The organism is Calothrix sp. UHCC 0171, from assembly GCF_034931845.1.
Lineage (GTDB): Bacteria > Cyanobacteriota > Cyanobacteriia > Cyanobacteriales > Nostocaceae > Brunnivagina.
Genome location: NZ_JAYGHN010000002.1, coordinates 57672 through 115342 on the forward strand (window position 1 = coordinate 57672; position 57671 = coordinate 115342).

General features: G+C 39.6%; 44 protein-coding genes and 1 tRNA gene (2 of these 45 cut by a window edge). 19 read left to right on the forward strand and 26 right to left on the reverse strand.

Annotation, left to right across the window (positions count from 1 at the left end):
• Both VB733_RS02275 and VB733_RS02280 read left to right on the forward strand, forming a co-directional pair.
• A protein-coding gene (locus VB733_RS02275) for an S-layer homology domain-containing protein (RefSeq protein WP_323338492.1) crosses the window boundary here: on the forward strand, window positions 1-210 show its end. It extends 1872 nt beyond the left edge of the window; 210 of the gene's 2082 nt are visible here — the last part of the coding sequence; its start codon lies off the left edge, out of view; it ends in the stop codon at window positions 208-210.
• Window positions 211-302: 92 nt separating this feature from the next.
• Complete coding sequence (locus VB733_RS02280) at window positions 303-1040, forward strand: hypothetical protein (protein WP_323338493.1); 738 nt, start codon at window positions 303-305, stop codon at window positions 1038-1040.
• Window positions 1041-1306: 266 nt separating this feature from the next.
• Here the strand turns inward: VB733_RS02280 and VB733_RS02285 are convergent, their stop codons facing one another.
• Complete coding sequence (locus VB733_RS02285) at window positions 1307-3145, reverse strand: DUF1565 domain-containing protein (protein ID WP_323338494.1); 1839 nt, start codon at window positions 3143-3145, stop codon at window positions 1307-1309.
• A gap of 234 nt (window positions 3146-3379) precedes the next feature.
• On the opposite strand from VB733_RS02285, the gene VB733_RS02290 reads away from it, so the two are divergent.
• The gene (locus VB733_RS02290) at window positions 3380-4498 is read left to right on the forward strand and encodes a thiamine phosphate synthase (protein ID WP_323338495.1); all 1119 of its coding nucleotides are present in this window, start codon (window positions 3380-3382) and stop codon (window positions 4496-4498) included.
• On the forward strand, window positions 4491-4703 hold the full coding sequence (thiS, locus tag VB733_RS02295; RefSeq protein WP_323338496.1) for a sulfur carrier protein ThiS: 213 nt from the start codon (window positions 4491-4493) through the stop codon (window positions 4701-4703). Before VB733_RS02290 ends, thiS begins: the two co-directional genes overlap by 8 nt.
• Window positions 4704-5042: 339 nt before the next feature.
• On the opposite strand, the gene VB733_RS02300 is transcribed toward thiS, so the two are convergent.
• Window positions 5043-6227 (reverse strand): acyltransferase family protein, encoded by a 1185-nt coding sequence (locus VB733_RS02300; RefSeq protein ID WP_323338497.1) that lies wholly within the window; start codon window positions 6225-6227, stop codon window positions 5043-5045.
• Between the two features lie 658 nt (window positions 6228-6885).
• On the opposite strand from VB733_RS02300, the gene VB733_RS02305 reads away from it, so the two are divergent.
• Window positions 6886-7287, forward strand: a complete 402-nt coding sequence (locus VB733_RS02305; RefSeq protein WP_323338715.1) for a hypothetical protein — start codon at window positions 6886-6888, stop codon at window positions 7285-7287.
• A gap of 24 nt (window positions 7288-7311) precedes the next feature.
• Here the strand turns inward: VB733_RS02305 and VB733_RS02310 are convergent, their stop codons facing one another.
• The 8 genes from VB733_RS02310 to VB733_RS02345 all read right to left on the reverse strand — a co-directional run bounded on the left by VB733_RS02310 (window position 7312) and on the right by VB733_RS02345 (window position 23129).
• Window positions 7312-9255, reverse strand: coding sequence for an MASE1 domain-containing protein (locus VB733_RS02310; protein ID WP_323338498.1), 1944 nt, complete (start codon window positions 9253-9255; stop codon window positions 7312-7314).
• Window positions 9256-9384: 129 nt separating this feature from the next.
• Entirely contained in the window at window positions 9385-10899 is a 1515-nt protein-coding gene (glpK, locus tag VB733_RS02315) for a glycerol kinase GlpK (protein WP_323338499.1), read from the reverse strand.
• Between the two features lie 46 nt (window positions 10900-10945).
• Entirely contained in the window at window positions 10946-12775 is a 1830-nt protein-coding gene (locus tag VB733_RS02320; RefSeq protein WP_323338500.1) for a PAS domain-containing sensor histidine kinase, read from the reverse strand.
• Between the two features lie 50 nt (window positions 12776-12825).
• A complete protein-coding gene (locus VB733_RS02325; RefSeq protein WP_323338501.1) occupies window positions 12826-14520 on the reverse strand; it encodes a PAS domain-containing sensor histidine kinase in 1695 nt (564 codons plus the stop codon).
• A gap of 214 nt (window positions 14521-14734) precedes the next feature.
• A complete protein-coding gene (locus VB733_RS02330; protein WP_323338502.1) occupies window positions 14735-16666 on the reverse strand; it encodes an ABC-F family ATP-binding cassette domain-containing protein in 1932 nt (643 codons plus the stop codon).
• A gap of 471 nt (window positions 16667-17137) precedes the next feature.
• Window positions 17138-18637 carry an SLBB domain-containing protein gene (locus VB733_RS02335; RefSeq protein ID WP_323338503.1) on the reverse strand — a complete coding sequence of 500 codons (1500 nt, stop codon included), beginning with the start codon at window positions 18635-18637 and terminating at the stop codon, window positions 17138-17140.
• A gap of 435 nt (window positions 18638-19072) precedes the next feature.
• On the reverse strand, window positions 19073-20722 hold the full coding sequence (locus VB733_RS02340) for a hypothetical protein (RefSeq protein WP_323338504.1): 1650 nt from the start codon (window positions 20720-20722) through the stop codon (window positions 19073-19075).
• Window positions 20723-21329: 607 nt separating this feature from the next.
• Window positions 21330-23129, reverse strand: coding sequence for a hypothetical protein (locus VB733_RS02345; RefSeq protein WP_323338505.1), 1800 nt, complete (start codon window positions 23127-23129; stop codon window positions 21330-21332).
• A gap of 804 nt (window positions 23130-23933) precedes the next feature.
• Between VB733_RS02345 and VB733_RS02350 the strand changes: the two genes are divergently transcribed.
• Both VB733_RS02350 and VB733_RS02355 read left to right on the forward strand, forming a co-directional pair.
• Complete coding sequence (locus tag VB733_RS02350; RefSeq protein ID WP_323338506.1) at window positions 23934-25163, forward strand: succinate--CoA ligase subunit beta; 1230 nt, start codon at window positions 23934-23936, stop codon at window positions 25161-25163.
• A gap of 932 nt (window positions 25164-26095) precedes the next feature.
• Window positions 26096-26980 carry a CoA-binding protein gene (locus VB733_RS02355; protein WP_323338507.1) on the forward strand — a complete coding sequence of 295 codons (885 nt, stop codon included), beginning with the start codon at window positions 26096-26098 and terminating at the stop codon, window positions 26978-26980.
• Window positions 26981-27200: 220 nt separating this feature from the next.
• Here the strand turns inward: VB733_RS02355 and VB733_RS02360 are convergent, their stop codons facing one another.
• The 3 genes from VB733_RS02360 to VB733_RS02370 form a co-directional block, all read right to left on the reverse strand.
• Window positions 27201-27524, reverse strand: coding sequence for a hypothetical protein (locus VB733_RS02360; RefSeq protein WP_323338508.1), 324 nt, complete (start codon window positions 27522-27524; stop codon window positions 27201-27203).
• A 343-nt stretch (window positions 27525-27867) separates the two neighbouring features.
• Complete coding sequence (locus VB733_RS02365) at window positions 27868-28923, reverse strand: class I SAM-dependent methyltransferase (protein WP_323338509.1); 1056 nt, start codon at window positions 28921-28923, stop codon at window positions 27868-27870.
• Between the two features lie 141 nt (window positions 28924-29064).
• Entirely contained in the window at window positions 29065-29466 is a 402-nt protein-coding gene (locus VB733_RS02370; RefSeq protein WP_323338510.1) for a fasciclin domain-containing protein, read from the reverse strand.
• Window positions 29467-29557: 91 nt separating this feature from the next.
• On the opposite strand from VB733_RS02370, the gene VB733_RS02375 reads away from it, so the two are divergent.
• Window positions 29558-30517, forward strand: a complete 960-nt coding sequence (locus VB733_RS02375) for a putative 2-dehydropantoate 2-reductase (protein WP_323338511.1) — start codon at window positions 29558-29560, stop codon at window positions 30515-30517.
• Between the two features lie 107 nt (window positions 30518-30624).
• Window positions 30625-31104 carry a hypothetical protein gene (locus tag VB733_RS02380; protein ID WP_323338512.1) on the forward strand — a complete coding sequence of 160 codons (480 nt, stop codon included), beginning with the start codon at window positions 30625-30627 and terminating at the stop codon, window positions 31102-31104.
• Between the two features lie 135 nt (window positions 31105-31239).
• Here VB733_RS02380 and VB733_RS02385 read toward each other — a convergent pair whose 3' ends face one another.
• On the reverse strand, window positions 31240-32649 hold the full coding sequence (locus VB733_RS02385) for an amidohydrolase (protein WP_323338513.1): 1410 nt from the start codon (window positions 32647-32649) through the stop codon (window positions 31240-31242).
• Between the two features lie 167 nt (window positions 32650-32816).
• On the opposite strand from VB733_RS02385, the gene VB733_RS02390 reads away from it, so the two are divergent.
• Together VB733_RS02390 and VB733_RS02395 are read left to right on the forward strand one after the other, a co-directional pair.
• Window positions 32817-33590, forward strand: a complete 774-nt coding sequence (locus VB733_RS02390) for an isochorismatase family cysteine hydrolase (RefSeq protein WP_323338514.1) — start codon at window positions 32817-32819, stop codon at window positions 33588-33590.
• 93 nt (window positions 33591-33683) lie between these two features.
• Window positions 33684-34127: a cupin domain-containing protein gene (locus tag VB733_RS02395; RefSeq protein ID WP_323338515.1), complete on the forward strand. Its 444-nt coding sequence runs from the start codon at window positions 33684-33686 to the stop codon at window positions 34125-34127.
• A gap of 230 nt (window positions 34128-34357) precedes the next feature.
• On the opposite strand, the gene VB733_RS02400 is transcribed toward VB733_RS02395, so the two are convergent.
• The 3 genes from VB733_RS02400 to VB733_RS02410 all read right to left on the reverse strand — a co-directional run bounded on the left by VB733_RS02400 (window position 34358) and on the right by VB733_RS02410 (window position 38830).
• A complete protein-coding gene (locus VB733_RS02400; protein ID WP_323338516.1) occupies window positions 34358-35593 on the reverse strand; it encodes a PQQ-dependent sugar dehydrogenase in 1236 nt (411 codons plus the stop codon).
• Between the two features lie 71 nt (window positions 35594-35664).
• A complete protein-coding gene (gene hisS / locus VB733_RS02405) occupies window positions 35665-37059 on the reverse strand; it encodes a histidine--tRNA ligase (protein WP_323338517.1) in 1395 nt (464 codons plus the stop codon).
• A gap of 325 nt (window positions 37060-37384) precedes the next feature.
• Entirely contained in the window at window positions 37385-38830 is a 1446-nt protein-coding gene (locus tag VB733_RS02410) for an aldehyde dehydrogenase family protein (protein WP_323338518.1), read from the reverse strand.
• 192 nt (window positions 38831-39022) lie between these two features.
• Here VB733_RS02410 and VB733_RS02415 point away from each other — a divergent pair, with 192 nt between their 5' ends.
• Both VB733_RS02415 and VB733_RS02420 read left to right on the forward strand, forming a co-directional pair.
• A complete protein-coding gene (locus VB733_RS02415) occupies window positions 39023-40084 on the forward strand; it encodes a D-alanine--D-alanine ligase family protein (RefSeq protein WP_323338519.1) in 1062 nt (353 codons plus the stop codon).
• A 196-nt stretch (window positions 40085-40280) separates the two neighbouring features.
• Window positions 40281-40982 (forward strand): hypothetical protein, encoded by a 702-nt coding sequence (locus VB733_RS02420; protein ID WP_323338520.1) that lies wholly within the window; start codon window positions 40281-40283, stop codon window positions 40980-40982.
• Window positions 40983-41952: 970 nt separating this feature from the next.
• Here the strand turns inward: VB733_RS02420 and VB733_RS02425 are convergent.
• Both VB733_RS02425 and VB733_RS02430 read right to left on the reverse strand, forming a co-directional pair.
• Window positions 41953-44346 carry a WD40 repeat domain-containing protein gene (locus tag VB733_RS02425; protein WP_323338521.1) on the reverse strand — a complete coding sequence of 798 codons (2394 nt, stop codon included), beginning with the start codon at window positions 44344-44346 and terminating at the stop codon, window positions 41953-41955.
• A gap of 642 nt (window positions 44347-44988) precedes the next feature.
• A complete protein-coding gene (locus VB733_RS02430) occupies window positions 44989-45378 on the reverse strand; it encodes a hypothetical protein (protein WP_323338522.1) in 390 nt (129 codons plus the stop codon).
• Between the two features lie 273 nt (window positions 45379-45651).
• On the opposite strand from VB733_RS02430, the gene VB733_RS02435 reads away from it, so the two are divergent.
• Entirely contained in the window at window positions 45652-46416 is a 765-nt protein-coding gene (locus tag VB733_RS02435) for a peptidylprolyl isomerase (protein WP_323338523.1), read from the forward strand.
• 43 nt (window positions 46417-46459) lie between these two features.
• Here VB733_RS02435 and VB733_RS02440 read toward each other — a convergent pair whose 3' ends face one another.
• The 3 genes from VB733_RS02440 to VB733_RS02450 form a co-directional block, all read right to left on the reverse strand.
• Entirely contained in the window at window positions 46460-47218 is a 759-nt protein-coding gene (locus tag VB733_RS02440; protein ID WP_323338524.1) for a Uma2 family endonuclease, read from the reverse strand.
• A gap of 127 nt (window positions 47219-47345) precedes the next feature.
• A complete protein-coding gene (locus VB733_RS02445; RefSeq protein ID WP_323338525.1) occupies window positions 47346-48839 on the reverse strand; it encodes an MlaD family protein in 1494 nt (497 codons plus the stop codon).
• A gap of 26 nt (window positions 48840-48865) precedes the next feature.
• Window positions 48866-49648, reverse strand: a complete 783-nt coding sequence (locus tag VB733_RS02450) for an ABC transporter ATP-binding protein (protein WP_323338526.1) — start codon at window positions 49646-49648, stop codon at window positions 48866-48868.
• 446 nt (window positions 49649-50094) lie between these two features.
• Between VB733_RS02450 and gap the strand changes: the two genes are divergently transcribed.
• Window positions 50095-51117, forward strand: a complete 1023-nt coding sequence (gene gap, locus VB733_RS02455; protein WP_323338527.1) for a type I glyceraldehyde-3-phosphate dehydrogenase — start codon at window positions 50095-50097, stop codon at window positions 51115-51117.
• A gap of 231 nt (window positions 51118-51348) precedes the next feature.
• Here gap and VB733_RS02460 read toward each other — a convergent pair whose 3' ends face one another.
• Window positions 51349-52701: an alkaline phosphatase family protein gene (locus VB733_RS02460; protein WP_323338528.1), complete on the reverse strand. Its 1353-nt coding sequence runs from the start codon at window positions 52699-52701 to the stop codon at window positions 51349-51351.
• 229 nt (window positions 52702-52930) lie between these two features.
• Between VB733_RS02460 and VB733_RS02465 the strand changes: the two genes are divergently transcribed.
• Complete coding sequence (locus tag VB733_RS02465) at window positions 52931-53956, forward strand: isochorismatase (protein ID WP_323338529.1); 1026 nt, start codon at window positions 52931-52933, stop codon at window positions 53954-53956.
• Between the two features lie 317 nt (window positions 53957-54273).
• Here VB733_RS02465 and VB733_RS02470 read toward each other — a convergent pair whose 3' ends face one another.
• Both VB733_RS02470 and VB733_RS02475 read right to left on the reverse strand, forming a co-directional pair.
• Window positions 54274-54558: a hypothetical protein gene (locus VB733_RS02470; protein WP_323338530.1), complete on the reverse strand. Its 285-nt coding sequence runs from the start codon at window positions 54556-54558 to the stop codon at window positions 54274-54276.
• Between the two features lie 62 nt (window positions 54559-54620).
• The gene (locus VB733_RS02475) at window positions 54621-54752 is read right to left on the reverse strand and encodes a hypothetical protein (RefSeq protein WP_323338531.1); all 132 of its coding nucleotides are present in this window, start codon (window positions 54750-54752) and stop codon (window positions 54621-54623) included.
• Between the two features lie 67 nt (window positions 54753-54819).
• On the opposite strand from VB733_RS02475, the gene VB733_RS02480 reads away from it, so the two are divergent.
• Window positions 54820-55299: a hypothetical protein gene (locus tag VB733_RS02480; protein WP_323338532.1), complete on the forward strand. Its 480-nt coding sequence runs from the start codon at window positions 54820-54822 to the stop codon at window positions 55297-55299.
• A gap of 101 nt (window positions 55300-55400) precedes the next feature.
• On the opposite strand, the gene VB733_RS02485 is transcribed toward VB733_RS02480, so the two are convergent.
• A tRNA-Gln gene (locus VB733_RS02485) sits at window positions 55401-55472 on the reverse strand.
• Between the two features lie 153 nt (window positions 55473-55625).
• Between VB733_RS02485 and rfbB the strand changes: the two genes are divergently transcribed.
• Window positions 55626-56705 (forward strand): dTDP-glucose 4,6-dehydratase, encoded by a 1080-nt coding sequence (rfbB, locus tag VB733_RS02490; RefSeq protein ID WP_323338533.1) that lies wholly within the window; start codon window positions 55626-55628, stop codon window positions 56703-56705.
• A gap of 103 nt (window positions 56706-56808) precedes the next feature.
• Window positions 56809-57671, forward strand: the 5' portion of a protein-coding gene (rfbA, locus tag VB733_RS02495; RefSeq protein WP_323338534.1) for a glucose-1-phosphate thymidylyltransferase RfbA. It continues 16 nt past the right edge of the window; 863 of the gene's 879 nt are visible here — the first part of the coding sequence; it begins with the start codon at window positions 56809-56811; the stop codon falls past the right edge of the window.

Below are 57671 nucleotides of genomic sequence, written 5' to 3' on the forward strand. Positions count from 1 at the left end.
AAATATAGCGATTTAAACTTAATTCCCCAGTCAGCACGGACAGCAGTTATCTCAGCTACAATTCACAATATCATCGTTAATTATCCAAATATTCAGCAAATTCAACCGAGCCGGGATGCCACACGCGGCGAAGTCGCAGCTATGGTGTATCAAGCATTAGTCGCAATTGGACGAGTGCCAAAAATAAATTCACCATATATCGTTTCCTAAATGGCTCCTTACCAGTAGAATTAAGAACACTTCTTTTTTAGATAAAGAAACACTTGGTATATACAACTGTAGCAAAAAGCACAATAAGCTATATGCGACGGGAGCCAAATCTCTGTTTACTGCCTCAAGTCGAAAATCAAGTGTTCGCACCAACCTCGGACACCTACATCGACTTAGCGATCGCCTTATTAACACATTATAGTTTCGACCTCAGTGGCTATCAAGCCAGTGATTTAGTTCTGCATTGGGAAAGCCAATTTCCAGTCAATTGGTTGCATTTAGCCGTTGTCGAAGCATTATATCAGGGTAGATACAAAGCCTTTTCTGTCCAACAAATTCTCACAATTTGGCAGCGACGGGAACAGGCGACATTTCACTTCAATATGGAATTTGAACGCTTGATTTGCAGTAAATTCCCCGAAAGTTTGAGTGCCATGCCAGTATTGCCATCTGTTTCCCCAACTAGTAATTATTCAGATAATTCTCACTTCATCTCAGTATCTAGCTCAATCCCAGCATTGAATCATACTGCGAAAACTATTGATAGCGATATTGAAAATAAGTATAAAGAGGAACAACCAGAAAAGATACCGGAATGGGCGGTAATTCGCAAACCTCCAATCCCGAATCTCCAAGTGGTGGATGCAGACAATCAATCCCATGTGGCAACGCAAATGGTAAAGTTTTTACCAGCAGCTTTACCGCCAGCAAGCCATCATGCCCCCATCGAACAATTTAGCCCCGAAAAGAGCGATCGCACTGATGAGCTATTTGCATCTAAAATGAGAGCGATCGTGGAAGTAGAAGAGAGTGATATCAGCTTTGCCTAAAGAGTTGTGATAAATACAGATGGGGAGATGGGGAGATGGGGAGATAGGGAGATGGGGAGATGGGGAGATAGGGAGATGGGGAGATAGGGAGATGGGGAGATGGGGAGATAGGGAGATGGGGAGACGCGGAGAAAAATGAATGATAACTAACCGAACTGGATACGAGTTATTTGTTTGCGAAAACTCCCAGATAACCCAATCAAATAGTAATGAATTGAGCAATTGGACATTAGGGAAATAATGCCCAATACTTTAATTAAATTTAATTAATTTAACGGTTCGATCGCCCCTCTCAAACCGTTGTTATTCAAAACTCTTAACATTTGTTCGGCATTGAAAGTATTACTGAATACTCCCACTTGAATTAATGCTTGCCCTTGTCTGTTGATACGGAATGCGCCAGGAGCGAGGAAACGTACGACTTCTTCGTCTCTTTCCCCGGTTACGGGAACTATAACTCGATATCGTAATCCTGTGGCAGCAGCTAGGGTGCTTTGGTTATATGGCATTGGTGCGACGGACATTGTTTGCATGGGTTGCAGGGGTTGTGTTGTTGCCGATGCCACTTGATTTATTCCTGCTTCCGGTGCTGAAAACTCTATGGTTCCTGGGTTAATCCGCACGTAGTTAATTTGGGCAGTATTGGCTGTGGTTTGTGGGTATGTAGACAAGCTCGAAGGAGTAGGAAAGGAGTTTTGCAAATTGGTGCTGCTTTCAGGAGTGGGAATGGATGTGGATGTTGCCGTATTTAACATCGAGTTCGCAGCTTGCAAGGGCATTAATTGACTATTCAAGCTATTCACAGCAGGATTTGCCGATACTGGTGACTTGGGAAGAGGCAAAAGATTTCTACGGGTACTGCGAGAAACTTTACCATTAGCCTCTGCTGGGGCATTGGGGGCAGTAAAAGTAATCTCGTTAGGTGATGTGGTGACTTGGGTTGTTTGTGGCTGTGGTGGCGATGCTAGCGAGATGGGAGCAACGGCGGTGATATTACCACTCAGATTGACATTACCTGCAATCCGGCTGCTGGCAATGTTATTTCCAAAAGCCGATAATAACTGCTTGGCGGCATTGGCATTGATATCATAACGGGCATTATTACGGAATTCGTTTTCACCCTTGTCGGCAGCATTACCTAAGTCAGGCATCGCTTGGGCGATAACTACCAATCCATCTTCACGACTACCGAGGATTTGGTTTTTGCGTAATTTGGGACGGGCATTTGCTTGCACAACAATTCCAGCCCGATTGAATTGAATTTGATTGCCAATTACTACTGGTTCGGCATTTTGAGTAATGTTGATACCAAATCCCGTTTGTTGAAAAATATTTTCGCTAATTTCCGGACGTGCATTCCCAGAAACCGTCAAACCATTGGCTTTATTTTGATAAAAATAATTTTTGCTAATAGTTGCTGTCCCATTACCCGTGATGGAAATGCCATCTTGAGTACAACCAGCAAATATATTTTCACTAATAATCGCATTTGCCGATTCAATTAACATACCGTAACCACGTCGATTTGGGTTTGTCACTGTTACACCCGTTACCTTCGAGTCATTCACCGCCACAATCGCAGTATTTTGTTTACCAAAACTGCGGCTCAGGTAATCATCACCACCTTGAATCACAGTACCGCGTCCCTTGCTTGCCACATCTCCCTGAATTGTGACTCCCGGTTTGAGTATCAAGGGAAATACTTCACCTGTAGCCACACTATACGTACCTTTAGCGAGAACTATCGTGCTATTGGGAACAGTAGCCTCAATTGCTCGACTAATTGTCCGAAAAGGAGCGCCATCGCTGCCATTTCCGGCTTTGTCATCTCCGACACTTGGGTTGACAAACAGGACATTAACCTGAGAGATTGTTTTTTCACCCCCCTCCACTTGCGTTGGCAATTTTGGTATGCGAGCGGGTGTTTGAGCAATGGCTGATTCTAGGGAAGCGTGTACAAACGTCGTCCCGATGACACCGATGCTAAAGCTCAGTAATAATACGGATAAATGGCAAAACGATTTTAAAAATTTAATCTTGAGGGAACGATATGACTGGTGACTTTTGATCACCGGATGGGCTGATTTTACGTCTGTCCGATACATATTAAGAACAAAATAGGGGTAATTCAATTTATCTGCACTCCTGAAGGCAACAAGACTTTTTTATACCTTTCTAGCGGATATGTCGATATTAACCGATCGCAATATTTACCTATCGGCTATTTTTAATACAAAGTGGGTAAGCGAACATAGAGAAAAATCTTAACAGAGAAAAATCGATGTTGTTAATCTTACCGAGCAAATTGAGTTAAAACTAATGCAAAATATACTGCCAATATGAAACAGACGGGCTGGTACGATAGAAGCACTAATGGGATTGTTGTAATGGTGAACCCATACAGCCAAAAAGAGCAAATCCAGCAAGTTGTTTACCGCATTTTAGATGCAAATTTAGACCGTGCGCGTGAAGGCTTGCGAATCTTGGAAGAATGGTGTCGCTTTGGTTTAAATAACGCGCCCCTGGCGAATGAATGTAAGCAATTGCGACAGGATATAGCAACTTGGCATTCTGCGGACTTGCGTGCTGCACGCGATACCCAGGGAGATACTGGAACCGAACTTTCCCACCCCAATGAGGAACAACGTTCGGGAATTAAAGCCCTACTGTTGGCGAATTTTTGCCGTGTTCAAGAGGCTTTAAGGGTATTAGAGGAATATAGCAAGCTTTATAACCCAGATATGGGTAAAGCCTGTAAGCAGATGCGCTATCGAGTTTATACCCTGGAAACTAATTTAATGGGTTATGAGCGTCATCAACTATTATTGCGATCGCATCTTTATCTTGTCACCTCCCCTGCCGAAAATTTACTGGCAACTGTTGAATCTGCGCTCAAAGGTGGACTCTCTCTAGTTCAGTATCGCGACAAAAATGCTGATGATAGCCAGCGTCTCGAAAATGCCAAACAACTACGCGAACTTTGCCACCGCTATGGGGCATTATTTATAATTAATGATCGCGTCGATTTGGCATTAGCAGTGGATGCTGATGGTGTGCATTTAGGACAGCAAGATATGCCGATTGCGACAGCCAGACAGCTACTTGGACCACAGCGTTTGATAGGTTGTTCTACCACAAATTCCGATGAAATGCAACGGGCAATTACCGAAGGTGCTGATTATATCGGTGTCGGACCAGTATATGAGACTCCGACAAAAGAAGGAAAAGCGGCTGCTGGCTTGGAATACGTTACCTATGCAAGCCAAAATAGTTCAGTACCCTGGTTTGCAATTGGTGGCATTGATACCAGTAATATCAATGATGTTATTGATGCTGGTGCAAGTCGTGTCGCTGTCGTGCGAAGTTTAATGCAGGCAGAGCAACCCACCTTGGTGACACAATATTTAATTTCTCAGTTACATCGCATTCAACCCGAAAATAATCATTCCCATGTTTAGTCAAATTAATCTTCAGGTAAATGGGGAAATCCGTAATTGTGCGGCAAAAACTCTTTTACCTGAATTACTCCAGCAATTAGGTTTTAATCCCCGTCTTGTGGCGGTGGAATATAATGGCGAAATTTTACACCGTCAATTTTGGGAATCTACTCAAGTGCAAGAGGGGGATAGGTTGGAGGTTGTCACTATTGTGGGAGGAGGATAGGAAGTGATGAGTTGGTATATTGTTGGCGATTACTAAGTGCTTGTGCAAAATTGCAAAATTAAATATATATTTATTTGCCATTGCCAGTAGAGACAAGCGAAACTAAGCACGTAATCCCAAGGTTTTCACTGAAACCAAATTCACTCGCAAGAGTCTAAATATTTTGGCTATTTTTGCCTATCCTTCTAAATAAAGCTAGTACACAACGACGGAAATAAAGTTACCATCTAAAATGGTTGGAAAGCTGATAAAATCCTCTTTCCTTTGTCTTCTTATAAAGTTAGACGTGACGGAAACCGACACCATCTACTTTGCGCTTTTTACTTTTGCCTTCATATACTAGTCACAAACCATTCTTTTCAAACCAAATCTTGCTAATAAAACTGACACACCAAGAGACAGCATCAGTAATAGCATCCAAGTCATGATTTTGATGAGTAATATTTCAATTAAACTGAAACTTAATCCTTCAAATAATTTTCTACTAACAGAGGAAAATAGTTGCGATAATATGCCATTGATGCAAAATATTCCCAGACTATATTTTGAGATTAACTTAATTAAAAATTCTATTGGGACTGAAAACTGAGTCTCTTGTATAGACGTAAAACATAAAAACATTACGAATACGCTGATAAGACAAGATATAGTCGCATAATCAAATGGTTGGAGTATGCTATTTGTAATTTGCAGTAACCACTGATAGTCAAACATAAAAATAATCGACATCAAACATAGTAAAAATACTTTACTTGATAATGTAGTCCAGGTTGAGATTGATTCGATGGTATTAAATTTCCTGTATAGTAATAAACCTAGTCCTACATACACCAGCCAGTAAATAATTAAAGGACGATTCAGATTTTTTAATTGCTCCGTTATGCCTTGTGCAGAAACACTTGTGAGGATTGTGTATAGCAACAAAAATATTAACCATTGTAAGACAACTAACATAATCAAGCTGTAACTTGAATGCAGCCACCGTCTCAGTAAATAGTAGATGGGTAATAATTGCAAAATCACTAATAAATAATAAGAGTCAGGGAAAATTTTTCCTTGATAAATTGCACGAGAGATTTCAATGATGGAAGCACCGCCGACAACTTTGAAAACCGCAGCAATTGTAAACCAAAATATAGTAGGAATCAAAATTCCCCGTAATTGCTGAAGTAATAATGTTAATTTATTAGTATTTCCTGGTTGTTCTAACTGTCGCACCAAAAAGAAAAATGTAATTGTAAAAAATACGGGAATGCAAAATCTGAAAGGTGTAAATAAAATTTCTAAAAAATCCGCGTGACGTTGGTATGTAGAGACTGGAAAAAATATAGAATTATAGGAAACAATCGCCAGAATACTCACAGCTTTGAGAAAATCAAGACAAAATAAGCGAGATTGGTTGGAATATATCCGCATTTTGTAAATTCTTGTTTGTGATGATGTTGTTAATAGATGATAGTTTTGCTGCGGCTCTTCTCTGGGAAATACTGTATGGGAAATTGGAATATTTGGTGATATATACACCCTGACACATCACCATGTTTGCCTGTTGCCAATATATTAGCCCACTCTCATGACCAATGTTTTGCCAAAATGCCGAAATTTCTGCCACTCTAAATTATTTATCACACTAATTCACCCCGATTTCTCCAAGAAATCAGGGTGATGGGAATAGATTACAAAATATAAAAGCCTCTCTCATAAAAGAAAGAGACTTAATAAATTTTTTATTCAAATATCTCTGGTACAGGAACTAGAACATACTCATAATCACGATAATACTGACGCTTGTCAGCAGAACCGCAATTCCCATAGCAATAGATATACCTAGTTGATTTGGGGTTTTTGAAGTGTTCATATGACTTGTACCATAAACTTATCGAGGATTGATATAACAATACCAATCCCCGTATACTTACAATATAAAAACACTTAAATCTTAAATTAGCTTCATTTATCTTAGTAAAATCTTCAGTTTTCATTTGTAGTTCAGTAATCATCTCAAAATCCAGTAGCATCAGGATTTTAAACTTTTCTAGTTTTCCTCCTTTATCTATGTGACACTTACGTAACTTATACATAGTGGTTTCGACTTCAGTAATCATGTCTAGACTAGAGATAGGTACAAACAGACAAAAGGAAACACAAACCCCCAATTGTAGTTAACCCCAATAGGTGCATGATGAATCTATTTCTAAAACGCACATTTTTACCCAGTTTAATAGCAACAAGTTTGTTTGGTGCGACTTTATTACCAGCCAAACCAGCTGCCGCCGATGAAAATGTCCTCCGTGATACAGGCATTGGAGCAGCTGCTGGTGCCGTAACTGGTGCTATTACTGGAAAAGGCTCGGTACTGACTAATGCAGTTAATGGAGCGGCTGCGGGTGCTGCGGTGAATGGAGCCAATGGAATTCGACGCACAAGCGTCAGAGGCAGAAAAAATCGTAACGTGGTGCAAGATATTGGTGTTGGTGCTGGTGCTGGTGTGGTGTCAGGTGCAATCACCAACCGCAGGCATACTGGTAGCAATGCTTTGACTGGTGCTGCTGCGGGTGCGGCAATTCACTTGTTGACGAAGTAACTATGATTTGGGCATTGGTGATGATTAGCCAATGCCTAAAGGAATGTGAATAATAAACTCTGTGCCTTCACCGGGTTTTGAAAAGCAGTCTAATTTGCCGCAGTGTTTCTCGGCAATGATTTGATAGCTAATTGACATTCCCATTCCTGTACCTTTGCCTACAGGTTTGGTTGTGAAAAATGGGTCAAAAATGTATTCTTGAATTTCTTCAGGAATACCAGTACCATTATCTGCGATCGCAATTTTTACCAATTGATGGTCAATTACAGATGTGGAGATTGTAATCTTACCAGATGAGGCGGAAACATGGGAAGAGGGAAGACTATTTTTTTCTTTCTCCGCCTCGATTTTTTCTTCAATTGCGTCAATAGCATTGGAGATAATATTCATAAATACTTGGTTAATTTGCCCTGCGTAACACTTAACCAAGGGTATGTTGCCATAATCTTTAATTACCTCAATTGCTGGTCTTTTTTTATTTGCTTTTAAGCGATGTTTGAGAATTAATAAGGTACTATCAATACCATCATGTAGGTTAAATTCAGTTGGTAGGTTCGCATCGGTACGGGAAAATGTCCGCAGGCTATTACTGATATTTTCAATTCTATCTATTCCATCATTCATCGAATTTAAAAGTTTGGGTAAATCTTCGCGCACAAATTCTAAATCGATGGCTTTGATTTTATTTTTGACTGTATCGCTAAGGGGAGGATGTTCTTGGTGGTAAATATCAATTAAGTCAAATAAGTCTTGGATATATAGGAGTGCAGGTTGTAGATTTCCTTGGAGAAAACCCACAGGATTATGAATTTCATGTGCCACTCCTGCGACTAAATTACCCAAAGCTGACATTTTCTCACTTTGAATCATGTGCGCTTGGGTGATTTTGAGTTCTTCTAGTGTTTGCTGAAGCTGATGATTTTTTGTATCTACTTCTTGGGTGCGTATTCTCAGTTCTTGGTGGATAATTTGTAAATCAGAAAAGGCAATTTTGAGGTTGATTTCAGCTTCCCGACGTTCTGATAAAACTGCGGCTAATATTATAGTTGTAAAGACGACGACAACAATAAAAATTTGCAAATACAATAGAGATTGGTGAGTTTCTACAATCGCAAATCTACCTAATCCTCTCACAGTTCCCAAAATTGCGATCAAACTCATTATAAATGTTGCTAAAGTTACACCTGGATAACCGCAACAAAAAGTAATCCAAGTCAATAAGGGAAATAAAATATAAATTATTGGATAGTTTGTCCAAAAAGTAGCATAGGAAACTGCACAAATCACCCCAGTTAATAAGAATAGTTTGATGATTGCCAGCTTCGATGAAAATATTCTATTTCTAATTTGTGCAAATTTTGATTTGTGGTGATAACAACGAATATAATTTAATTGCCAGTAGTGGTTCCAACTGAGCAAAAGTGGAGTCAAAATCAAAATTCCTGTGATATTAGATATCAACCAATTTAACCAGATGCTTTGATAGTTAAACCCAGACATTTTGGGCGAGAACATCACCATTGTTGTGCCAATAGTGGCATTCACTATAGGAGTAATTAACCCACCACAAAGTAGAAATTTCACACTATCGGAGACAAGCTTGAGAGGATATCCTTGGCGAACAGTTCTACGCAAACAAAAGACACCCAGCCAAGTCCCCAAGGTAGTGCCAGCAGCGATACCAAGCATACAGAAGCCAGCAATCAAATTGGATAAGCTACTGCTGTCATTTCCGAAAGTGAAGATACTTGCTAACAAAGAACCAAAGTATACCCCTGGTAATATCTGATTCCCAAATAACCAGGTAACCGCAACAGCTAACCCATCGGCAATCCAAACTGGAGTGATAACATTTGCTGTCGCAGCAATGTAGCGTGAGAGTTCTGCAATACCATAATACATCAAGGCGATCGCCAAATTAGCTAGCAATTGAATCGGAATAGAAGTAAGACGATACCTTGAAGACATGGCAGACTACTACTTTAAAGGTGTGAGCCAGATTGAATTTTTGAATATAAATCCAATTCCTTGTAGTTAGTATTCCCATTCTGACTCCTGAAATGTTCAATTTGAAATAATATTAGGGATAAAGATTTACTAAACCTCTCGCCAATTTTTGGCTCTTTCCACAGCTTTTTGCCATGTGCTAAAGTTAGCACTCGATGCTGCGGCTGTTGGTACAAATATGCGTTCTATTTGCCGTGTTTTCACCAATTCTGCGTAACTCTTCCATAAACCCACAGTTAATCCCGCAGCAAATGCTGCACCTTGTACCGTAACATCACGGATAACTGGACGCTCTACAGGAATCCCCAAGATATCGGCTTGAAATTGCATCAAAAAGTTGTTTTCACAGACACCGCCATCAACAACTAAACGTTGAACAGGGGTAGCAGATGATACATTAATAGCTGTGACAACTTCTTGGACTTGATAGGCGATCGCTTCGAGGACGGCACGAACTATATGTGCAGGTTGGGTTCCCCCTGTAATCCCCAAAAATGCACCTCTGGCGTTCATATCCCAATGAGGTGCGCCTAATCCACTCAATGCCGGAACAAAATATACACCACCGTTATCGGTGACTTGATTTGCCATTGTTTCTGTTTCGCTGGCGGTTTTGATTAATTTCAAACTATCCCGTAACCATTGAATACAAGCACCACTGGTAAACATACTACCTTCGAGTGCATAAGATATATCGAGGGAATTACTGGAATTAGTCTCTGTCCAAGCGATGGTGGAGATGAGTTTTTGGGATGTGCGAACAATTTCTGAGCCTGTATTGGCAACTAAAAAACTACCTGTCCCGTAAGTACATTTAACTAAACCAGGTTTTGAACAACCATGACCGAATAATGCCGCTTGTTGGTCGCCTAACATTGCCGTAATCGGGATTTCCACGCCAAAAATATCTTTGTCGGTGACACCAAAGTAACTTAAACAGGGCTGAATTTTCGGTAATATCTGCACTGGAATTTGAAATAAATCTAACATTGATTCATCCCATACAGCAGTTGTTAAATTCATCAACATTGTTCTGCTGGCGTTACTGTGGTCGGTAGCATGAATTTTTCCACCTGTTAATTTCCACAATATCCAAGTATCGATTGTGCCAGCTAAAATGTTATTGAGGTGAAGATGAGGAATATGCTTTTTGACATCATCTAATAACCATTTGAGTTTAGTGGCAGAGAAATAAGCATCAATAACTAAACCAGTACGGTTATAGACTTCTGAAGTATATCCCTTGGCTTGCAATTCGTAGCAGAAAGCAGCAGTACGCCGGTCTTGCCAAACAATAGCATGATGTATAGGTTTTCCTGTGGTTTTATCCCAGAGTAAACAGGTTTCGCGTTGAACTGAGATGCCAATAGCAGCAATTTGTGTAGGGGGAATTGGGGGGTTGGCGTTGGCGATAGCAGTTTGGATTACCCAACAGGTATCATGCCAAATCTCCTCCGGGTTATGTTCCAACCAACCCGGTTGTGGGTAATATTGGCTGAGTTCTTTATAGGCATTACCAACTATTTTACCTTCAGCATCAAAGATAAACGCCCGGTTTCCGGTTGTGCCTAAATCGAGTGCCAGGATATATTTAGATGTCTGCATACCCCAATTTCCCCCTTCACGCCGCCAAATTCAAGCTGATGAATAATTATACCGTTCCCATGAGGGGTAAAGTGAACCAAAATATTGCACCTTGATTGGGAGAACTTTTGACATTAATTTCTCCCTTGTGTGCTTTGATAATTTGTTTGCACAGGTATAGTCCTAGTCCTAAACTGAGGGAATTGCGGACATTGTCACCACGAAAATAAAGGTCAAATAATCTTTCGCATTGTTGTTGTGTCATTCCCACCCCATTATCGCTGACAGTGCAATAAATCATGTGATCTACAATTTTGGCATCAACAGTAATAGTCAATCCAGGGGGATTATGCTTGAGGGAATTACCAATGAGATTATTAAATACTCGCCACAATTGGAAAGAATCACCCTCAACTGCGGGTAAATCTGTGGCGATGAGGTTGGTGAGGGTAGCTTGATTTTCAGTTAAAGTTGGTTTGAGGTCGGCGATCGCATCTTCGGCTACTTGGTGTAAACTAACTGGTTGTAGTTGTAATGAGATGCCCCGAACTTCGCTGACATGGGCTTCCATCAAGGAGTTAATTAAATTTAACTGTCTTTCCCCACTTTGCAACATCCGTTCTAAAATCAAACGAGAAACGGGAATGGATGATGGTGAAGACTTGCCCTTATCTACATCTCCCTCTTGTCCCGGTGTCCCTAACAAATTCCGCAACACCATCAAAGTACCTAAAACCGGGTTCCGCAAGTCGTGGGAAACGGCGTGAAAAAAGACTCGTAATGCTTCTTCAGCACGTTTACGTTGGGTAATATCTTCAATAATTCCTTCATAGTAAAGAATATTACCCTTGGCATCGCAAACAGTATATGCTTTTTCGGATATCCAAACAATGCTGCGATTTTCTGGGAGAAAGTTATCTCGGTTGGGACTACGTCGATATATCTGTGACTCAAACTCCGAGACACTACCAAATTCCTCAATCAAACGGACAAAATCGAGACGACGTTGGGGATTGACGTAAAGTTGGCTACCAATATCGGTAAAATAATTAATTAATTCTTCGGGTGTAGCGAATCCGAAAATTCTTGCCAGTGCTGGATTGGCAGTAATGTAGCGTCCATCAGGGGTGCTTTGAAAAATACCTTCAACGGCATTTTCAAAGATACTGCGGTACTTTGCTTCGGCGATTTGGAGTTTGGTATTGGTAATTTCCAGTTCTTTGCGGGCTTGAAATTCACGGGATTGTAGGCGATCGTATAAATAAACGCTGAGGTCACAAATAGCACAAAGCCAAAAAATATAGAGGATGAGTGTAACATTGTAAATTGGTTCTTGGCTGTTGGCGGTGGGGACTTTAAAGCCTAGTGCAAAATTCACGCCAAAATAGTAAATTAGTAATACTACTTGCGAGATTAGGTGTAGTGTCCAACGCACAGGCATGAAGGTAGCTTGACCGAGAAACAGTAACGACCAAGTTAACAAGTCTGGCAGTGCAAAGCCTTTGAGGGTACTAAATATCTGTTGTCCCAGACTGATTGACCAAGATAAACCGAGAAATAATCCCCCTGGGTAACGACGACCAAATCGAGTGCGATGTAGGAATATGGCAATGATTATACTTAAAAGGATTGCGCCATTTAAGAGTAATGTATATTGCATTAATTCTTTTGGTAAGTCAGCGAATTCCCGGAGAGGAGAGAAAAAATTATAGATATCGCGAACAACGAAGCTAATCACACAAATGAGTGCTAGCCAAGACCATAACCGCAAGCGCTGCCACAAAAATTTTCGCTGCCATGTTTCATATTTAACATTAATCACATTCGTTGTTGGTGTGATGTATGTAGAAACTGCTTGTTTCCATCTCCGTTTTGCGCTTCTGAGTAACCCAGTCATGTGTATAGGGGAAAAAGGGAAAAGTCGTCATGCTGAATAACCAATCACCATTAACCAGTGACAATGGGTAATGTAAACAAAAAGGTTAATCCTCGCTTGCGGTTGTGGATGGCGGAAATCTCACCGCCATGTGCCTTGATTATTTGGCGACACATATATAATTTTAAACAAGTGCTAGTAGATGAACGGCTTTGGGGATTACGGATATGTAAATCAAAAAAGCGATCGCATTCTTGTTTGTTCATGCCAATACCGTCATCTTGAATGGTACAGTGAATTTTCCCATCGGCGATTTTTGCTTTTAGGGTAATGTTGAGTCCTGGCGGGTTATTTTGACAACTATAGGTTAATAAAGCAACAAATGTTTTACGTAATAATTCTTGATCGGCTTTAACGATTGGCAAGTTATCCCCGATGAAGTTCTTTAATTTAGCTTGATATTTATCTAAAAGTGAGGCAATGTCTTGAATGATTGCTTTGATTAAAGTGTCAAATTTTACTTCCTCTTGATGCATAATTAATGCCTTAGTATCGCCGGCATTAATTTCTAGTAATGAATCAATCATTCCCAGTTGTCGTTCGTTCCCCTGTATCATCCGTTGGACGATTGAGTCAGGAATTGCGAGGGAAGTGGGGGAATCTCCAGCTTGTGCCGTCTTTTTCCCTTCAATTAAATTATTTAATACCATCAAATTACCAATGACAGAGGTTCGCAAATCATGGGAAACAGTATGTAGCATGACATCTTTGATGCGGCTGAGTTCTTGAATTTCCTGCATTTTTTGCTGTAGCTGTGCGGTTCTTTCTTCGACTTGCCGTTCCAAATTGATATTTAATTGATATAGTTCTAGTTCTGCTTGTTTACGTTTAGTAATATCTTTATTGATTGCCAGAATACATTTTACCCCTTCCCAATCAATTATCTCCGCCGATAGTTGGGTGATGATTATTTGCCCAGACTGACAACGAAATTCAAATTCGAGGTTATTCACCGCGCCTTTGGTTTCTAATTCGTGTAATAATTGAGTGCGATCGCTGGGATTTACCCAAATACCTAACTCGCATGATGTTTTCCCCACAGCCTCATCGCGCGTAATCCCTGTCAAGCGCACAAAGCTATCGTTAACTTCAATGTAGCGTCCTTCTGCTAAAGTGCTAATTGTAATCGGATCGGGACTGCAACGAAATGCCTTAGAAAATTTTTCTGCTAATGCTTTATATCGTCCCTCAGTGGCGCGTAAATTTTCTTCTGTCAATTTGCGGGCTGTAATATCCATTACTAAACCCTCCCAAAGAATATCCCCATTCGCTTGTTTTTCTGGATGTACAGAGATTTGCACCCATTTGATTTTGCTGCTGGGGGTGATAATTTTACCTTCCCAACACCAGGGGGCAATAGTAATATTTGCAGTATTTGTAGTATTTGATGTGATGAATAAGTCTGAAAAAATTTGAATATCCTGCGGTTGCAGAAGATTCAGTAAAACTTGAAAATTATTTTGTATAGCTTCTGGTTCGAGTTCACATAATTCTTGACAACGGGAACTGACGAAAACAACAAATAAATTATTTTGTCTTTGCAGAACTTGAAAAATTACTCCTGGTAAACTAGCAGCAATTTTTTCCAATAACGAAAAATTTAAATTGGGCATTGGGTATTGGACATTGGTTGGGCATTGGGCATTGGGCATTTGGAGAGTAGAGGAGAGCAATAGACTAAAACCAGCCGATTTCCCATTTCCCATTTCCCCTTTCCCCCTCATCCCTAATCCCGATTCTTTTAGATTAAATTTAAAAGTGAACAAATGCATTCACCCTGTTGGATGAAACATTAACAGCAGGGTAGTTGACTACTATGACAATTCAATCAATTCAAATCGGCAATTGGAGGGCAATTTAAGAATTATCATACCCAATACCCAAAGCTCAAAAAATTAAGCTTTATTTGATAAATAGCCTCTAAGACTCAATTTCTGCCAATTCCATCCATCGTTCAGTGGCTACATCGATAGCTTGCTTAAGTTCCTCAACTTTTTCATAAAGTTGTTGAACCTGAGTGTAATTTCCTGATGGAGCATTCGCCATTGCTTTTTCAGTATCGGCCTTTTCGGTTTCAAGTTGGGCAATTTTCGCTTCCAGTTCACTAAATTCGCGTTTTTCCCAATTTGATAATTTACTTTTCTTTTTAGAATCCGTCTTTTTCAACGAGGAATCTGATTTTTCTACCTCAATATTTTTCGGTTTTTCTTTAGTCTCAACTGTTTGCTGCGCCTTGTCTTCTTCCGCTTTTTTATAGTCAAGATACACAGAATAATTACCAGGATATTGGCGGATATTTCCACCATCTTCTAGGGAAAAAACTGTATCAATAGTTCTATCAAGAAAATAGCGATCGTGGGAAACTACGATGACACACCCAGCAAAGTCTTCTAAATATTCCTCTAATATTGCTAGCGTTTGTACATCTAAATCATTAGTCGGCTCATCCAAGATTAAAACATTAGGCGCACTCATCAAAATTCGCAATAAAAATAAACGCCGTTTTTCTCCACCCGACAGTTTACTTATTGGTGCGTATTGCTGATTACCAGGAAATAAAAACCGCTCTAACATTTGCGAAGCTGTAATTTGTGTTCCGTCGGCAATTTTGACAAATTCACCCTCTTCTTTAATGTAATCAATCACTCGCTGATTTTCATTCAAAGCCGCCAATAAGTCATCAGAATGTTGGTCAAAATAACCTATATAAATAGTTGCTCCAATATCTACCTTGCCGCTATCTGGCTCAACCTTGCCAGTAATAATATTCATCAAAGTTGATTTACCAGCACCATTCCCACCAATGATGCCAATTCTATCTTCGGGACTAAATTCATAACTAAAATCGCGAATTAAAGTACGTCCATGATAAGATTTAGAAATATTCTCTAGTTCAATTACTTTTTTGCCAATACGTCTTGTGACAGTGGAAATCTCAACTTTCCCCAATCCCTGTTTAAACTCAGTTTCCCGCATGGATTCAATACGCTGAATCCTCGCTTTTTGCTTTGTACTTCTAGCTTTCGGACCACGTTTTAACCATTCTAATTCTCGGCGCAATACACCTTGAAACTTACGTTGACTGCTAGCAACTGACTCTTCTGCTAATGCTTTCTTTTCCAAATAATAGGAATAGTTACCAGCAAAACTGTAAATATCACCCCTATCAATCTCAATAATACGGTTAGTCACCTTATCCAGAAAATAGCGATCGTGAGTAATTAATAATAAAGCACCACGATATCTATTTAAATAGCTTTGTAACCACTCCACTGAAAGCGCATCCAGATGGTTTGTCGGCTCATCCATTAATAATAAATCAGGCTCTGATAGTAAAGCAGTTGCTAAAGCAATGCGTTTGCGATAACCACCAGATAAAGTGCCCACCTTCGCATTAAAATCAGTAATTCCTAACTTGGAAAGAATCACTTTAGCATTCGTTTCCAACTCCCAAGCTCCAGTTGTATCCATACGCTGCATCACAGCAGACAAGCGCGACATTAACTGATTATCCTCCGGATAATGAGCTAACTTATCAGATATTTCCTCATACTCCCGTACCAAAGACATTTGTTCCCCACTATCAGCAAAAACCTGTTCCAAAACAGTGTGATTTTCATCAACATCTGGCTGTTGGGGTAAATAAATTACTTTTGCACCGGAGTTAGTTAAAATTTGTCCGCCATCAATTGGTTCAATACCAGCAATCATTTTCAGCAAGGTTGATTTACCCGAACCATTAGTACCAATTAAACCAACTTTATCATTGGCATCTAAGCTCAAATTGGCATCGATTAAAATTTCTTTGATACCAAAATCTTTTTTTACTGACTGAAGGGTGACAAGACTCATAATAATTAGTTACAAATGACAACTGGCAATGGGAATTGAAGAAATACTAGAAATTCTATAGTTATTTATTCATATTGATTTAGCAAATAAATTATGATTCGATTGATTTTTACCTATGTTAGATTAATTTCCAAAACACAATCAACTATCATTAAAATTATCTACGATACATAGTTTAACGTTTTTTAGTCCAGAATATTGAGACAGTATCTCACCTATGCAAAGCACGAGTGAGACAACAAATCAATAAACTTAAACCTCAACTCGCTTCAAAATTTTATCAGTGCGATCGCAATTCCTATGTGTCTTTCTGTACATACATACTCCAATACAGTTCAGTTAAGAATACAAATCAATTACCACAAAGTTTTTGGAGGGAGTTTGGAGAAGCGTCATTCACTCAAAGCAAAAAACCTAGCCTTCCCAAAAAGAAGCTAGGTGTCTCAACATGAAAATTAAAGCAAATAAATTCTAAAACCCAAATAAAGCCCGGAAAATACCCAAAATACCCCCTAATGGGTTAATTACAGTACCAACAGTATCCCCAGTCTTGGTTAAACCGTTACGGTTAACGATAACGACATCATTATTCAGTAGAACTGGATTGGTTTGCTCGTTTAAACCCGCAGCCAAATCAACTTTCACCTCGCGCTTAGTCACAGAACCATCAGGATTGAGACGAACTAAATCAACTGTTTGTCGGCTGGCACGAGCATCGTTAAATCCACCTGCTGCTAACAAGGCTTGATTTAAAGTGCTATTTGGCTGAATATCAACAGGTCCAGGTCTTTTAACTTCACCAACCACACCCACTTGAATTTTGCTGGGTGACAAGGTAGTGGTGGCTAGCTGTGTTAGCTCAGAGCGATTAACATCCGTCGCTGTCGCAATAAATAACGTATCTCCATCTTGGAGAATCGTATCTTGGTCAATATCCCCTTGTAACAACTGCCAGAGGTTGATATTGATATTTTGAGGTTCGCCAGTACGGGTTTGACGGCGCAAAACTACATTCCGCACGTCAGCACGGGGACCAATTCCCCCCGCCAGTTGTATTGCTCGCATTACCGTTGGCTGCCCTGTAATGTTGGGTAGGTTCGATGGATTGTTGTTGTCACCACCTTCATTAGCACCGGAAGTGACTAAGTAGGAACCCGGACGTAAAACCTCACCAATTACGGCAACAGTACGGGGTCTAGTTGGATCTGCCGCAAAACTGGAAGCTGCCTGATTACGTGCGCTCGCTAAGTTGAAGCTAGTAGTTCTGGGGACAAAAATTGTGTCACCGTCGCGAAGAGTAATATCCTGAGGGAGCCTACCAGTTCGTAATAATTCTTGTAAATTCAGACTCACAAGCTGTTCCCCACTGCGTCCTATCCGGCGACGAACTTGAACCTGGGTAATATCTGCACTGAGAGTATAACCTTGGGCGTTGGTAATCGCAGCAATAATGGTCGGATACTGTACCCCAGGGTTGTTACCTGCACCACCCTGCAAACTCAGACTGTAGGCTCCAGGACGGGTAACTTCTCCAGAGACTAGTACGTTAATTGGACGTGGTGATAGCAGGTTAACAGAGATGATGGGACGTTTGAGATATCGTGCATATCGACGGGCAATTTCATCGGCTGCTTGTTCAGTTGTTAATCCCAAAACAGGAACACTACCAATCAATGGTAAGTTTATGGCTCCACCTGGGGGAATTTGATATTCTCCTGTATATTCTGGTACTTCAAATACGTTGACTTTGATGAGGTCACCACCACCCAAAGTATAATTGGTATCTAATACGCCAGAAGGCGCAGAAGTGAAAGTGGTTGGGAATGCACGGGTTGGAGCCGTCCGTGGTGCTTGCTGCTGCCTTTGAGCTTGGGCATAACTAGCGGTTGAAAATGCCGCACTGATACTGGTTAGCAGCATGAAAGCTAGTATTGGGTGGGACAATAGTTTCAAAGTTTTTGTATTAACCATATTTACCTGATTTTACCTGCGGCTAAGATAAGTATTTTTAGCTCCAAACATTGTAATCTTGACTATACGTAAGTATCCAAGTTCCCTATCATTACCATCTTCTGGAATAAGTTTAATTGTCAGGAGTTTGAGTATGCATGAATTTAAATTTTTAATGAAGTTAGTTTAAAGTCAATCCTTTCTGGGTTTTAAATAGTTTCATTTGCTAAATAACTGAATATCAAATGATATTTTCTGTATTTTGTCAAGAGCTTATTGCATAGATTCATATTATAAATTTCATTGAGCAATTTATGATGTTGTTATATGTTGACTAAATTGTCAAAGATATTACCTCTCTGGAAATTTACCGGGTTTCTCAAGCAACAATTAAGTTTTTAACAATTTGTTATTCTCAAGAAACTCCGATAATCGGGTAATCTGCTGCCTAGCTCTCTAGCGAATATTATTACTATTCAAATCATTCCAAGCTTTCACTACCACTTTTAAAGATTCGGGTAAATTATTTTGGGAAATATCATTGAATTGAACGGTTCCATTGGAAGAAGTAATTGTATAAGTTAGATAATCAGCCGCACCAAATGTTGGTGGATAGTTAACATTTTGAAAAGCATTTTCCTGCTGTTCTAATAATTCTTGAAAATTTTGAAGTTGCTGTTGAGAAATACGATATATACTGCGTTCTGAATCATTTGCATCACCTATGCGAGTACGAATCAAACGTCCATCATCTAACAAAATAGTTTGGTAATTTCTTGCGAAAAAGCCACCACTAGTAACTTGTCTAAATACTACGCCACTTTCTAAAGGCGGTGGTAATTCGCTAGTGGGAATAGGTACGCTGATTTCACTAGCATTTTTGTCATAGCTCACGGTGACAGATTCACCAATTCGGTAAACCCAATTTTTATTACCATCACTAACTTTAACTTGCCAACCGGGAACAATAACTTGAGCGCAAATTGTTTGAGAATTAGGAATACCCAGGCAAGAATCTGACCATTGTTTGCGTTCGGAAGTAATAATTTTTAAACGGGAAATTGGTAGCCTTGACTGTTGTGAAGCTTGATATAAGACGATATCGACGATATTTTGTGGTAGTTGAAGATTGCTGGCAAATAAGTTTAATCGTACTTGCGAACCATCTTTTTTGGCGTGGTATACTAACTTTTGTTTTCTTGCTTGTACAGTTACTTTCCATGCAGGTTGAGCAATTTTTGTACAACTTTCACCTGGTTTTGGCAAACTCAAACAACCATCAACAGTAATTTCTCCAACCTCTACAATTCGCAACTCTGAGACTGATAAATTACTATATTCCGCAGCAGCTTTCAAAATATTATTACGAACATTGACTGGTAATTGCTTATCCTTGATGTCGCTTTCTGTTTGATTTAAGCGAATCACTGAACCCTGTGCATTTGTATGGTAAACAAGAACTTTTTCCTTGGTTCCAACAAAAACTTTCCATCCCGGTACAATTATTTGGCTGCAAACACGACCTGATTCTACTAATTCTAAACAACCATTTTTCCAGTCACGTTTCTCTGATTGAATTATTGTTAATTGCGAGATAGGTAATTTCAGAAAATCAGCCGCATGTTTGAGAACTGAATTACGAATATTTGCTGGTAACTTTGCTAAATTATTATTGGGTATATTTTGCCCCGATACACGAAAAATTCTTCCATTCCTATTAGTATGATAAATCCAGCTTTGTTTACCATCTCCAACTGTAACCTGCCAACCAGGAACCAAAGCTTGGGTACAAAGTTCACCTGGTTTGGCTAAACCTAAACAACCATTATTCCAAGTCTTCTCTTGATATTCAATAACATCAAGATTACTAATTAAAATACCTCTCCTTCTAGATAAATCTCTAAAAATTGCATTTTTTACAGAAATTGGTAAATTTTGAGATTTAGTATTCTCTGTCTGCAAAGATAGTATTGATTTCACAGGTGAAGCGGTGGCACTTTTAATCAAAGTCATACCACTACTAATGGATAAAATACCACTTAATATCAAGGCAGTGAACACTCTGTGTTGTTGAGCGATAGAATGATTGATAAAATTAATTTTCATAGTCACACTATAGAATATAGTTATTGAGAATTAAGCATTAAGTATTAGTTTTTGGGAAATACTAGAACTCAGTTTCTCATCAAAAGGATAACAATGATGCTTGATACTTAAATCCAAGAAAGCTAGTTTCTTTGGTTTTAAGGTTTACTTTAGACATCGACTCTTAGTTTTGGGGAAAACATCATTCCCAATACCGTTCAGTTAAGTAAAAATGGCTATTAGCTTTTAGAATCAATAGCGTATGGATGATTAATTCTTATTTTTACCCTTTTTCTCCCTAACCAAACCATATTGATATCATTCCTAAATAACTAACAAGTAAATAATGATAAATTGCTAAGTTATGTTTCATCCGATACTAGACACTTTCAGGATGAAAACTTAAAGTAGCTTGCTTGTCCGAAATTTTTCCGTTTGATGTCAATTTAGACGAGAACCTAATCGTTCTTTGTTCCTTAATGTTTACAATAAATTTACAAATAAAAAATGGGGTTTGCTAAGGCTAGTAAATGAAGGTGAAAGTTCTCATATCTGGAAAAGCTCGATCGCATTCATAAATTTCTACTTATTACAGAATGCGATCGCATGATAATATTTCCCCAATAACTTAACTTCTTCTGGGTACATGGGTAAAAATCTGCTGTCCTTGAGCATCAAATACTAAAACAGCTAAATTCGCATTATCTCCAATTACTTCTAAGGCATTCTGTAAGGTTTCTAGGTGTTTTGTCACATCTGTAAAATCATTTTGTTCTCCTTGACTAGCATCAGTGACATTACTTTCCAAGGTTTGCTCATATTCGGGGGTGATACGAACATTAATAAATCGACTATCAACAGTAAAATTGCAAACTCGAATCATTCCCATACAGGTTTTTTCTAAGTCTGCATGGGTGATATCAATATTGATATCTGTAGTAGATTGAGATTTAGTTTGTGCTTCTTTGAGAGCGACAAAATATGCTTCTGCTAGGGGCAACGCTTGGTTATAAAAGGGACTTTCTATAGGTACTTGGCGAATTGCATTTAATGCCTGTTGCCAGTTATTTGCGGCTTGTTGCCATTGGTTTTGTTGTTGGTATTGTTCGGCAAGTTTTGCTGCTGTCACAGCTTGGGTAAAATTTTTGGTTGATTGTTCTAGTTTAACAGTGCGATCGCGAATTGCTATCAGTTTCGGTCGATATTCTGCTAACAATTTTTGAGCTTCTGCATAAGCTGGGCTAGTTTGGGGAATCCCTGTTAAGGCATTGATAACTACTTGCCAGGTTGCTTGTGCTTGTTGTAATTCTGGTAATGTTTTGGCTGTGGATTCACGTTGCATTGCGGTTTTGGCAACTGCTTGGGAATCATTAATTTTTTGCTGCCATTTGCCTTGTGCTAGTAATTGCACGTTTACGGCTCGTAAACCACTACGATAGATTGATAATTTTGACTGGGCAAAGTTGTATAATGTACTATCAGGGCGAATCGTTTCTAATGGTGCGATCGCTTTTCTCCACAACTGTTGTCTGACCTTTAATTCTTCAACATTAGTTGTCAAACCCCGCGATTGTTTGACTGCAATTGTAGCAGCTGCTAAAGCTTGATTCATCTGCGTAATTTGCTCTGACTCACTGATTAAATTTGCTTTAATTTGTGAGATTTCTTGCTGATGTAGTGACCAAGTTGGTATCTTTTGTAAAGATATCACATTCTGATCAAGCTGTTTTTTTAATAGTTGTAAATCAACCTCTGAATTTAGATCACCTGCTATCTGTTGTAATCTTCCCTCTAGAGATTTTGCTGTTTGTAATTCTTGACAAGTAGAGAATATGCAAGGACTCATGAGCAAATAACCAATGCTACCGAAAATACCAGCAGCCAGCAGCCCCATGAGTAAGAAAATTGCGAGATTAAAGTTACTTTTAAAGTTATTTTTAAATTTTGATGCTTGACTGTCGCGGAAATTGGGTATTCCCGCTAAAGGGTCGAATTTTTCTGCAACTACATCCCCAGTAATATGTAATAGTGAAGAGGAAGAATCAAACATTGTCGATGTCTGAGTCGATGTTGGGATATCTAAGTCCTCTACTTTGGTGAGGGAATTTTGATTTTTTTCAGGTAACTGTGTACAAATTATCAAATCTTTTTTGGCATAAGGGAGTTTTTCGCCAATTTGACGCAGGTATAGCTGTACTTTTTGCGTCTGATATACAGATAATGATTCCAATACTTCCCTTAATAATGTAAAAACTTTTTGGGCATCTGTCGTGACACTTTTGGGATGCTGAGTTAAAATCATTAATTGGTCATTTTTAACAGCACACTTAACAGCCAACATTTCCCCTGACGAAATATTTTGACACAAGTGCTGTTGTAAAATCTGCGATAAAAATTCCAAGTCTTCAATTTGGGCAGTAGCCTTCATGCCTGTATACTCTGGCGATGAAATACTTGCGTTTGTTGAATTTATAGACACAGTTTGACTAATCATAGTTTTCACATATAACCGCCAAACGTTCTAACACAATTTAATATTTTTCAGTAAAAGTAAAAATATATTTTGGCAATGATTAAAAATTTCTAAGTCTAAATTTAGAAGTATAGTAGCTAGCTATCAACAGTCAGATTTTTTCAGTTCACATGAGTATTTACATGCTAATTTTGTCCACAAAAATGGGAATGATAAGTATTTTGACTGCCAATCATTATCTGTCACTCATCGCTAACTCGAATTAACGTGGATTAAACTTATGGGAATTTGTCATATCTCTTCTATGGAAATAAATGCTCAAATTGTCATGATTTCGTGTCAAATTATCATCTGATTGCCCCTCCCCTGCTGAGTCTGAATTTAAATGGATTGTCATAATGGGCGAGTCAACAAGAAATGCTGCCTCTACGAAAACAGACTATGTCATGAAGCTTTGAATTCGCACCTTTAGCTAATTATTCCTCGATTCTGCGGAATTCTCGCCAAGCTTGTAACAAAGATGTCTCCCATATTTGGATACAAGCAATATTACTGATAAAAATCATCAAGATTTATTTTTATATGAGAAAAAAACAATCATTCGTAATTTACCAAGTCTACTGAATTGGATAGAATTGAAAGCAGTAAAAAAACTTTTTATAGCGAATCAAAGCCAAATAAATGTATGAGATGCTGCCCAAGGCAAATTGCTAGAAGCGGTAGAACTGATACTTAAAGTGGCGATGACAGGTGCACGGTATGGATTTATTAGAGTATCAGGTGAAAGAATGGTTTGGACAAATTGGTATTCCCGTATTACCCTCGCAACGAATTGATCATCCGACAGATTTAAAACGGTTAAAAATTCCTTATCCAGTTGTACTCAAATCCCAAGTACATAGTGGCGCAAGGTTAAAAGCTGGTGGAGTACGCTTTGTGGGAACTACAATTGATGCGATCGCAGCTGCCCAAAATATCTTTAACCTGCCGATAATGGGTAATTTGCCAGAAGTATTGCTGGCGGAAGCTAAATACGATGTCGAACAAGAATTATATCTTGCCGTCGTTCTTGATACTGCGGTTTGTCGTCCTGTCCTTTTAGGTTGTCCCGAAGCCGATATCGATTGGGAATCTGTTGGCGAAAAAATGCAGCATGTAATCGTCGAGCAAGAGTTTTCACCGTTTTATGCCCGCAGGTTAGCATTAAAAATGGGATTGCAAGGGGCTTTGATGCAAGCCGTCAGCAATGTAATTGAAAAAATGTACCATTTATTTGTCGAAAAAGACCTAGATTTAGTGGAAATCAACCCCCTAGGGATAAATTCTACCGGACAAGTAATGGCATTGAATGGTACAGTATGTGTGAACGAAAGAGCGATCGCCAGACACCCTGATATCGCCCTAATGGCAACAAAAATGGTGCATCGCCACAATGGTAACGGGAGAAATATCCATCTTAGTGACTGGGATGGAGTGGAACTCAATGGCAAAATCGGTATATTAGGAAATGGTGCCGGCTCAGTGTTAGCAACAATGGATTTAGTCTGCAATGCTGGAGGAAAACCGGGGGTTTGTCTAAATTTACGCCATGCTTCCTCGATTGATACTTCCCCAACAACCTTTCGTAGCCGCCTCGAAAAAGCTTTGAGAATTATGGCTGCTGACAAAAGTATTCAAGTTATACTAATTAATCTGTTGGGTAGTATACCTCAAGCTACAGAAGTTGGAGAAGTCATTATTGATTTTATTCAACAACAAAAAAGCGAATCTAAAATCCAGACATCACGTTCTCATGGCAACAAAAACCGACGCGATAGTAGTTATCCGCGTTTAGTGGTTAGGTTAGCTGGTGCTGATTTTGACATTGCCAAAAAACAATTGGCGGAGTTAGAAGCACATAACGATTTCCCGATAGAAATGGTAGAGAACTTAGATGAAGCAGTTAGCGAAGCGGTTCGTTTTGTGAAAACAGTTACGTCTAAAAAGTAGATTTTGATGTTAGAGACTATTTATTTATTACAAGCCTTTAGCTATTAGTCTTTAAGTCTAATCGGAAGGCGCTATAGCGATTTAGGGAGTTCAGTTTCTAACCGTTTTTGCTATCGAAAGTGAATATTCAGCATAGTTGCCCAGGGAGAAACCCGGTTTCTTGGATTTAGGATTTACTGGATAAGTAGCCTCTGAGATATTGATGCGAGATTAAGAAATAATGAGTCACAATTCATTTGTTCAGTGCTGAAAGAACCTCCATAAAATTCAGGAGTAAAAATCAAATAAAAATATTCTATTTCTCGGTGGTTTTTGAGAAAGAAATATAGCCGTTATTAGGGAAGTATGCCCAATGTTTTATTTTGTCATGTAGGTGAGATTATTCTGTTTATCTAAAGGGAACAGAATGCTCTTGTTAAGCTGATACGCAGTTAAATTGTATAAAGAGAAAACATCTAGCTATTGTAGTGCGGAGAGGAGTTGCGGGGAGATATTCTTCACGGAAAACTCCGGGGCATCCTGCCCGCTTTGTCTATATAAATTAGAGCTTAACAGCTTACTAGGGTAGTTAGAACAACTTTACAATACTCAGATAGTTAGATAGTTACAAAGCAAAGTTTGACAAAATTTACTACTAGTGACTGCTAGAGATATTTTTGTTTTTTTCATTAATCTTAATATCTTGTGTATCTCCGTATATAATGCAATCAAACTGCAAATATATGTGATGATACTACATTCTTTTTGCTGGTTTTCATCGCTAAATCAAGAGCTTAGGCTTTAATACTGAGTAATTAAAAAACATCAATTTTTATTGGTGCAAGATGTGAGTTAATAAACAATGGAGAGAATACCACTGTTTCAGTTTACATTCTCAGTCCTTTCCCAATCAAAAAAAATCAGGTGAGTAGACATAGTTGTCGTGTTCTTTTATGAATTTAACGCCAAACAGCAAAGTTATTATCCAAGGCTTTAGTGAATTTATTTCATCAACGCATATCGCGCAGATGAAAGCATATGGAACCAACTTAATCGCTGGGGTAAATCCTGGATGCGGGGGACAGCAAATACATAACTTGTATGTCTTTGATTTAGTTGAGGAAGTAGTTAACGAACACGGAATAATTGATACTACTATTATTTGCGTACATCCCTATCAGGTATTAGATGCAGCATTAGAAGCGATCGCATCTAACATCCGTCAAATTATCATTATCTCTCCCGGTGTACCCTCTTTAGATATGGTACAGCTTCTCCGCAAAGCCGAAGCAACCGACACCATTGTGATTGGTCCCAACAGCCCTGGTATTATTGTACCTGGAAAAATCCTTTTAGGGACGCAACCTGGAGAATTTTATACACCTGGCTCCATAGGAATACTGAGTAGAAGTACCACCCTCACCTATGAAATTGCCAGGGAATTGACCAAAGCTGGATTAGGACAATCCATTAGTGTCAGTATTGGTAGTGATGCGATCGTTGGTTCATCATTCATCCAATGGCTGCAAATCCTCGATGAAGACGAAAGCACTGAAGCAATCGTTCTCGTCGGACAACCGGGAGGAGGCAGTGAAGAAGCCGCAGCCCGTTACATTGCCGAAGCCATAGACAAACCCGTAATTGGCTATATCGCCGGCACTCAAGCTCCCAGGGGCAAACATTGGCGGCAAACCGGAACTCTGGCAGCAGTGATTGGACGTGATCCGGATTTTGGTTCCGCCAAAAACAAGTTAATTGCTTTCTCAGAAGCGGAAATTCCCATTGCCGAAAGACCATCTTTGATTCCCCAGTTACTCAAAAAAGCAATTAAAAAGTAGAAATGGGAAATACCTCTATGATTTAATTCAGAGATGGGCACTCTAACATCCTAAATAATAGTGATTCCAAAAATATGTGCTTTAATTAAATAATTTTCCCTAACCCTGCCCGTGAGTGGCAGGGTTGTTATTCGATTATCAGCCTGCCGAAAAATCTGTGATTAGGCTGCTATTTTACGTTTAAAAAACTTCATCCTTTATTAATTAATCAGCTTCAGTTTTACAGTGGACTTTGAACTGCGAAGCGCCGATGTAACAAAACCGTACCCCAATTAATTATTAAACAACTCACTGCTAGTGATAGCAAAATGTAAGTCGCTGCCATGACGACACCAACTTGAAACCATGTATAAACATGTAATATCATTACCAATGCGAACATACTAGCGATCGCCGCAGGTTGCTGCACCTGTTGTCTCCCCCGTTGTTGAAATGCCCAAACCACTGTCACCAATGTTGTCAGTAAATTGGCTGGCACCAAAAACGCGCAAATTCCGATACAATGTGTCCGGGAAAATTCTGCTAAAGTGTTGAAATCGAGCATTAGTTCTACTGATTGTTTATGTCTATTATAGTTTTTTCTATTAGTTATTAAAGTGATTAATTATAGGTGCAAATCAATACTAATAAAACTTACACCATATTCATCGAAATTAATCTTAAATGATTCTGTAGATAACTCCTAAAAGCCAGTGTTGCCGATTAAGTATAACTCAGTAGTGAGAATTAAAAAAAAATACTATCTTTCTCAATTATACTAGGACTTCTACTATAGTCATCCTCAATGAGATTATCCCATTATTTATCAAAATTACAGCCTAGTATTCTCAAGAATACCAGGCTAACTAATTTTACAAGAGTCTATCTCCTATCAACAAATTACCTATCTAATTTTGCTTGCGAGCAATAAAATATTTGCTCATAAAATGCACCTGCATCTCGATATCTACAAACCCCGCTTGCTGCAATCTTTCCTCTAAATTATCCGTCATATAATGGCGATAATAGGGTTCATGGAAAGTTTCATAAAAGCTATGCATCATAAATTCCAAGTCGGGAGAATCACTAACTTGAATAGAATCGCAAATCACAAAAACTCCACCCGGTTTTATCACCCGGAAAGCTTCATTAATTACATTCTGACGTGCTGCTGGGGGTAATTCATGAAACAGGAACACCGATGTTAACCCATGAAAATAATTATCCAAATAAGGCAACTCTTCACTATTTGCCTGTAATAATTGGGGTAATTCTCCAGGAATTTCGGAAAGAAGCTCGTTTGCTTTCCGTAAATAAGCAGGTGATAAGTCCGTACCGAATAGAGATGCCTGCGGTAAGGTATTGCGAATCATTTTTAAAGTACGTCCTGTTCCGCAAGCAATATCCAACACCCGCACTTGGTTGGGAGAAACATCTGTGAATACCCTCAGTTTCTCCTTCAAAGGAGCCAGTATTCTTCTCCGCATGGCATCCGCAGAACCACCAAATAGAACCTCAACTTGTAAATCGTATAAATTTGCCGATAGCTCACTTAAATAACCATCAGTTTGATGGTGAAAGTTTTGTACGTAGTAACTTGGGTATCCTTGTGTATCAATTTCGGCAGAGAAATCTTGATAGTTTTTTTGCTTGGTGCGTTCCCAAATTTGCGGTAAATCCAACCATACCATCGGATAGTATTTAAAAAAATCTTCCCAGGGATTATCAAACAGCAAGCTAACGGGATATATTCCCCGTTCTGCATCCTGCCAATCAACCTCATTGAGATGATTTTGCCTTTGTTGCAGTTTGAATATTAATTCCCCAGAGACAGGTGTGATTTTGCGATCGCTCGGCGATATCAGTTCTTTGAGCCTGCCACTCAGGGTTCTGTGAGCTATACCAAAGTAATTTTTACCCTGCTGCAAGGTTTGATAAGTCAACTTTGTCAAGATGTCAGACATGGGAGCGTTTGATTTTTTAAACTGAGTTTATACGTACATATAAAGAATTGTAACGAAAACTCTCATTTTGTATAGCTTACCCAGCAGTAGAAATACAGAATATATAGGTAGTGGCGTGGCAAGGACAGAAACACAGCTTAATTAACCCATGAGAATCACTGTATCAATCACATGAATAATCCCATTATCTGCTTCGATGTCAGCCGCTAAAACTGTCGCATTTTTCACTTCAAAGCCATCTGCACAGTTAATATTAATTGTTGAGCCTTCAACAGATGTAACTGTTCCTAACTGAGCAAGGTCTGCTTTTGTTAACTTTCCCGGTACGACATGGTAACAAAGAATCCGAGTTAACTGGGGAATATTTTGCACTAAGGTTGTAATTGTGCCAGGTGGTAGTTTGGCAAAAGCATCATCATTAGGTGCAAAAACTGTAAAAGGACCTGGACTTTTTAAGGTTTCGACTAAATTCGCAGCTTGAACAGCAGTAACGAGTGTCGAAAATGAACCTGCACCAACAGCAATATCAACAATATCAGCCATGTTTTCCCGAATATATCTGTGACATAGATTTTAAAATATTGTAAATAAGTTTTGTATTAGTATTTTTCGATGATTGCGATTGATTGTGAATATGGTTAATTTGACTTACGGGATTTTGGGGACGGGTGCTTTAGGTGGTTTTTATGGTGCAAAGTTGCAAAAATCTGGTTTACCAGTAAATTTTTTGGTTCGTAGTGATTACCAACACATAGTTGAGCATGGCTTGATGATTGAGTCAATAGATGGCAATTTTCATCTCCCAAAAATTAATGCTTATATAGATGTGGACAAGAAAATGCCGCGTTGCGATGTGGTAATTATTGCGATGAAGACAACACAAAATTACCAACTACCCCAAATATTACCCAGTCTAGTTAAAGATGATGGGGTGGTATTAGTGCTACAAAATGGTTTGGGTATGGAAACTGAAGTTGCAAAAATAGTTGGTAATGAAAGGGTAATTGGGGGATTATCTTTTTTGACAGCAAATAAAATTGCACCGGGACATATTCGCCATCTGAGCTATAAAAATATTATTTTGGGTGGGTTTGCGGCAAATTATCAACTCGTGGAAATTAATAGTCGAATGCAGCAAATTGCCAGTGATTTTGAGAATGCAGGGATTCCAATGGAGTTAACAACAGATTTATTGCTCGCACGTTGGAAAAAGTTGGTTTGGAATATTCCTTATAATGGATTATCAGTCATTTTAAATGCGTCAACTGCTGAGTTGATGGCAGATATGCATACTCGTGAACTGGTAGAAAAAATCATGAATGAAGTCGTGTTAGCGGCAGAAATTTGTGGTCGAGAAATCCCTCATAGTTTTGTACAGTTAATGTTGGGGAATACGGCAAAAATGCCATCATATCAACCGAGTATGAAGATAGATTTTGATGAGTGTCGTCCTTTGGAAGTGGAAGCAATTTTTGGGAATCCTTTGAGAATTACAAGTACATTCGATGCTCATGTATCAGACAAATTACCTTTAATTAATTGTCTCTATCAGCAATTAAAGTTTTTGGATACTAAAAATCGCGATCGCATTTGATAATTTTCTCTATTTTTCAGTAAGTTAAGATGATTTCCCAGCAATCAAATTCAGATTGCTCCAGAAAATAGTATGATTTTATTGACCTAAATCAAAATTAATGGGTTATGGATAGTTTTCAACTCAAAATTGGAGAGAGAATCGGTGTATTTTTCTACGATGACTGGCGCGGGAGTAAAGCTGTAATTGATGAAATTGAAGATATTTCTGTGATTGGTACTGTAACTTTAAAGTCAGGAATTCGCTATAATAAATTGGGGCAGCAAGTTGGTGCTTTAGGTGAAGGGACTTCCCTATGTACAGTAGAAAAAGCACAAGAGATTATTAATAAATCTTCTCTAAAAACAGAGAATACATCAGAAAATGAAGAAGATAAATCCGGAGATAATCTTGTCGAAAAGAAACGCGATCGCATCTCTCAAACTAATCATTATGCGGCTAAATTAGCTGCTCAATCGGCAATTAAAATATTGAATCAACATGGTTTATTTAATAGTGCAGATGCAAATATTGATGTCTTAGCAACTAAAATTGAACAATTAATTATTTCTGATTTAGAAAATTTGGGGAAAAATAATTCACATTAAACCAGATGCAATCCAAATGTATTTAGAGACGCTACATCTACGTCCCTAAATATCTAACTTTTTTCTGAAATAAAGTTTCCTCAACTAAACTAGATAAATAATTGCCAATACACCCACAGATTTGTTTACGGATACTTACAAACCCATGACTAAACGATAATGTGCTTCTAAATCAGCCACACTCTGAGACTTACGTTTAGTTTGCCATTGACTATGTTTAAATAATTCTTGGCGTAAATTATCCACATCAATCGTTGTTACTTGCCCATTGGCAACAACTTGTTTTCCATTCACCCAAGCACTATTAACTATATTACTAGGACGACCGAGAACTAACAAACCAATTGGGTCAGTACGCGGTAATAATGATAAACTAGTCAAATCATAAAGCACTAAATCAGCTTTTTTATCAATATCCACGGAACCTAACTCATCACCCAGATTCAAGCCAATTGCACCACCCAAAGCAGCCATTTCCACAGATTGCCGAGGTGTAATCCAATGTTGATAATCGAAATCTGTAACATTGTGCAAAATTGAACCAATTTTAATCGCTTCTAGTAAATCTTGTGAATCATTACTGGAAGCACCATCACAACCAAAAGAAACATTCACCCCAGCTTGACGATATTTTAAAATCGGCGCAATCCCACTACCCAAACGTAAATTACTCAGGGGATTATGAACAACTGTTGATTTAGTTGCCGCCAGAATTTGAATATCTGTATCAGTGAGGTGAACGCAATGTGCTAATGATGTGCGGGCATCTAAATAGCCAAGACGGTGCAAATGTTCAACTGCGGTACAGCCGTATTTCTCTTGGGCTAATTTCTCTTGCGCTTTCGTTTCCAATAAATGCGAATGTCGGCAAAGATGATATTTATTACTAAGTTCTGCACAGCCTTGAAATAAAGCATCAGTACATAATTGAATCCCCGTTGGTGCTACTAAAATATTCACACCTGCATCAGGATTATGAAACTGTTTTGTTGCCTCTTCGATAATATCTAATGTTGCTTGAGTCGAACGAAAATAGGGTTCATAATTTTGCTTTGTACCCCCAGCAGGAATCCCCGCAGCTAAAGATTCATCTTGAATTAATGGGGCAATAAAAGCGCGAATTCCCACCTCTTTGTAAGCACGTACCGCAGTTGCAATAGTTTCCAATTCCTTACCAGGAATCAAAACCAAATGATCAACAACACTAGTACCACCAGAAAGTAGTGTTTCGACAGCAGTACCCAATGCACTCAAATAAACCTTTTCCAAATCAAGCGGCGCAAAATCATAGAGTTCTGCTAACCATAATTCCAGAGGAAACATTGACATGATTCCCCGTTGCCACATTTCTGAAGAATGGGTATGGGCATTGACAAAACCTGGCAGTAAAAGCTGATTTTCAGCATTAATTAATGTACTAACTGAGACATCATCCTGGTCAAATTCCTCAGAGATAGCGCGAATTTCCCCATCTACAACCCTTACAGATTGAGTAATGTAATCATCTTCTGTAGCAATTAAAGCATTCTGAATAGTAAAGTCCACGATTTTAACCTTAGTTAAGTAACTAAACGCAATAACAGATTTTCGAGTTAAAAAGAATATTAGGGAAATGGTTTATGGGTAATAGTTAATTTTAATTAATTGTAATTTTAATTACACAATAGCCCATGCCTAATGCCCAATTTCTCTTTCCACATTCTCTAATTATTATGAATCTACCCCTTCGGAAACTAGGAATAGCACCAAATGCTTGGACAGTGAATCATGAAATTGCAGATATTACCCGTCCCCCTGACAATCCACAACCCGTTATCTTAGCAACTGCTACCAAACAGGTGCGCGTCGATTTAGCAAAAACTGCTATCCTCGTCATCGATATGCAAAATGATTTTTGTCATCCCGATGGTTGGTTAGCGCATATTGGTGTTGATGTTACCCCAGCTAGGCAGCCAATTAAGCCTTTGCAAAATTTATTACCTGCTCTGCGTCAAGTAAATATCCCAGTCATCTGGCTAAATTGGGGCAATCGTCCCGACTTGATGAATATTAGCGCCAATGTATTACATGTATATAATCCTACTGGCGAAGGTGTCGGCTTAGGCGATCGCTTGCCGAAAAATGGTGCAGAAGTTCTCATGGAGGGTAGCTGGGCGGCTGCGGTAGTTGATGAACTGGAACAGTTACCCCAGGATATCAAGGTGAGTAAGTATCGAATGAGCGGCTTTTGGGATACTCCTCTAGACAGTATCCTCCGTAACCTGGGAAGGACAACTTTACTTTTTGCGGGTGTAAATGCAGATCAGTGTGTGATGGCAACGTTACAAGATGCTAATTTCTTGGGCTATGACTGTATTTTAGTGGAAGATTGTACTGCTACAACTTCACCGGAATATTGCTGGCAAGCAACTATATATAATATCAACCAATGTTTTGGTTTTGTGACCAATTCGCAAATAATTAAAAAAGCACTGAATGCAGAGTGAGTAATTGAGGATTTAGTTTGAGTATTACGAATTGCCAGATTAACCATTAACCATTAACCATTAATAATTTCCAATTAACCAGGAGACAATAAAATGCGCCTCACAAGTTGTGTAATTCCTGTTGTTAAATCTCCCAAAGATTATCAAACCTATCGGATTAGCCCTAATGATAGTAATCGGTTAGCGATTGTATTTGATACTGCGAGTGCAAATACATCTTTGACTTGTTGTGTGGAAATATTTGATGTTGGTGGTAAAACCCCACCAAATCGCCATCAGTGGGCTATAGAAATGTTTTTTGTCATTAAAGGTGAAGGTGTGGCAATGTGCGATGGTAAAACTGTTCCTATCAAAACAGGAGATAGTTTGCTAGTTCCACCCACGGGAACCCATATGATTAAAAATACAGGTTCTTCGCGTTTATATACTTTGACAATTATGGTTCCCAATGAAGATTTTTCTGAGTTAATTCGTAGTGGTACACCTGTTGAATTGGATGAAGAGGATATGTCGGTGCTGAGTCGATTAGTTGCCTAATTTTGGCAAACCAATTGTGAAAAAAATATAGAAGCGATCGCATCTGCATATTTATGTCAAATTTGGGATGCGATTTCATCTATCCTGCGGGTGATTAGACTTTACCAATGCCTATGAGCTAACCACCCCAAGCAAAATCAACCTTTACTGCTAGTCCACGACAGTAACTTTGTCGGTACAAAAATCTCCGCGTCTCCGTGTCTCAGTATCTCCAAGTCAATCTCAACCAGTTAATTTTGGGCTGATGAGCCACTAGGTTCCAAGCGAATTAATTGTCCCTCTTGTTCATCAGTTAAGACATACAGGAAACCATCTGCGCCTTGGCGAACATCCCGCACCCGTTGCCCAATATTGAGCGATCGCTGACTGATAATGTTACCATTGGCATCTAAGTCGATATGACGTACATCTTGGGAAACTAATCCTCCTGAAAATAAATCGCCCTTGTACTGCGGAAACTTATCGCCATTGTAAACAGATAGCCCTGAAGGTGCGATTGAAGGAGTCCAAACAACTTGGGGATTTACTATTCCCGCACGGCTACGTTCTGGAGAAATTTCGCCTCCTGTATACTCCTGACTGTAGGTGACAACTGCCCAACCATAATTTTTACCTGGCTGGATTTGGTTGATTTCATCCCCACCACGGGAACCATGTTCGCTTGCCCATACTTTTTGGGAAATCGGGTCGAAAGTCAGTCCTTGAATGTTACGATGTCCGTAGCTCCACACCGCAGGTTCAGCATTTTTGTTGGTTACAAATGGATTATCTTTGGGTATAGTACCGTCATCGTTTAACCGTACAATTTTACCCAGATGGCTTTTCAAGTTTTGCGCTTGCTTGCGGATTAGCTCTCCATTTAATTGAATTGGGGGGTTGCCACCATCACCAATGGATACGAGCATTGTATTATCTGGTAGCCAAGTCATCCGCGAACCAAAATGTTGTCCCCCTGGCTTGGCTTGAGAAACCTCGAAAATTACCTGTAAATTTTTGAGTGCTTTGCCATCAAAAGTTGCCCTTGCTACCCTTGTTCTGTTAGCCCTTTCTGTGCCGTGAGCATAGGTAAGATAAATCAGGCGATTTTTCGCAAAGTTGGGGTGTAGGGAGATGTCCAGCAATCCGCCTTGACTAACGGCTAAGACTGGAGGTACACCCGTAATGGGTGTGGGATCAAGTTTACCATTACGAACTATTCGTAACCTTCCTGGACGTTCGGTAATTAGTATTGCTCCGTCGGGAAGCCAAGCCATACCCCAAGGATTTTCTAACCCTGTCACAACCGTCACCTGTCGAAAATCTTCAGCAGGGGGGACATTACTGACGGGTTTAATTTCGGCGGATGCTGTTTCTGTTGGGTTATTTTTGGCGGGACTTTGGGAAACGAATGATGCACATCCGGTAAAAAGTAATACTATTAAGGCAAATTCCGCTTTTTGGATGAAGTCAGAAGTTAGTGCTTTCATAGTTAATAGGCATGACACAGCAGATTCTGAATCCATCTTAACGCGGGTAATTCTTTGCTTTCTTGGGGTGATTATAATCGCTGTTGAATTTCCGCAGCTAAATCATCGAGGGAAACTTCAATTTGTTCCCGTGTTTTTAAGTCTTTTAATGCGGCTTTTTGCGATGCGGCTTCTGCTGCACCAATAATCACACAAAATTGAATTCCTTGCTTTTCTGCTAGTTGAAATTGCTTGCTTAATTGTCGGGCATCAAAACTAGTAATGACATTAATTCCAGCTTTTCGTAATTTTTGCGATACATTTAAATAAACTGGCATTAAATCATTTTGCATATTTAATACCATTACCTGTGCTGGAGTTGCCGCTAAAGGATGAAGAATACCAGCTTTGAGCAAACGACTAATTAAACGAGTTAAACCAATAGAAATTCCAACTCCGGGCATTTTTTCACCCAGAAATACACCCACTAATTCTTCATATCTACCACCAGAACAAATACTACCTAAAGCTTCATGTCCGAGTAATGTTGTCTCGTAAACTGTACCTGTATAGTAATCGAGTCCCCGGGCGATCGCTAAATCAATACAATATCTATTTTCAGCGACTCCAAGATTACGCACACCAGCAATAACTGTATCTAATTCTCTAACACCTAAGTTAAATATTTCGGCTTCTGGCATTGATTCACTCAGATGTTTGAGTTTATCTAACATCTCGTCAACTGAGCCTTGAATATGAATAAATTGAATAATTTTATCTATACCTTCAGTGGAAATTCCTTCTTTTTCTAATTCTTGTTTAACTTTAGTTTCGCCAATTTTTTCGAGATTATCAATAATGCCAATACAAGCTTTAATTTGATTGGCAGCAACACCTACAGATTGGAAAAAGCCTGTGAGAATTTTCCGATTATTAATCCGAATCCGAAATTCACCAATGTTAATTTTCTCAAATATTTCGGTAATAATTGCTGGCATTTGTGCGTCATACAGCAAACTCAATTCGCGTCTACCAATGACATCAATATCACATTGACGAAACTGGCGAAAACGACCATCTTTTGCCCGCTCTCCACGAAACACCATATCCATTTGATAGCGTGCAAAGGGAAAATTTAAATCATTCAGGTGACGGGCAATATATGCAGCGAGAGGAACAGTTTGGTCAAATTTTAAAGCTCTTGCTTCTGAACCATTATCACTACTTTTATCAGCTTTATCTTTTTCAGCTTGACGATTTGGCGGTAAAATTGGACTAATCCCGTAGATAATATTATCACCTTGATTTCCCTTTGCTTGTAAAACTTCTAAACGTTCGATCGCAGGTGTTTCAATTGGTGTAAATCCATAGCTTTCATAGACTTGGCGAATAATATCAAGTAGATATACTTCGAGACGTTTTTCTGTCGGGAGAAATTCGGGAAAACCACTTGGGGTAGAAAAATTTACTTTGTCTGTTTTTGCCATATTTTAAATAGATTAAGTCGTTCGGTGTTGAAAATTGTCGTTATGACAAGACAGGAGGCAGTCCCGATGGAAAAATTTCATCGCCAAGCATGAAAGGGGGACGCGGGGAATAATAAATGACTAATGACTCTTTCAAGCTAGAGGGCAGAGCTTTTTGGGCAACTTTACTTGCCGTTACACACTACTCACAGAGAAGCCAATTTACACATTTGGGATGCTCCCCTATACGTCTACAGTTTTTTTTTACGCCGTTCTACTTAATCTCTTGATTCCAGTGTCCCCGCGTCTCCCCATCTCCCCATCTCCCCATCTCCCGAATGTCCAATTAACTATTAAACCACCAAGAGTCTGGAATCGGTTTGTTTTTTTTATAGAGAGTTTTTTTCCGGAGGAAACGAGTTAGCGCAGTTATTCCGGTACGCGAATTGCCAATACCAGAAAATTTGAAGGCATTTTGCTCACCTTCGGGAAGGGTTATTGTTCCTTGAGACGCTGCAATTTGCAGGATAGCAAGGCTTGCGTCGTTAATGCTAATATTACCAGCTTGTACTTTTTCTGCAACTGCTTCTGCTTCTGCTTCTGATTCCGTAAATATAGCTGCACTTAGTCCGTAAATCGAATCATTGGCTAAGTTTACCGCTTCTTCTGAGTTTGTAACAGCCATTACAGGCATAATTGGCGCTAGGGTTCTTTCAGTCATAATTGACATTGAGTTGTCTACTGCGGTTAATACAGTCGGACGACACCACAAACCACCATTAATATTTTCTACTTCGCCACCACAATGTACAACTGCTCCATTTTCCTTTGCTTGTTGTAATTGTTCACGAATAATTGCAGCTTGTGGCACTGAGATAATGGGACCTAATTCTCCACTTTCTAATGTAGGATGTGCTATTTGCAAGCGGTGTGCTTTCGCTACTAATTGATGGTAAAAATCTTCAAAAATTGATTCTGCAACGTAAATTCTTTCTATAGCGTGGGCTGATTGTCCGCTATTTACTACCGCACCCCATAAAATAGCCGATGTTGCTAAATCTATATTGGCTGATTCTAATACTATTGCTGGGTTTTTACCGCCTAATTCTACACAGGCTGGGATGAATTGTTGGGCAGCAATTTCTGCCACAGCTCTCCCTGTTTCCAGATTACCTGTAAAGCAAATAAAATCAACCGACTCCACCACCGTTACTTCAGTATCCGCATCACCTTCAACAAAGGCTAACACATCTTTTAATTGGGGAATATTCGCAAATGTAGTCATTAAGGGAGCGATAAATCGAGGAGTAATTTCGCTGGGTTTTACGACTACAGCACAACCTGATATTAATGCTGGCAGCGTATCGATCGCAACTTGGAGTAAGGGAAAATCCCAAGGAGTAATCACACCCACTAATGGATATGGAACTGCTGTTTGTTGAAATTTAATCTGACTAATTGGCGTATCAAATTCATTTTCTCGTAGTAACCTGGGTGCTAAAATACACCATCTATCAATATTGCTAATAAATGAATCAACTTCAAAAATTGACATTGCTAATCGCCCAGTATCAACAATCAATGCTTCTGTTAATTTCTCACGTGCCTTAACAATTGACTGCTTCCAACTTTGTAGCGCTTCAATTCGCCCTTCTAAACCTAGAGCCAGCCAGCGCAATTGCGCCCTCCGTAATCGCTGAAATTGCTGTAATAAAAGCTTTTGTGGTGGAGGGATAACAACGTAATCATATTTACCAGAACGAGGGTTACGAATATCAATTGATTTAGACACAGGAAATTTTAGGTTTTGGTTAATAAATATAATTGCCAGGAATACAGGAGTTGAGACTCAGGATTATACTAAGAACGGTTAGAAAATGAACTTCATCAAAACTAGCATCAAAATTTGTCACCTAGAAAATGTAGCAAAAACGCTATCTTGTGATACGCTAATCAAGATTTGAGGTGTGAGGGAGAACTTGTCATGACAAAGCTGCGGGTAGGTTTGCTTTTTGGCGGGCGATCGGGCGAACATGAAGTATCAATCAAGTCTGCAAAGGCAATTTTCAACGCCTTCGCAACTGAAGAAAATGTCAGTAAATATGATGTCGTTCCTTTCTACATCCAAAAAGATGGCGCTTGGCAGGCGGGCGAAATTCCCCAACAGGTTATCACCTCAGGTCAACCATTACAAAATCTTGCTGCCTCTCCCAATCTGTGGCAACTACCCCCACAAGCCGCAGAAATGGATGTTTGGTTCCCGATTCTTCATGGTCCTAATGGCGAAGATGGTACAATTCAAGGCTTACTGACCCTAATGCAAGTTCCATATGTTGGTTCCGGGGTTCTCGGTTCAGCTGCGGGAATGGATAAAATTGCCATGAAAGATGTATTTGCCCAAGCTGGCATTCCCCAAGTTAAATACATGGCGGTAACTCGCAGCCAAATCTGGTCAAATGCTTGTATTTTCCCCAAACTCTGCGATGAAATCGAAACTAATTTGGGATATCCTTGCTTTGTCAAACCCGCAAATTTAGGTTCTTCTGTTGGTATTGCCAAAGTTCGCGATCGCCGAGAATTAGAAACTGCACTCGATAATGCTGCCAGTTACGATCGCCGAATAATTATTGAAGCTGGTGTTGTGGCGCGCGAAGTTGAATGCGCTGTGTTAGGAAACGACAGTCCTAAAGCTTCAATAATCGGGGAAATTACTTACAGTAGTGATTTCTATGATTACGAAACAAAATATACAGAAGGCAAGGCGGATTTACTGATGCCAGCGCCACTCCCCGAAGCCATAGTTTCCCAAATCCAAGAGTTGGCAATAAAGGCGTTTATAGCGATCGATGCTTCTGGCTTATCGCGAGTCGATTTTTTCTACGTCGAAGCCACTGGAGAAATTTTGATCAACGAAATTAACACCTTGCCAGGCTTTACAGCTACAAGTATGTATCCTCAACTTTGGTCACGTACAGGTGTCTCTTTCCCCCAATTGGTTGATCAGCTAGTCCAATTTGCGATCGAACGACATTCCACTCCCAACTAAAATAGTAGAACTGAATTTTATATATTTCTATTGAGAATAGTAATAAAAATTACAATCAAATTCCTAATTTAATGGGTTTATGTATTCTAAATGTCACAAAAAGACTACTTAAATCCAATATTTTACTACGGATACTCCAGGGTGAACTCCTCCAGTACAATTAGCCTTCTAGAGGGGTATAAAGCTGCATATCATCATGGAAAACAGTCAGAGAGTCCAGCATGAGTCACCAAAAACTGCTACTCCAGCGTTGAATTCAACTGCCGCAAAGAGGAAGCATAGCCCAGGGTTAGATTTTTGCCTACGCTTAATCGCGTATCATCCTTGGCTTTTGGTCGTAGGTTTACTAGTCACCTTTGCAGGTAGCGCTTATTTAGCGATTCGTAGTTTGGGACATGTCGAAAATATAGAAGAACCAAAAGTCTCGATAACCGAACAAGCCGAACGCGAAGCGGAAATGGTGGAACCAATTCCGAGTCCGCCATTAGAAAATACAAATCCATTACCATTTTGGCTGGTAATTGGTATTGCTATGAGTTGTGCGGGTGGTTGTCTCGTGATTTTTCGTTGGTTAAATCGTCCGCCGATTAGAGTCAAAAATCAAAAACAAGTAAATCGTTATCAAGCACGTCTTTTAAAACGTCAGCAACAACCAGAATCAAATATATTTGTGCAGCCTCGCGGACTTTCAGAACCCCGTGCCCTCAAAAATCCCCCGATTTTTGTGACACCTCCAATGAAGAGACAGTTGTCTCCCAAACCGCGAACAGCAAAATCGATGGTGACAATCCTACCACCTCAGCAAAATCAATCTTTTCATTCTCGTGGAGAATCACTTGCGGACTCATTGGATATTCGCAAGCAAATTTCTGCATCTCATTTTCTCCGAAAGTCTTGATATTTTTTTGATCTGAAACTTTTGATTTAACAATTTTGAACTTAAACTTTATTCAACTGAAAACTTTTTTTCTACGACTTTGTTTATGGAAAATAAGAAATTCCCCAAATTTCATTACTTGAGATGGTGGTATGTTAGGGCGGCTGACATCGAATAAGCTGATGTGCAGATAAATGACATAACCCAAAAACGTAAAATAATTGTAGTGCGGAGAGGAGTTTCCGGGGAGATGTTCTTCACGGAAAACTCCGGGGCATCTTGTATACAAACAAACTAGATGCGTCGTAGCTTACACCCTGAAAAAATCAGGGCTAGCCTAGTCAAATTACCTCTAACGCCATAACAAAGCCATGAGAAATGTCGTTGAAGTGTAGCAATTCTAGCTCGTGGGATTGAAAAGTTATGTATCTAGAATTAAAGATTTCAGAAGAAAAATACCTACTCAGTCATCACCGAATAGGTCTTCTTACAATAACTTCAAAGAATATCTATAAAATCTTGATTATTTTGCTGTTGTAGTAAATGCCATTAGTTGTGGTAGATTTAAAAAGAATCACAAGAAGACTCTAACTTTAGATACCAGGCAGTCATCTACCTTTTCTTGCAACTGCCGCTTTACTAGTATAATTTTATTCTTCTAAAATTCGCCACTTAGACTCTTAACTAACAGTAAATAAAGATTTCGATTTGAACTCAGCAAATACATTGTTTGTGAATATACAATCAAGGTAAATCAAACACAACATATAGGAATGAATCTGGATGTTTTTTAGTTAGTTTGCTAGCAGTTCTCTAAAACAATAGCTTAACGACAGTTAATCATTTGATGCGATCGCTACAGAATCAAATCAGATATCATAAATAAAACCTAAAGGATTTATTTTGTGATTATTAACTGCCATGATGAATAATTTTTGCTCGCAACCCAAAAATCACTCACACAAGCAAATAGCTTTAAAAACTGCCACTGTCAATTTCGTGCTAATTGCCAAATTTTAATCGTTTTATCACTACTAGCACTAGCAACTATACAGTTATCGGGGCTAATTGTCACAGAATTAACCGCACCCAAATGTCCCGTAAGGGTTTGTAATAGTTCTCCCGATGCTAAATGCCAGATTTTAATAGTTTTATCGCTGCTACCGCTAAGTAACATTTGTCCATCGTGACTGATTGCAACAGTCTTGACTTCACCTGCATGTCCAATAAAATTATGTAGCATTTTACCTGCACTTAAATCCCAGGCTTTAATTGTGTTATCAGTGCTACCACTAATCAATATCTGTCCATTAGGATGCAGCGCTAAGGCTTTTACACCCCCCGAATGTCCCATAAAAGTGCGTAAAGGTTCCCCCGTTTGGGGGTTCCAAAGTTTAATTTTGTTATCACTTGTACCACTAACTAAAATGCTACCGTCAGGGGTAATCGCAGTGGCATTAACTGCTGAGGAATGCCAGAGTGTACATACTCTGTCACCTTTAGTCAGGTTCCAAATTTTGATTTTGTTGCTACCGCTAGCGAGAATTTGCCCATCGGGACTAATGCTAACTACATTCACAGGTTTATTGTGTCCAAGCAGTGTATGAACTAATTTACCTGTGTTTAATTCCCAAACTTTGATGTTGCTGCGGGGGGTGTCACTAATTCCCACTGCTAAAAAGTTACCGTCGGGACTAACTGCGACTGAGGAAATTTCTCCCGTATGTCCGGTAATTGTTCTTAATATCTTACCTGTATGGATGTTCCATACTTTCACTGTTTTATCAGCACCACCACTGATAATGCTTTTACCGTCGGGACTAATGACGACAGATGTAACTTTTTCGGAATGTCCAGTCAGAGTGTTAGTTAGGTATGCATATTCTGAAGAACGTAGCGTTTTCAGTTCGGCAATATTATTTAATAATTCCTCTGCCAAAGTCAGATTTTGGAAATCATCAATGCTAGCAAAATAGGCTTTCAGCTTCTCAATGTATTCCTCATCTTCGATTCTCACTGCTGACTGCATTATTTGTAATGGATGATTAACCTGATTATTGGCTGAATGAGCAGGGAACTGTACCAAGTTTCGCATCTGTAACCAGGCATTCACCGAATAATCTACCTGTTCCTGTGCCAAAGTCTGCACTGATATTTGAGTTTTAGCACTATCGCTCAAACTTGATAAACTCTGCGCTAACTGCAAAGCTAATTCGGGAATCCAATAGCTGCGTTCGCTTGCCAAAGCTTGATAAACTTGTTTGTATCCAGATGCAATGGCGCTGATTGAGTCAAAATCGACACCATCTTCAACAAATCTCGGTAATAAATCCGGCAGTAACGGTGAGACATCGTGATGCACTAAGTGATATACATCTGCAATCCAGCTAGTAACTAGACAATGACAATTGACTAATACCTGACTTAGTTGCTCAAAATCTTGGCGATTAACTCGATATTTCAATGATATTTGACTAGTATCGATACCTTTTTGCTGCCACTTTTTCTCCCGTTCCCACATTTCTAAATTAATGGCATTATCTCCACCAATTGCATTAATCTCTTCTAAATCTTCACCTAATAAAATCAATTCATCACGCACTTTTTTCCATTGCAAAGCCCGATTTTTGGCAGATTGGTAAATAATTTGTTTATAGGGTATCCGCGAAATAGTTTTGTAATAATAATTGTCCTGTCCTAATCCCCAATAACCAATGCGAAAATTAATATATTCACCATCAGTCTCCGACTCTAAGATGAGGATTGGCTCCGATTTCAACATTCCAAATAGAGCCTTAATACTCGACTCACTGTGAAATCTCTTACTGTACCAAGCCCCAGCTAAAAACTCAGTCGGACGAGTTTGATTATGTAATGAATAATAGCAATTGAGAAAATTTCTTAATCCCTCCGCTAACATCAATTCAATATCAGCAATATCCTCTTCGCAACTATCGAATTTATCGAATAAAATCTTGGGCGGTGCCACAAAAATTTTCAGAGGAGTCCTAGCTATATCTACTTGAGATTCTAGTATTTGTGACGGGTATAATCGTAGAGGCCAACTATCAAGAATCCGATTCACCTCTGGTAATTTGAGGGTGGCTTCTCGTTCTTGTTGAGCTATTTCTAATTGAGTTTGTCGACTGTAAATAGCTAATTGCTGCTGCAATATTTTCTCGCGTTCTAACTCAAAAAAAGAAGATTTCTCTAAATTACTACTCGTCAGTGAATTATCAACAACTTCAAGAAACTCTTTAATTTCTTTGGGAGGTTGATACTTAGCAAGCATCCCACTTGCTTCATTTCGTCTTTGCACCAGATTTACGACAACTGGCGCAAACTCTAGCACAAGCTGAATTAATACTCTTATTCCTTGCTCCATAAGGAGTTTCCTGTTGAATCTATCGCCTCAAAGTGCGATTATTTTGGTTTAATCTTCTTTGCTATAACCTTCACTTACTTGCTGCCTGTTATCTGAATTCAACTCAGACAAGTCAATCCCAATACTTTCGGACAGCTTATTTTTAGCATACCTCGAAAGCTAGTGATAAAATTTTCAAAGCGTCATCTCTACCTCTAGAATACTAGCTGGAATAGAGTAATTTCTAACAACTACAGAACATATATCTTGAAAACTGCTGTTATTCAGCAGCATTTTTTGAGTACATGATACAAATCGTTCAAAACTTTACCACACTTATTGATAAATATTAGCAATTTCCTTAATTTTAGCTAAAATTAATCTCTACTTGTTAAACTGCTACGCAACTGTTACATCAATCAATACATTTCAGTTAATACTTTTTCAGTTGATACAGTAGATTTAATCGGCAAGATGCCCATACATACCACAAGACTTTTAGCTTTTAAGCCTATACCCCATCTACTTGCCAACTGCTGTGTATCGAAAAAACCAAGGTTTGGGGGAGAATCCCCCAAACCCTCTACAGAAGCTTGATTCGCTTAAATTGGGGATTAATTTTTGTCTCCGTTTCTCCGAGCCAATCTTAACCAGCCAATATACCTAGAAGCGGATTCCTAACTGCCCATTAAAACCACGTACAGAATTGTAACCAGCACCTACAAATACATTTTTGGTTGCTCCAACTTGGACACCACCAGAAACAGCCAAACCTTTGTCATTGGAATAGTATCCCAAGCCTACGTATGGAGAAAGATAAGGTAAAGATAAGAACTTTAATACATCGACACCAGTAGCTCCATCGGGACCAACACCAATCTCTGCTCCCAGATTTAGTGCCCTCGCACCTGCTGAGTAAGTAATATCACCATCTTTGCTGCCGACGGATACCCAAGGCTGGGGGACAAGTTGTGCGGAAGCTGGGAATGGGGCGAACAAAGTCAATAAACTTACGGATACCAATAGTTTTTGTGTTAAATTTTTCACGTTCATCTCCTCTTAAAAGTAATGTTGTGCGATCGCATTGTCGCTAATTTGTAATTTTTTTATCAGCATTACAGCTAAAAGCCAATAAATAAATCGTTTAGTAATTTGTGACGATTTTTACTCTCTCTGGGTGCCCAATGGTATTATTAAAGGTCATAATTCCTGGGAAATAAAAAATAATCAGGAAATGCACAAATTCCCCAGAAGTGAAAACACTAGGCGACATTCCTGAGAAAAATAGATACATTAATACTATAGTAATTTTACGCAGCGAAATTCATGTCACAGAATCTCCACAAAAATCATCGCAGTATCCGCATTCTCAGCACTGTCACCTTCCTTGCCCTAGCTGCTACGGCTTATAGCTGGATACAACAGCCAGTTTCAGCAGGTAAAATCACTCATATTGCCCAACAACCTGCACCTTCAGGTGTGAATTTAGATATTAATTCAGAAATCAAAACAATACCAAGACTATTAGGTAAAGCAACTGTCGTCGTTACAGTAAATAAAGCACCCATTACCATTGAAGTTGACGGGACAAATGCCCCAATTAGTGCAGGTAATTTTGTCGATTTGGTACAAAAAAAAGCTTATGATGGTCTAGTATTCCATCGTGTTGTCCGCGAGCCACAGCCCTTTGTAGTTCAAGGTGGTGATCCTCAGAGTAAAAACCCAAAAATACCTGTTGAACAATGGGGAACGGGTGGTTGGGTTAATCCAGCCACAGGAAAAACTCGTTATGTACCTCTAGAAATTAAACCAAGAGGAGCAAAACAGCCTACCTACGGTAAGGTTCTGGAAAATCGTCAAATTCCAGTGTTGCGACATAAACGCGGTGCTGTAGCAATGGCTCGTGCTAACGAAGCAAATTCAGCATCATCACAATTTTATTTTGCTTTGGATGATTTAGATTTTTTGGATGGTAAATACGCTGTATTTGGTTATGTTACTAAAGGGATGGATGTAGTAGATAAAATTAAACAAGGCGATCGCATCCAATCTGCTAAGGTGGTTAAAGGTTTAAATAACCTGAGAAAATAAATAATACAGAGATAAATTAAATAAATTTTAGTGTGAACGCGGATTAAATGCGATCGGGATCGATATTTAGTTCGCGTAATTTTGCTGCTAGCCGTTCAGCACGTTCTTGCGCTTGTTGAGCCTGTACCTGAGCCTGTTGAGCCTGTACCTGAGCCTGTTGAGCTTGTTGTTGGGCTTCTATTGCACGTATTGATTCTTGTTGAATCCATTCTTGGGGAGTGGGGTAGCGTTTTCCTTGTTCGTCATACCAGTACAACCATTCGCGTGTGACTCCAGAATAGTTACCCCTTTCACAACCGATTCCCAAGCCAATTTCTGGCATCCAAATGGGGTTTCCTTCCTGCAACACATATTCCCCATCTATTAATTTATAGACTTCTAAGCGAGGTTTGCGGCGGCGACGGGAGGAATAGACAACATAGTAAAGTATTCCTAAATCTGCATAATCATCTTTCTTATCGGTGTACTCTTTCCGATAATTCTGGGAAACTACTTCTAAAGCAAAAATCGGCACAACATTTTCATCCCACAATACGTAGCTGGGACGCAATTCTTCATCGTAAAAACGTTCAACCCCCAAGCTGAGAAAACCATCTGGGACTATTGGCGGTTGGTCTGGGTGATAATAAATACCCATATCTACACCAAACAACCAATCCATTCTCTCTGCCCATAGTATTAGCAGTATTGCTTTGAGTAACCCTGGTAATAATTCTTGGAGTTCGTTATCCACAGGCTGTTCGTCTGAATCGGGCAGTTCTTCGGCGGATGGTAGATATTTTGGCAATTTATACTTTAGCATGATGTGTTGCTCTAAATATTGGGGGACTAGTTAGAGAATTTAATTAAATATAAATTTAATCAATTTATTTTTCTGAGATTCATGCTGTTTATGCAATTGGGTTTTTTCAACCAGATGAGAACATACTTTATTTTTGCATATCTGTTTGTTGTTCTTTCTGATTACCATCAACGACTTTACCTTTAGAATTTTGAGGTACAAGTTTTGCGGCTTCACTATTTTTTTTCAGAACCCATAGTAAACGATTGACTGCTTGTTTACGTTGCTGGGGTGTTTGGGTGTTTGGTAATTGTGAAAATTCGGCAGTGGGAAAGATTTGATTGCTGGTTTGATTCTCTGCGGAAGGGCGAACAGTTGGTGTGGGTGTAGAAATATGATTAGCTTTCATCAAATCCAAGGTTTGAGCTACTTGTACTTGCTGTTCAATTTGCTGGCTTGAGGAAACTAAACCGCTTAAACCATTGACAAGCTGTCTTAAATTGGTACGAAATTTGGGGTCACCTGTTAATTCATCTAAATCGGAGGTAATTTTTTGGGTATTTTCAAATGTCACCCTGGCGGAATCTAAGGTTTGTTGTAAGACTACAGCGTTTTTGGGATCGTTAAGGGTTTTAGTGGCATCCCGGAGGTTTGCTGATGCTTGTGCTGCATTAGCTGAGAGGGTTTCCAGATTTTTGATCAGTTCCCCTTGTGTTAAGCGATTTAGAGATGGTGAAAGGCTGTTAACTGTTACACGTAGTTGGTTACTGCTTTCGGAGATATTATTGAGGGTAGAAACTAGCGAAGAACGGTTGCTGGTGACGAGGCTATCGAGGTTATTTAACAACCTGCTCGCATCACTACTAGTAGAACGCAATTGTGTGGCGGTGGCGTTAAATTGGTTGGCTGTTGTCCCAAATTGGTTGAGGGTGCGATCGGCAGTTACACTGAGTTTGGAAGTGGAAACACTAACTTGATTAGCGGTGCGTTTTAATGATGTTGTCAGACCGGAAACGTTATTAAATTGAGATTGAGAGCTTTTGCTGAGAACGCTGAGATTTTTACTTAATTCGGCGACATTTGCTGCCGCGATCGCACCTTGCTCTAATACTTTATTCAGATTACTGTAAAATTTGGGGTCGCTGTAAACGACTGCAAGGTCATTGGTAGAGCGCAATACTTCGTCAATGCTAATACCAATCTTACCTTGAAGACGGCTGCCATTACAAACAATTTGTTGTTCATCGCAATCTTTTTCTAGGGGCTTTCCGGCGATGGCACCTTCAGGAATCGATGATTTGGGAAAAATATCAATTAAACTTTCAGCAATTAAACCGCTTTGGTTAGCTTCCACAACCACATCACGGGGGATAATCAAGTTAGGTTGGTTAATTTCGATTTCTACTTCCACATTATTTGGTCCCGGCTTAATCGACGCAATTCTGCCCACCTTTACACCGCGAAAGCGGACTGCGGCTCCTTTTTGCATCCCCCCAGCATTCGCAAACTCAACAAAAGCTTTATAGGAATTTTGGGAGGCTGTAAAGCGGTTTAACCATAGGAAAATTAACCCAAACACACCTAACCCAACTAGGAATAATAACCCGACTGAACCCTCTCGTACTGTCCGCAGCGATCGCATGTTTAACTCCTAACTTCTAACCGTTCTTATCCCGCTACTTGAATTGGTCCTCTGACACTACCACTCATAAATTGTCTAATCAAAGGATGATCTGTAGTATCAACTTCATTCACATTTCCTTGCCATTGCACTTTACCCTGGTACAGAAACACAAGTCTATCAGCTGTACGGCGAATCGTACTATCCTGGTGGGTGACAATCGCATAGGTGCTACAACCTCCGGAAATCGTACCTAATTCGCGAATCAAATCTTCGATCACAGTTGACGCAATCGGATCAAGTCCGGCTGTCGGTTCATCGTATAATAAAACTTCCGCCGAATCTTGAGGGCGATCGGGATTGGAAATAATTGCCCGTGCAAAACTCACCCGTTTCCGCATCCCTCCCGATAATTCCGACGGATATCTATCTCCAATTCCCCCCAAACCAACCATTTCTAACCTCTGATTCACCAAATCGCGAATCCTTTGCCTGGACAACTTGGAATGTTGATACAGCAAAAATCCGACATTTTCCTCCACCGTCAACGAATCAAACAAAGCTGCTTGCTGAAATACCATCCCAATTCCCACTGGGTCATCACCATCTTCGATTAAACCCTGTCGTCGCCTTCCTTGTATATAAACTTCCCCAGAATCGGGTGCTGTTAACCCCGCAATCACTCGTAAAACCGTCGATTTCCCAGTTCCCGAAGGACCAATTATTCCTAATGCATCCCCTCTATAGATAGTTAAATCGATATTATCTAAAACTTTATTATTACCAAACGTCTTAGAAACACCTTTTAATTCGATAATTGGCTCTGTCATTTTAATTGCGAGTATTGAATTAGTCGTTAATAGGTAAAGGATAGTGGTTAATGGGCGGTGGAGAATAAGCAATCATTTAATTATTCATGGTTAGAGCCTCACAAATAACTAGCAGCCACTAAACTATGCTTGATATTATCGTTATTGATCGCAGTATTATATAGATAAACTGCGGCTAAATTAGTTACACATTAGTTACACACAATCATAGACGTTTAATCGTCTCAGAAAGTTTAATTCCCCTACTTCTAGATTTTTCCCCACACCCTATTCCTCACAAATCTTAAAATAAGCCAACTAAATCGGCTTTTAGAAAATGCTACTGTCAGGATGAATTAAGTCAGACTCGCGATCGCGTCTGCAACAAAAAACTATTCTAGCTGCACCTCAACGCTAGCAAACACAAATACCCTGACTTGAGGCAGGGATTAAAAGGAGGATTTAACTTGGCTAAGTTGAAAGTAGGCATTAATGGATTTGGTCGCATTGGACGTTTGGTGTTCCGTGCAGGTATGAACAATCCCAATATCGAGTTCGTAGGTATTAATGACCTCGTACCCCCCGATAACCTCGCCTATTTGTTGAAATACGACTCTACCCACGGTTCCTACAAAGGTACTGTTGAAGCCAAAGCTGATGGGATTGAAGTTGATGGTCGCTTTATTCCTTGCGTGTCGGTTCGTAACCCAGCGGAGTTACCTTGGGGTAAACTTGGTGCTGATTATGTAGTGGAATCTACTGGTTTATTTACCGATTTCGCCGGGGCATCAAATCACCTGAAGGCAGGCGCAAAAAGGGTAGTTATCTCCGCACCCACTAAAGACCCGGAACATGTGCAAACTTTTGTGGTTGGTGTAAATCATCACTTGTTTGACCCAGCTAAACATACGATTGTCTCGAATGCTAGCTGTACTACGAATTGTCTGGCTCCCATCGCTAAGGTAATTCAAGATAACTTTGGCTTGGCTGAAGGTTTAATGACCACAGTCCATGCTATGACCGCTACTCAACCCACTGTAGATGGTCCCAGTAAAAAGGACTGGCGCGGTGGTCGTGGAGCGGCACAAAATATTATCCCTTCTTCCACAGGTGCAGCTAAAGCTGTTGCGCTGGTGTTACCGGAATTAAAAGGGAAGTTAACGGGAATGGCTTTCCGTGTCCCAACTCCGGATGTCTCTGTAGTTGATTTAACATTCAAAACCAGTAAATCCACTAGCTACGAAGATATCTGTGCTGCCATGAAAGCGGCTGCGGAAGGCGAACTGAAAGGGATTTTGGGATATACAGGGGATGAAGTGGTTTCCACTGATTTTCAGGGGGATGTCCGTTCTAGTATCTTTGATGCGGGTGCTGGCATTGAGTTAAATCCCAACTTTTTTAAAGCTGTATCCTGGTATGACAATGAGTGGGGTTACTCTAATCGGGTAATTGACTTGATGTTATCGATGGCAGCAAAAGAAGGAATTTAACCAAGTATCCTGGTTACTGTGTAAAGGTTAATTCTGGCAATGTTTCATTTTGTAGGGCGGGTGATGCCGCTCTACATTCTCGAAGTTGCCCGCCTTTGGGAAATAGCAAGCGAGACGCTTGCACTACTTATTTTTATATGATTTCTAATAGTCCCCGTAGGCGCAAGTTGGAACAATTTCCCGGTTCAGAGTTGTTGTTCTCCATACTGACGACAAACCACATCAAAGTATCTAAAATCGATAAGCCAAAAATGGAATCAACATCTCCGCTCGACTCAAACCGCCATGAATACCAACGGGATGTTTTTTTGTGGCATCATCAAAACAAACATAGCCATCTTTGGGAAGAATTACTGCATCTCCAATACGCTCGTCATTAATATCGCTCAAATTTTCCCCAGTTAATCCCAATAAACCAAGAGCGATCGCTTGTTCTTTCCACAAAAATAGCATTTTTTCTGCTAAATTTTCTTGGATGTAATCAGCAACTATTACCTCTTTCCCCTTGCGAATATGCAGATATTGATAGCGAGAACCTCCGGTTTGCATGAGCAAGTTTTGGGTTAAAGTTGGATGTTTCTCCAGCCAAATGATGTTTTCCGGGTAAACTGGTATTTGTCCGTGGTCTGCGACTAATAACAATACAGTATCACTACGTCCTGCTAACGGTGCGAATAATTCCCGATGTAGGGAAAAATCAATTGCTGCGACTTCTGCCCGATAATTAGGGCTTAAGGGTTGATAGCGGTGGGCTAAAGTGTCAATATTGGGGATATAAAGGTACGTGAAACTGGGATGATGGGATACTAAAGATTCACATCGCGATCGCAATTGACTCAAAGCATCTGCTGGTGTCAAGTATCCCACAAAATTGTCTGTACCGGCACTACTTCCAGCACTTGTAAATCGGCTGATACTGGAATTTTTAAACTGGTAATAATTAATAATTTCCACATTTACCCCGGCTTTTTCCATACGCAGATATATATTTGGTACTGGGATTAAAGTATCGGGGTTGAGTTGTGTATCCAAGTACGGTGTGGAAGTTGGGGAAACGCTAGGGCGAAAGCCGATTAGATTTACCGCACCACCAATTTCTTGAAAATAAACGTTGGTTCCCATTAATCCGTGTTGAGCAGGCGCATAAGCAGTGGCAGCCGAAGTTAAAGCGGTAACTGTTGTTGTGGGAAATACGGAGGTTGCAGGCATAAAAAAAGCTTGCTCTTTCCTGCAAGCTTCAGCTAATCTCGGTGTATCCCCTGCATTCATCAATGTGATTAGCTGGTCGTAACCTAAAGCATCCAAGATTAACAACACCACATGTTTAATCGGTGCTTGCGATCGCCAACTGTTCCAAGCATCTGTAACCGATTTTACACCTAGTAATTCCGGTCTGAAGGTCGGTACAGGATTCTGGTTGCTTAACACTGGTGCTTCTGGGCACAAAAAATCTACCGCCAAAGCTGCAATATTTACCAAACCCAAGCCGTCGTAACTGGGTTTATACATTTCCACGCCGAAAGTCTGCGGTAATTTTTGTCTTTCTACCAGGGCTTGTTCAGCAATTAAATGTATGTCACTCATATATATCACTCATACTTGTTTCTCTAATTCCATCATGTATTAGAGTTTGTGGCTTAGAGCTTGCTGGATTCATTTTACTCAACGGTGAGTATCAGTCGATTCCATTCAACCCCAAGAGGTTTAGATAATTACTGAATGTTTGTGTCTGAATGTTGGTATAAATATTTTTTGTGAGTCATTATAAAGGAACAAAAACAGAAAAAGCAAAAGCCAAAACTTTATTGCGATTATGGCGACTCAAAATCAAATTCACTTGCCCATTCCCCCATATTTTAACCCGGATACGGTTGGTCAAGTTTGGCGTGTACCTTACCAACAACGTGCGACTGAGGCACGAGCATGGGCGAAAAATTATCATCTTCAACCCGCATCCGCAGACAAAAAGCGTATTTGTTTGCTCTTAATCGATGTACAAAATACTTTTTGCATTCCTGATTTTGAATTATTTGTCGGTGGCAAGTCTGGAAAAGGTGCGATCGCAGATAATATAAGGTTGTGTGAGTTTATCTACAGGAATTTAGGCACAATTACAACAATTGTACCAACGATGGATACCCATACGGCAATGCAAATATTCCATCCGATTTTCTGGATTAATCAAGATGGAGAACACCCAGTACCCGCAGCCACAAATATTACACCAGATGATATTGAACAAGGGATTTGGCAAGTTAATCCGGCGATCGCATTTAGTTTAAATTATAGTTATGAGTTTTTAGCAAAACATGCCTACCATTATGTGCAAAAACTCACACAAAATGGCAAATATCCTCTGACTGTCTGGTCTTATCATTCAATGTTAGGTGGTATTGGACATGCTTTAGTTTCGGCTGTGGAGGAGGCTATATTTTTCCATTGCATCGCCCGCAATAGCCAAACACAATTTGAAATGAAAGGCGATAATCCCTTAACAGAGAATTATTCTGTATTACGTCCAGAGGTAATGGAGGGGTTTAATCACCAGTTAATTGCTCAAAAAAATTCACGATTGGTTCAACAACTTTTAGAATATGATGCGGTAGTAATTGCTGGACAAGCCAAAAGTCATTGTGTTGCCTGGACTGTGGATGATTTGTTAACGGATATTCAACAAGTTAATGCTAGTTTGGCGAAGAAAGTTTATTTGTTAGAAGATTGTACTTCACCTGTAGTTGTACCTGGAGTCGTAGATTATAGTGATACGGCAGATGCAGCTTACACCAGGTTTGCTGAAGCTGGAATGAATGTCTTGAAATCTATTGATTTTGAAGTTTAGTCTTTATGTTAATTGGGTATCAGATGTTATATCAGGTTCACCAAAATAATTAGGATAAAATCGATATGGAGATGGGGAAACGCAAATAAAAATCAATGATTGTCAAATAAGAACATTTCAGAAAATACTTGATACCCATCTTCCCCCTTATTTCTCCAGTGGAATTTGCTTCCAAGCAATAAGAAACCCAGTAGAGATGCATTTAACTACTGAGTATCTTGGCAACATACATTATTAATTTGTAACAAATACATTTTCTCGCGACGGAACAATACCCCCGATTTTCAGCTTTCAATCTGTAAATATTTCTGTAAACCTTACGCCAAACGTGCTTTTGCCAAATCGCGAATTAAAAGCAAGCGCGAGTAAAGGTATGAACTTGCCATATTCGTTTCTTCTGTATCTAACATCCCTTTAAACTCAAGCTGCCTGAGCAATTGATGTACGAGTTCTGTGTCGCTGAAGCTAAGAAGGATATTTGTCTGAGTCTCTTCAACTATTGACCAAAGTTGACGCATTAATGAAGAACTCAGAGAAGATGCACGTGTTACACTTGAGTCGCGACTTTTGGGGAATGTTGCTCTTGTTTTAGTTTCTAGCATGGTACCGCTTCTGCAAATCTTAAGAGAATCTTAAGTTATTAAAGCCCCCTCTGGCGAAAAGTTTACATATCTTGACTAATTAGATAAGTATCTATACTTAGTTGCGAATAGCTGAGAGCGGGGAAAGGAGCTTGGCAAGCAGGAATTTGGTAGAAATTCATCGAGCGATCGCACAAACTATTGGCGATTAACATTTGGCGTGGCGTTTTACGCTAAAATTAAATACCTCAGCTTTCAAGCTGGATTTTTTTTGCCTCTACTATGGTTCAGTATACACTCGCTCAAAGTCCAGAAATTATCCTTACTGTTCCTGGTAAAGATTCCGCCAAAGCCCGTGAGAAAGCCATGGATCAGTTGATGGAACTCATGGATTCAGGCAAGTTACCAACGGAACTCGAAGAAGGATTTGGTTCTCAACAGTTAATTGAAGTGAAAGAAACAAATATTGAGAGTGCTAGCGACGAAGATGGAATTACTCAAGCTGTCCAAGTTCTGAGTAATCTTGCCACTCTGAAGTTAAAGGTTCAAGAATCGCGTGCTGAAGCTTTAGCAATCCGCAAAGCAGTTGATATCCTGTTTACCGACCAATCTGTAAGTGAGGAAGAAATTTCCCGCCTCAAGGAAGGTTTTAAGGTTCTCAAAAATTTCGCTCAAGCTAATCTCCGCTATCAAGAAGCACGTTCTAAAGCAGAGCAGGCTCGTCAAGTCCTTGATAAAGCACTCAATTCTGCTGAGAAATAATTTGGGATTGGGAATTTTGTGTTTCCTGCTTGAGTTTCATTCTGTCAACATCCCCAATACAAAACCAAAAAAGGTAGCCTTTAAAGACTACCTTTTAATTACTGAGGCGCTAGGATTCGAACCTAGGGATGTCGGGACCAAAACCCGATGCCTTACCACTTGGCGACGCCTCATCGCACTGACATTAATTAATATAACAGCGAATCCCTAGTTTTTGTCAAGTATTTTTTGTCTCGATTTCCGAAACGCTCAAATTTGGCATTGGGGTTGAATTTTTGCGTACTTCTGATATAAAAACTACTTAGCAACTAATCGGGGAAGGTACAGTGCAAACATTTTTAGTCACAGGTGGAATTGGTTTTATCGGTTCCAATTTCATTCTCAAAGCCAGAAAGGAAAATTGGGCTAATATTATCAATCTTGATAAATTGACCTATGCCAGCAACCCCCAGACACTAGCAGAACTAGAAGATGATCCTGGATATACGTTTGTGCGTGGAGATATTGCAGAGACAACATTAGTCAGCCAACTTTTAGAGCAGTACCAACCCGATGCAGTGATTAACTTTGCGGCGGAAAGTCATGTCGATCGCTCGATTATCAGTCCGCTTGATTTTGTGCAAACAAATGTAGTGGGGACGTTTCAACTTTTGGAAACTAGTAAAAGCCACTGGGAAAAATTATCTCCCCCAAAACGCGATCGCTTTCGCTTTTTACATGTATCAACAGATGAAGTCTACGGTTCCCTCAGCCCCTCTGATTCTGCATTCCGGGAAGACACACCCTACGCACCCAATAGCCCCTATGCTGCCTCAAAAGCTGGTTCTGACCATTTAGTTCGTGCTTATTACCATACCTACGGCTTCCCTGTCCTCACGACTAATTGCTCAAATAATTATGGTCCGCGTCAGTTTCCCGAAAAGCTGATTCCCCTAATGATTCTCAATGCCTTAAATGGTAAACCTTTACCAATTTATGGAGATGGGCAAAACGTCCGCGATTGGTTGTATGTTGAAGACCACTGCGATGCGATTTATCTGGTTTTACAACAAAGTCAACTGGGTGAAACTTACAATATTGGTGGCAATAACGAACAGAATAATTTAACCGTAGTTGGCAAAATTTGCGAAATTCTCGACCAGTTAGCGCCTCAAGCTGGTTTATCCCGTTCCTCGCTGCTGACTTTTGTGAAAGATCGTCCGGGTCACGATCGCCGCTACGCCATTGATTGTAGTAAGATTAAACGCGATTTGGGCTGGGAACCCAAGGAGAATTTTGAAAGTGGTTTACTCAAAACAATTCAATGGTATTTGGATAACCCCGTTTGGGTTGAGCAAGTCTTATCGGGCAGCTATCGTCAGTGGATTGAAAAAAATTATAGCGATCGGGAAATAGTCAGGGGTTAGAAGTTAGAAGTCAGAATTGGCAAGTTCTGATGAATAATCCAAATCTCCACTTCTGTTTCCAAAATCTAAAATCCACAATCTAAAATTTCATGAGGAGTGAACAATGAAGGGCATTATTTTAGCTGGAGGTTCCGGTACCAGACTGTACCCACTTACCCAAGTTGTCAGCAAACAGTTAATGCCTGTTTACGATAAACCAATGATTTATTATCCCCTGTCAACGCTGATGTTAGCAGGGATTCGCGAAATTCTGATCATCTCTACACCTGACCATTTACCGCTATTTCAGCAACTTTTGGGTGATGGTAGTCAGTGGGGTTTAGAGTTTAGCTATGTCGAACAACCCCAACCGGATGGTTTAGCGCAGGCTTTTATTTTAGGTAAAGAATTTATTGCTAATGAGCCTGTATGTTTGATTTTAGGGGATAACCTTTTCTACGGACATGGTTTAGTTGATGTGTTGAATCACGCATCAAAACTAGAAGATGGTGCGTTAATCTTTGGCTATCGAGTGGCGGAACCAGAACACTATGGTGTGGTTGAGTTTGATGAAACTGGAACAGTGATTAGTTTAGAAGAAAAGCCCGCAATTCCTAAATCTAACTATGCAGTGCCAGGTATTTATTTTTACGATTCTCAAGTTGTCGAAATTGCCTTGCAATTGCAACCTTCAGCCCGTAATGAACTGGAAATCACTGACTTAAGTCGAGTTTATTTGCATCGAGGACAACTGAAAGTGGAACTTTTGGGTCGAGGTTACGCTTGGTTGGATACGGGAACTCATGAATCTTTGCACCAAGCAGCGAGCTTTATTCAGACATTAGAACAGCGACAGGGTTTTAAAATCGCTTGTGTGGAAGAAATCGCCTATCGTCAAGGATATATCAATGCTGAACAGCTACATCGATTGGCAAAACCATTAATTAAAAGCAGTTACGGACGCTATCTAATGGATATTATTCACGA

Bases quoted from the DNA above. Each gene is read 5' to 3' on its own strand.
- VB733_RS02330 (WP_323338502.1), bottom strand. From the start codon at position 16,666: ATGAGTCTTGTCACCCTTCAGTCAGTAAAAAAAGATTTTGGTATCAAA.
- VB733_RS02450 (WP_323338526.1), bottom strand. From the start codon at position 49,648: ATGACAGAGCCAATTATCGAATTAAAAGGTGTTTCTAAGACGTTTGGT.
- VB733_RS02305 (WP_323338715.1), top strand. From the start codon at position 6,886: ATGAATCTATTTCTAAAACGCACATTTTTACCCAGTTTAATAGCAACA.
- VB733_RS02465 (WP_323338529.1), top strand. From the start codon at position 52,931: ATGGCGACTCAAAATCAAATTCACTTGCCCATTCCCCCATATTTTAAC.
- glpK (WP_323338499.1), bottom strand. From the start codon at position 10,899: ATGCAGACATCTAAATATATCCTGGCACTCGATTTAGGCACAACCGGA.
- VB733_RS02335 (WP_323338503.1), bottom strand. From the start codon at position 18,637: ATGGTTAATACAAAAACTTTGAAACTATTGTCCCACCCAATACTAGCT.
- VB733_RS02340 (WP_323338504.1), bottom strand. From the start codon at position 20,722: ATGAAAATTAATTTTATCAATCATTCTATCGCTCAACAACACAGAGTG.
- VB733_RS02480 (WP_323338532.1), top strand. From the start codon at position 54,820: ATGGTTCAGTATACACTCGCTCAAAGTCCAGAAATTATCCTTACTGTT.
- hisS (WP_323338517.1), bottom strand. From the start codon at position 37,059: ATGGCAAAAACAGACAAAGTAAATTTTTCTACCCCAAGTGGTTTTCCC.
- thiS (WP_323338496.1), top strand. From the start codon at position 4,491: ATGTTTAGTCAAATTAATCTTCAGGTAAATGGGGAAATCCGTAATTGT.
- VB733_RS02285 (WP_323338494.1), bottom strand. From the start codon at position 3,145: ATGTATCGGACAGACGTAAAATCAGCCCATCCGGTGATCAAAAGTCAC.
- VB733_RS02475 (WP_323338531.1), bottom strand. From the start codon at position 54,752: ATGTTAATCGCCAATAGTTTGTGCGATCGCTCGATGAATTTCTACCAA.
- VB733_RS02435 (WP_323338523.1), top strand. From the start codon at position 45,652: ATGTCACAGAATCTCCACAAAAATCATCGCAGTATCCGCATTCTCAGC.
- VB733_RS02290 (WP_323338495.1), top strand. From the start codon at position 3,380: ATGAAACAGACGGGCTGGTACGATAGAAGCACTAATGGGATTGTTGTA.
- VB733_RS02355 (WP_323338507.1), top strand. From the start codon at position 26,096: ATGAATTTAACGCCAAACAGCAAAGTTATTATCCAAGGCTTTAGTGAA.
- VB733_RS02460 (WP_323338528.1), bottom strand. From the start codon at position 52,701: ATGAGTGACATACATTTAATTGCTGAACAAGCCCTGGTAGAAAGACAA.
- VB733_RS02445 (WP_323338525.1), bottom strand. From the start codon at position 48,839: ATGCGATCGCTGCGGACAGTACGAGAGGGTTCAGTCGGGTTATTATTC.
- VB733_RS02420 (WP_323338520.1), top strand. From the start codon at position 40,281: ATGGAAAACAGTCAGAGAGTCCAGCATGAGTCACCAAAAACTGCTACT.
- VB733_RS02345 (WP_323338505.1), bottom strand. From the start codon at position 23,129: ATGAAGGCTACTGCCCAAATTGAAGACTTGGAATTTTTATCGCAGATT.
- VB733_RS02425 (WP_323338521.1), bottom strand. From the start codon at position 44,346: ATGGAGCAAGGAATAAGAGTATTAATTCAGCTTGTGCTAGAGTTTGCG.
- VB733_RS02390 (WP_323338514.1), top strand. From the start codon at position 32,817: ATGAATCTACCCCTTCGGAAACTAGGAATAGCACCAAATGCTTGGACA.
- VB733_RS02370 (WP_323338510.1), bottom strand. From the start codon at position 29,466: ATGGCTGATATTGTTGATATTGCTGTTGGTGCAGGTTCATTTTCGACA.
- VB733_RS02360 (WP_323338508.1), bottom strand. From the start codon at position 27,524: ATGCTCGATTTCAACACTTTAGCAGAATTTTCCCGGACACATTGTATC.
- VB733_RS02400 (WP_323338516.1), bottom strand. From the start codon at position 35,593: ATGAAAGCACTAACTTCTGACTTCATCCAAAAAGCGGAATTTGCCTTA.
- VB733_RS02440 (WP_323338524.1), bottom strand. From the start codon at position 47,218: ATGCTAAAGTATAAATTGCCAAAATATCTACCATCCGCCGAAGAACTG.
- VB733_RS02380 (WP_323338512.1), top strand. From the start codon at position 30,625: ATGGATAGTTTTCAACTCAAAATTGGAGAGAGAATCGGTGTATTTTTC.
- VB733_RS02325 (WP_323338501.1), bottom strand. From the start codon at position 14,520: ATGGGAAATGGGAAATCGGCTGGTTTTAGTCTATTGCTCTCCTCTACT.
- VB733_RS02395 (WP_323338515.1), top strand. From the start codon at position 33,684: ATGCGCCTCACAAGTTGTGTAATTCCTGTTGTTAAATCTCCCAAAGAT.
- VB733_RS02280 (WP_323338493.1), top strand. From the start codon at position 303: ATGCGACGGGAGCCAAATCTCTGTTTACTGCCTCAAGTCGAAAATCAA.
- VB733_RS02470 (WP_323338530.1), bottom strand. From the start codon at position 54,558: ATGCTAGAAACTAAAACAAGAGCAACATTCCCCAAAAGTCGCGACTCA.
- VB733_RS02350 (WP_323338506.1), top strand. From the start codon at position 23,934: ATGGATTTATTAGAGTATCAGGTGAAAGAATGGTTTGGACAAATTGGT.
- VB733_RS02320 (WP_323338500.1), bottom strand. From the start codon at position 12,775: ATGACTGGGTTACTCAGAAGCGCAAAACGGAGATGGAAACAAGCAGTT.
- VB733_RS02375 (WP_323338511.1), top strand. From the start codon at position 29,558: ATGGTTAATTTGACTTACGGGATTTTGGGGACGGGTGCTTTAGGTGGT.
- VB733_RS02365 (WP_323338509.1), bottom strand. From the start codon at position 28,923: ATGTCTGACATCTTGACAAAGTTGACTTATCAAACCTTGCAGCAGGGT.
- VB733_RS02415 (WP_323338519.1), top strand. From the start codon at position 39,023: ATGACAAAGCTGCGGGTAGGTTTGCTTTTTGGCGGGCGATCGGGCGAA.
- VB733_RS02310 (WP_323338498.1), bottom strand. From the start codon at position 9,255: ATGTCTTCAAGGTATCGTCTTACTTCTATTCCGATTCAATTGCTAGCT.
- VB733_RS02430 (WP_323338522.1), bottom strand. From the start codon at position 45,378: ATGAACGTGAAAAATTTAACACAAAAACTATTGGTATCCGTAAGTTTA.